Source organism: uncultured Jannaschia sp. (assembly GCF_947494055.1).
In the GTDB taxonomy this organism is placed as follows: Bacteria; Pseudomonadota; Alphaproteobacteria; order Rhodobacterales; family Rhodobacteraceae; genus Jannaschia.
In genome coordinates, this window is sequence record NZ_CANLTR010000024.1 from 1 (window position 1) to 51,009 (window position 51,009).

General features: G+C 68.2%; 49 protein-coding genes and 1 riboswitch. Of the genes, 20 read left to right on the forward strand and 29 right to left on the reverse strand.

Features of this window, described 5'->3' with window-relative positions:
• Positions 1–370: 370 nt before the first annotated feature.
• The 6 genes from Q1A87_RS15865 to glyA form a co-directional block, all read right to left on the reverse strand.
• A complete protein-coding gene (locus Q1A87_RS15865) occupies positions 371–1,000 on the reverse strand; it encodes a CoA transferase subunit B (RefSeq protein WP_299653317.1) in 630 nt (209 codons plus the stop codon).
• A gap of 73 nt (positions 1,001–1,073) precedes the next feature.
• Positions 1,074–1,859 (reverse strand): hypothetical protein, encoded by a 786-nt coding sequence (locus tag Q1A87_RS15870; RefSeq protein WP_299653320.1) that lies wholly within the window; start codon positions 1,857–1,859, stop codon positions 1,074–1,076.
• Positions 1,856–2,920, reverse strand: coding sequence for a GSCFA domain-containing protein (locus Q1A87_RS15875; protein WP_299653323.1), 1,065 nt, complete (start codon positions 2,918–2,920; stop codon positions 1,856–1,858). The genes Q1A87_RS15870 and Q1A87_RS15875 overlap by 4 nt, the downstream gene beginning before the upstream one ends.
• 35 nt (positions 2,921–2,955) lie before the next feature.
• Positions 2,956–3,654 carry a CoA transferase subunit A gene (locus Q1A87_RS15880; protein WP_299653326.1) on the reverse strand — a complete coding sequence of 233 codons (699 nt, stop codon included), beginning with the start codon at positions 3,652–3,654 and terminating at the stop codon, positions 2,956–2,958.
• Positions 3,655–3,711: 57 nt separating this feature from the next.
• Positions 3,712–4,824: a class II histone deacetylase gene (locus Q1A87_RS15885; RefSeq protein WP_299653329.1), complete on the reverse strand. Its 1,113-nt coding sequence runs from the start codon at positions 4,822–4,824 to the stop codon at positions 3,712–3,714.
• A 2-nt stretch (positions 4,825–4,826) separates the two neighbouring features.
• Positions 4,827–6,122 (reverse strand): serine hydroxymethyltransferase, encoded by a 1,296-nt coding sequence (glyA, locus tag Q1A87_RS15890; protein WP_299653332.1) that lies wholly within the window; start codon positions 6,120–6,122, stop codon positions 4,827–4,829.
• Between the two features lie 152 nt (positions 6,123–6,274).
• Here glyA and Q1A87_RS15895 point away from each other — a divergent pair, with 152 nt between their 5' ends.
• The 5 genes from Q1A87_RS15895 (at position 6,275) to Q1A87_RS15915 (ending at position 10,454) form a co-directional block, all read left to right on the forward strand.
• Positions 6,275–7,042, forward strand: a complete 768-nt coding sequence (locus tag Q1A87_RS15895) for an NAD kinase (protein WP_299653335.1) — start codon at positions 6,275–6,277, stop codon at positions 7,040–7,042.
• A gap of 129 nt (positions 7,043–7,171) precedes the next feature.
• The gene (metG, locus tag Q1A87_RS15900; protein WP_299653338.1) at positions 7,172–8,881 is read left to right on the forward strand and encodes a methionine--tRNA ligase; all 1,710 of its coding nucleotides are present in this window, start codon (positions 7,172–7,174) and stop codon (positions 8,879–8,881) included.
• A 72-nt stretch (positions 8,882–8,953) separates the two neighbouring features.
• Positions 8,954–9,175, forward strand: a complete 222-nt coding sequence (locus tag Q1A87_RS15905; protein ID WP_299653341.1) for a DUF3072 domain-containing protein — start codon at positions 8,954–8,956, stop codon at positions 9,173–9,175.
• A 199-nt stretch (positions 9,176–9,374) separates the two neighbouring features.
• The gene (locus tag Q1A87_RS15910; protein WP_299653346.1) at positions 9,375–9,842 is read left to right on the forward strand and encodes an Hsp20 family protein; all 468 of its coding nucleotides are present in this window, start codon (positions 9,375–9,377) and stop codon (positions 9,840–9,842) included.
• Positions 9,843–9,974: 132 nt separating this feature from the next.
• Positions 9,975–10,454, forward strand: coding sequence for a VOC family protein (locus Q1A87_RS15915; protein ID WP_299653349.1), 480 nt, complete (start codon positions 9,975–9,977; stop codon positions 10,452–10,454).
• Between the two features lie 4 nt (positions 10,455–10,458).
• Here the strand turns inward: Q1A87_RS15915 and Q1A87_RS15920 are convergent, their stop codons facing one another.
• Positions 10,459–11,319 (reverse strand): hypothetical protein, encoded by an 861-nt coding sequence (locus tag Q1A87_RS15920; protein ID WP_299653352.1) that lies wholly within the window; start codon positions 11,317–11,319, stop codon positions 10,459–10,461.
• A 125-nt stretch (positions 11,320–11,444) separates the two neighbouring features.
• Between Q1A87_RS15920 and miaB the strand changes: the two genes are divergently transcribed.
• Positions 11,445–12,767 (forward strand): tRNA (N6-isopentenyl adenosine(37)-C2)-methylthiotransferase MiaB, encoded by a 1,323-nt coding sequence (miaB, locus tag Q1A87_RS15925; protein ID WP_299653355.1) that lies wholly within the window; start codon positions 11,445–11,447, stop codon positions 12,765–12,767.
• Positions 12,768–12,776: 9 nt separating this feature from the next.
• Here the strand turns inward: miaB and Q1A87_RS15930 are convergent, their stop codons facing one another.
• Complete coding sequence (locus tag Q1A87_RS15930) at positions 12,777–13,058, reverse strand: hypothetical protein (protein WP_299653358.1); 282 nt, start codon at positions 13,056–13,058, stop codon at positions 12,777–12,779.
• Between the two features lie 266 nt (positions 13,059–13,324).
• Between Q1A87_RS15930 and Q1A87_RS15935 the strand changes: the two genes are divergently transcribed.
• The 6 genes from Q1A87_RS15935 (at position 13,325) to metK (ending at position 18,719) form a co-directional block, all read left to right on the forward strand.
• Positions 13,325–14,278, forward strand: a complete 954-nt coding sequence (locus Q1A87_RS15935) for a PhoH family protein (protein ID WP_299653421.1) — start codon at positions 13,325–13,327, stop codon at positions 14,276–14,278.
• On the forward strand, positions 14,275–14,607 hold the full coding sequence (locus Q1A87_RS15940) for a ribonuclease E inhibitor RraB (protein ID WP_299653360.1): 333 nt from the start codon (positions 14,275–14,277) through the stop codon (positions 14,605–14,607). Before Q1A87_RS15935 ends, Q1A87_RS15940 begins: the two co-directional genes overlap by 4 nt.
• Positions 14,604–15,086, forward strand: coding sequence for an rRNA maturation RNase YbeY (gene ybeY, locus Q1A87_RS15945; RefSeq protein ID WP_299653362.1), 483 nt, complete (start codon positions 14,604–14,606; stop codon positions 15,084–15,086). The genes Q1A87_RS15940 and ybeY overlap by 4 nt, the downstream gene beginning before the upstream one ends.
• 32 nt (positions 15,087–15,118) lie before the next feature.
• A complete protein-coding gene (locus Q1A87_RS15950; protein ID WP_299653364.1) occupies positions 15,119–16,000 on the forward strand; it encodes a hemolysin family protein in 882 nt (293 codons plus the stop codon).
• Between the two features lies 1 nt (position 16,001).
• Positions 16,002–17,474, forward strand: coding sequence for an apolipoprotein N-acyltransferase (gene lnt / locus Q1A87_RS15955; RefSeq protein ID WP_299653366.1), 1,473 nt, complete (start codon positions 16,002–16,004; stop codon positions 17,472–17,474).
• Between the two features lie 7 nt (positions 17,475–17,481).
• Positions 17,482–17,529: riboswitch (SAM-SAH riboswitch) on the forward strand.
• A 5-nt stretch (positions 17,530–17,534) separates the two neighbouring features.
• The gene (gene metK, locus Q1A87_RS15960) at positions 17,535–18,719 is read left to right on the forward strand and encodes a methionine adenosyltransferase (protein ID WP_299653368.1); all 1,185 of its coding nucleotides are present in this window, start codon (positions 17,535–17,537) and stop codon (positions 18,717–18,719) included.
• 129 nt (positions 18,720–18,848) lie between these two features.
• On the opposite strand, the gene ribD is transcribed toward metK, so the two are convergent.
• From ribD to Q1A87_RS15975, 3 genes are all read right to left on the reverse strand, one after another.
• The gene (ribD, locus tag Q1A87_RS15965; protein WP_299653370.1) at positions 18,849–19,928 is read right to left on the reverse strand and encodes a bifunctional diaminohydroxyphosphoribosylaminopyrimidine deaminase/5-amino-6-(5-phosphoribosylamino)uracil reductase RibD; all 1,080 of its coding nucleotides are present in this window, start codon (positions 19,926–19,928) and stop codon (positions 18,849–18,851) included.
• A 14-nt stretch (positions 19,929–19,942) separates the two neighbouring features.
• Positions 19,943–20,407, reverse strand: coding sequence for a transcriptional regulator NrdR (gene nrdR / locus Q1A87_RS15970; RefSeq protein ID WP_299653372.1), 465 nt, complete (start codon positions 20,405–20,407; stop codon positions 19,943–19,945).
• A gap of 105 nt (positions 20,408–20,512) precedes the next feature.
• Entirely contained in the window at positions 20,513–20,929 is a 417-nt protein-coding gene (locus Q1A87_RS15975) for a secondary thiamine-phosphate synthase enzyme YjbQ (protein ID WP_299653374.1), read from the reverse strand.
• Between the two features lie 180 nt (positions 20,930–21,109).
• Here Q1A87_RS15975 and Q1A87_RS15980 point away from each other — a divergent pair, with 180 nt between their 5' ends.
• Entirely contained in the window at positions 21,110–21,301 is a 192-nt protein-coding gene (locus tag Q1A87_RS15980; RefSeq protein ID WP_299653376.1) for a hypothetical protein, read from the forward strand.
• A gap of 57 nt (positions 21,302–21,358) precedes the next feature.
• Here Q1A87_RS15980 and rpoD read toward each other — a convergent pair whose 3' ends face one another.
• Both rpoD and dnaG read right to left on the reverse strand, forming a co-directional pair.
• Positions 21,359–23,353: an RNA polymerase sigma factor RpoD gene (gene rpoD, locus Q1A87_RS15985; protein ID WP_299653378.1), complete on the reverse strand. Its 1,995-nt coding sequence runs from the start codon at positions 23,351–23,353 to the stop codon at positions 21,359–21,361.
• Between the two features lie 86 nt (positions 23,354–23,439).
• Positions 23,440–25,383: a DNA primase gene (gene dnaG, locus Q1A87_RS15990; RefSeq protein WP_299653380.1), complete on the reverse strand. Its 1,944-nt coding sequence runs from the start codon at positions 25,381–25,383 to the stop codon at positions 23,440–23,442.
• Between the two features lie 650 nt (positions 25,384–26,033).
• Between dnaG and Q1A87_RS15995 the strand changes: the two genes are divergently transcribed.
• On the forward strand, positions 26,034–27,461 hold the full coding sequence (locus Q1A87_RS15995; protein WP_299653382.1) for a Glu/Leu/Phe/Val dehydrogenase: 1,428 nt from the start codon (positions 26,034–26,036) through the stop codon (positions 27,459–27,461).
• 22 nt (positions 27,462–27,483) lie between these two features.
• Here Q1A87_RS15995 and Q1A87_RS16000 read toward each other — a convergent pair whose 3' ends face one another.
• The 7 genes from Q1A87_RS16000 to Q1A87_RS16030 all read right to left on the reverse strand — a co-directional run bounded on the left by Q1A87_RS16000 (position 27,484) and on the right by Q1A87_RS16030 (position 36,370).
• Positions 27,484–29,439, reverse strand: coding sequence for a cation:proton antiporter (locus tag Q1A87_RS16000; RefSeq protein WP_299653384.1), 1,956 nt, complete (start codon positions 29,437–29,439; stop codon positions 27,484–27,486).
• A 364-nt stretch (positions 29,440–29,803) separates the two neighbouring features.
• Entirely contained in the window at positions 29,804–30,637 is an 834-nt protein-coding gene (locus Q1A87_RS16005; RefSeq protein ID WP_299653386.1) for a metal ABC transporter permease, read from the reverse strand.
• Entirely contained in the window at positions 30,634–31,470 is an 837-nt protein-coding gene (locus Q1A87_RS16010) for a metal ABC transporter permease (RefSeq protein WP_299653388.1), read from the reverse strand. Before Q1A87_RS16010 ends, Q1A87_RS16005 begins: the two co-directional genes overlap by 4 nt.
• The gene (locus tag Q1A87_RS16015) at positions 31,463–32,323 is read right to left on the reverse strand and encodes a manganese/iron ABC transporter ATP-binding protein (RefSeq protein WP_299653390.1); all 861 of its coding nucleotides are present in this window, start codon (positions 32,321–32,323) and stop codon (positions 31,463–31,465) included. The genes Q1A87_RS16010 and Q1A87_RS16015 overlap by 8 nt, the downstream gene beginning before the upstream one ends.
• Positions 32,320–33,201, reverse strand: a complete 882-nt coding sequence (locus Q1A87_RS16020) for a metal ABC transporter substrate-binding protein (protein ID WP_299653392.1) — start codon at positions 33,199–33,201, stop codon at positions 32,320–32,322. Before Q1A87_RS16020 ends, Q1A87_RS16015 begins: the two co-directional genes overlap by 4 nt.
• 102 nt (positions 33,202–33,303) lie before the next feature.
• Positions 33,304–34,782: an NAD(P)(+) transhydrogenase (Re/Si-specific) subunit beta gene (locus tag Q1A87_RS16025; protein WP_299653394.1), complete on the reverse strand. Its 1,479-nt coding sequence runs from the start codon at positions 34,780–34,782 to the stop codon at positions 33,304–33,306.
• Positions 34,783–34,792: 10 nt separating this feature from the next.
• On the reverse strand, positions 34,793–36,370 hold the full coding sequence (locus Q1A87_RS16030) for a Re/Si-specific NAD(P)(+) transhydrogenase subunit alpha (RefSeq protein WP_299653396.1): 1,578 nt from the start codon (positions 36,368–36,370) through the stop codon (positions 34,793–34,795).
• Between the two features lie 110 nt (positions 36,371–36,480).
• Here Q1A87_RS16030 and kynU point away from each other — a divergent pair, with 110 nt between their 5' ends.
• The 3 genes from kynU (at position 36,481) to Q1A87_RS16045 (ending at position 39,545) form a co-directional block, all read left to right on the forward strand.
• Positions 36,481–37,695 (forward strand): kynureninase, encoded by a 1,215-nt coding sequence (kynU, locus tag Q1A87_RS16035; protein ID WP_299653398.1) that lies wholly within the window; start codon positions 36,481–36,483, stop codon positions 37,693–37,695.
• A gap of 85 nt (positions 37,696–37,780) precedes the next feature.
• Positions 37,781–39,049, forward strand: coding sequence for a DUF3422 domain-containing protein (locus Q1A87_RS16040; protein WP_299653399.1), 1,269 nt, complete (start codon positions 37,781–37,783; stop codon positions 39,047–39,049).
• A 100-nt stretch (positions 39,050–39,149) separates the two neighbouring features.
• Positions 39,150–39,545 (forward strand): ester cyclase, encoded by a 396-nt coding sequence (locus tag Q1A87_RS16045; RefSeq protein WP_299653400.1) that lies wholly within the window; start codon positions 39,150–39,152, stop codon positions 39,543–39,545.
• 44 nt (positions 39,546–39,589) lie between these two features.
• On the opposite strand, the gene argB is transcribed toward Q1A87_RS16045, so the two are convergent.
• The 9 genes from argB to rpmH form a co-directional block, all read right to left on the reverse strand.
• The gene (gene argB / locus Q1A87_RS16050; RefSeq protein WP_299653423.1) at positions 39,590–40,459 is read right to left on the reverse strand and encodes an acetylglutamate kinase; all 870 of its coding nucleotides are present in this window, start codon (positions 40,457–40,459) and stop codon (positions 39,590–39,592) included.
• Complete coding sequence (gene yihA / locus Q1A87_RS16055; RefSeq protein WP_299653402.1) at positions 40,459–41,121, reverse strand: ribosome biogenesis GTP-binding protein YihA/YsxC; 663 nt, start codon at positions 41,119–41,121, stop codon at positions 40,459–40,461. Before yihA ends, argB begins: the two co-directional genes overlap by 1 nt.
• Complete coding sequence (locus tag Q1A87_RS16060; RefSeq protein WP_299653404.1) at positions 41,118–41,852, reverse strand: MOSC N-terminal beta barrel domain-containing protein; 735 nt, start codon at positions 41,850–41,852, stop codon at positions 41,118–41,120. Before Q1A87_RS16060 ends, yihA begins: the two co-directional genes overlap by 4 nt.
• Positions 41,849–43,714 carry a membrane protein insertase YidC gene (yidC, locus tag Q1A87_RS16065; RefSeq protein ID WP_299653406.1) on the reverse strand — a complete coding sequence of 622 codons (1,866 nt, stop codon included), beginning with the start codon at positions 43,712–43,714 and terminating at the stop codon, positions 41,849–41,851. The genes Q1A87_RS16060 and yidC overlap by 4 nt, the downstream gene beginning before the upstream one ends.
• Positions 43,715–43,829: 115 nt before the next feature.
• On the reverse strand, positions 43,830–45,377 hold the full coding sequence (locus tag Q1A87_RS16070; RefSeq protein ID WP_299653408.1) for a bifunctional diguanylate cyclase/phosphodiesterase: 1,548 nt from the start codon (positions 45,375–45,377) through the stop codon (positions 43,830–43,832).
• A gap of 67 nt (positions 45,378–45,444) precedes the next feature.
• Complete coding sequence (ttcA, locus tag Q1A87_RS16075) at positions 45,445–46,332, reverse strand: tRNA 2-thiocytidine(32) synthetase TtcA (protein WP_299653410.1); 888 nt, start codon at positions 46,330–46,332, stop codon at positions 45,445–45,447.
• A 19-nt stretch (positions 46,333–46,351) separates the two neighbouring features.
• On the reverse strand, positions 46,352–46,570 hold the full coding sequence (gene yidD, locus Q1A87_RS16080) for a membrane protein insertion efficiency factor YidD (RefSeq protein WP_299653411.1): 219 nt from the start codon (positions 46,568–46,570) through the stop codon (positions 46,352–46,354).
• Positions 46,567–46,950 carry a ribonuclease P protein component gene (gene rnpA / locus Q1A87_RS16085; protein ID WP_299653413.1) on the reverse strand — a complete coding sequence of 128 codons (384 nt, stop codon included), beginning with the start codon at positions 46,948–46,950 and terminating at the stop codon, positions 46,567–46,569. Before rnpA ends, yidD begins: the two co-directional genes overlap by 4 nt.
• 14 nt (positions 46,951–46,964) lie before the next feature.
• Positions 46,965–47,099, reverse strand: coding sequence for a 50S ribosomal protein L34 (rpmH, locus tag Q1A87_RS16090; RefSeq protein WP_012177012.1), 135 nt, complete (start codon positions 47,097–47,099; stop codon positions 46,965–46,967).
• Positions 47,100–47,367: 268 nt separating this feature from the next.
• Between rpmH and Q1A87_RS16095 the strand changes: the two genes are divergently transcribed.
• The 3 genes from Q1A87_RS16095 to Q1A87_RS16105 all read left to right on the forward strand — a co-directional run bounded on the left by Q1A87_RS16095 (position 47,368) and on the right by Q1A87_RS16105 (position 50,970).
• Positions 47,368–48,096 (forward strand): TVP38/TMEM64 family protein, encoded by a 729-nt coding sequence (locus tag Q1A87_RS16095; protein ID WP_299653415.1) that lies wholly within the window; start codon positions 47,368–47,370, stop codon positions 48,094–48,096.
• Positions 48,097–48,100: 4 nt separating this feature from the next.
• On the forward strand, positions 48,101–49,513 hold the full coding sequence (locus tag Q1A87_RS16100; RefSeq protein WP_299653417.1) for an FAD-dependent oxidoreductase: 1,413 nt from the start codon (positions 48,101–48,103) through the stop codon (positions 49,511–49,513).
• 71 nt (positions 49,514–49,584) lie between these two features.
• On the forward strand, positions 49,585–50,970 hold the full coding sequence (locus tag Q1A87_RS16105) for a HAMP domain-containing sensor histidine kinase (RefSeq protein ID WP_299653419.1): 1,386 nt from the start codon (positions 49,585–49,587) through the stop codon (positions 50,968–50,970).
• Positions 50,971–51,009: the final 39 nt, after the last annotated feature.

A 51,009-nucleotide genomic window follows, 5' to 3' on the forward strand; every position in this document is an offset into this window, starting at 1 on the left:
GCAAAGGTGCTGACATGGTCCATCCTCCTCAAAAGGATGAATCACACCGCCTCCCTCATGGGAATCCCCACGATTCATGTTTCGGCCGAAAAGCTCTATCGCGGCGGCACAACCCGCCGCAGCTGACCCCGCCCGCACCCGTACGAAACGCCGCCTGAACCCGCCGTTGCCAACCGTCGCGCATGTCTCGCCCGCGAAATGGCGGTGCCGGCGAGCCTCGGTGCCCCACACTCGGCATGCCGTCCGAGGCGGGGGCGCGGACCTACATGTCGTTGATGCGCGCCGACGAGAACGCGGCTGGTTTGGTTTGGCGCATATACTCGCTGGTGCCGCGAGAAAGCCGGGTCTTCGGCGTCTCGCCCGGCAGGATCTAGGCGACCAGTGTCGCCTCGGTCAGATCGCGCAGCTCCTGCTCGGTCACGCCGTCCGCGAGCTCGACGATGCGCAGGCCGCCTTCCACCACGTCGAGCACGCCGAGATTGGTGATGATCCGGTCGACCACGCCCGTCCCGGTGAGCGGCAGGGTGCATTCGCGCAGCACCTTCGATTCGCCGGCCTTGTTGGCATGGTCCATGACCACGATCACCCGGCCGACACCCGCGACGAGGTCCATCGCGCCGCCCATGCCCTTCACCAGCTTGCCGGGGATCATCCAGTTCGCCAGATCGCCGTTCTCGGCCACCTCCATCGCGCCCAGGATCGCCATCGCGATCTTGCCGCCGCGGATCATGCCGAAGCTTGTGGCGCTGTCGAAATAGGCCGTCTTCGGCAGCTCGGTGATCGTCTGCTTGCCAGCGTTGATGAGGTCGGCATCCTCTTCCCCCTCGTAGGGGAAGGGGCCCATGCCGAGCATGCCGTTCTCCGATTGCAGCGTGACCTCGATGCCCTCGGGGACATGGTTCGACACCATCGTCGGGATGCCGATGCCCAGATTGACGTACATGCCGTCCTCGAGCTCTTGCGCGGCACGGGCAGCCATTTGATCGCGGGTCCAGGGCATGGGGGCTCCGTTCGATTGTCCTCACGCCGATATGACGCGCAAAGGGGTGTGGGCGCAAGCGAGCGGCGTCGGGTCAGGCTTCACCCCGCAGCCGGGGCAGGAGCGCGGTCAGGCAGGCGATGCCGTAATCCGCGTTCATGTGGCGCACGTCGAGTTGCGCCCGCTCGCCCTGACCGATCATCACGTCGGCGAAGCGTGCGTCGGTGAATCCCGAGGGCAGGATCGTCTCCGCCGGCTGTTCGGTGAAGGACAGGCCCGCCGTGGCCAGTCGTGCAGCATAGCGCCCGGCCAGATCGTCGAGTGCGGCGGCGACGCCGTCGCTGCGTTCGCTGAGGGGGATGCCACATTCGCGCTCGAAGATGCGGTCGGGTGCGGCGCCCGCAATGTTGGCGGGCATGCGCGGCTTGGCGTGGAACGTGACCTGCACGCCGTCGAGCCCCGACCAGGGATCGACCGGCAGGTAGGCGTCGACGATGTCGTCGAGGAAGGCATCGTAGGCTGCCCGCGACATCGTACGGCGAGCACCGGCCGAGCGGACCCCGTCGATATCGTTCTCGGCGAGCAGGCGCACGAACTCGATCGCGCCGTGCTCGTTGCCGACGATCACGATATGGTCGAACGCCCCCGTGCGGATCGAAGCCCGACCGTTCATGGCGGTGATCTGCTCGACGAGGTTCGGGGGCTGCCGGACGCCCTCGATCGCACCGAACTCGGTGGAGACGGGATCGAGCCGCATGCGGTAGTAGTTCTCACCGGCCAGCAGGAAGAATTCGACGTCCAGACCGGTCAGGTCCACTGAATTGAATCCCTTGCGGAACGCCGCGAGATGCGAGTTTCCGATCAGCAGGACGCGCGTCATCGCGCGAAGGCCTCGAGCAGGACGTCCTCGCAGACCACGTCGCGGGCCGAGGCGGCGGTGATGGGGCTGCGGTTCGAGGACAGGCGCACGCGGCGCGGGGGCAGGTCGGGGGACTGGCCGTGCGCGCGCAGGAAGGCGCCCATTGCCGTGGCGACCCCGGCGGCCGTCACCGAACGCAGGTTGGTGTCGTAGAACATACCGCGTGTCGATGGCGAGGTGATGATCTCGTAGGACGGGAAATAGTCCACGTCGTCGAGCTCGGCCTCCAGCGTGCCGCAGACGGCGCGCAGGATGGCCTTGGAATGCGCGGTCGCGACTTCGACGTGCCGGCCGCTCGCCGTCGCGGTCAATGGCACCGGCGAAACGGTGACGAGGAACCGGACCTCCGGATTGGCGGCGCGCATCCGCTCCCGGACGGCGAGGAAATCGTCGCGGACCGCCTCGTAGCCGTAATTGCGGAAGGCGAAGACCTCCGGGTCGTAATCGCCGGCGATCGTGCCGGGGGCGGTCGGATAGACGGTCCCGGTCGCCCGGTGCTCCCAGGCCTCGGTCAGGCCGAAGGTGAAGACGACGAGGTCGCAAGCCTCGACCGCCGCGCGGACGCAGTCGAGATGCGCGGCCCGGTGCCGCGTGACGTCCTCCGGCGCGGGCAGGCCGTCCGGCTCGACATTGGGCCGGAGCGCGTCGTGGAACTGCCCGTCGCGCTCCCACACCGGCAAGGCGGGCGTGAAGGTGCCATCGACCTCGGCGAGAAGCTGGCGCAGCTGGCGGATCGTGTAGATGTTGCCGTAACGCGCGGAATAGAGGCGGTAGCCGAAGCGCTGCGCCACCTCGTCGTCGAGGATGTCGGGCACCGGCTCGGTGTCGATCACGCCGAAACCCGCGCCGCGCAGGGCCCGCCCGACATGCTGCGCAAAGCAGGAGCCGGCCGTCAGGATACGGGTCGACGGCGCGATCGGAAACTTCGGCGTATAGATGTCGCCCGGGTCGAGCGGGGTGCGCGCGGCCACGCCGGTCCGCCAGTAGGCGCGGTCCGGCAAATTCGCGTAGGGGCTCTTCATCGCTGTGCCGGAAGGAGGTGCCGCAACATCGCCCGTCAGGCCGCGGGCCGCGTCGTTCGCTGCTCGATGCGCTTCTCGTGCGCGCCCTGGATCAGGCGATGCACGTAGATGCCCGGCAGGTGGATCGTGTCGGGGTCGAGCGCGCCGCGCGGCACGATCTCCTCCACCTCGGCCACGCAGACCTTGCCGCACATCGCGGCGGGCGGATTGAAGTTCCGCGCCGTCTTGCGGAACATGAGATTGCCGGTGTCGTCGGCCTTCCAGGCCTTCACGATGGAAAGGTCGGCGACGAGGCCGCGCTCGAGGATGTAGGTCTCGCCGTCGAACTCCTTGTGCTCCTTGCCCTCGGCGACCAGCGTGCCGACGCCGGTCTTTGTGTAGAAGCCCGGGATGCCGCAGCCGCCGGCCCGCATCCGCTCCGCAAGTGTGCCCTGCGGATTGAACTCGAGCTCCAGCTCGCCGGAGAGATACTGGCGCATGAACTCGGCGTTCTCGCCCACGTAGGAGGAGATCATCTTCCTGACCTGCCGGGTCTGCAGCAGGATGCCGATGCCGAAATCGTCGACGCCCGCATTGTTCGACGCGAAGGTCAGGTCCTTCGTTCCGGCCTCCCGGATGGCGTTCAACAGCAGCTCCGGGATCCCGCAGAGCCCGAACCCCCCGGCCGCGATGAACATCCCGTCGCGCAGCAACCCGTCCAGCGCCTCGGTCGCCGATCCAAAGACCTTGTCCATCCCGCGTTCCCCGTTCCCGTGTCGTCCCGTCTGCACTAGCGGAGGGGCCGCTGCCTTTCAATCGGCCCGCTTCGCGGAGTCCGTGCGGGCCGCGGCCATCTCCCCGATGAGCCCGCTCGCGAAGGCCGAGAAGGCGGGGCCTGGCTGGCGGGCGGCGAAGGTCGCGGCGAAGGGGTCGGGCGCGGCGATATCGCTGCCGGACAGGCGGGCGAGGACGGCGTGGCCGCAGAACGGCACATAGACCTCCGAATAGCCGCCCTCGTGCGCCATCACCAGACGGCCGCTGCAGATCTCGTCCGCCAGCGCCATGACCTGCGCCGTCATCGTGTCGAAGGTCTCCGCCGTGGCGAGCATCCGGCCGAGCGGATCGAGCGGCGACGCGTCGAAGCCGCAGGCGACGACGATCGCCTCCGGCGCATGCGCCCGGATCGCGGGCAGCACCAGCCGGTCCATCGCCTCGAGATAGGTCGCGTGCCCGGCACCGGCGGGCAGGGGGACGTTGAGATTGGCGATGGCATCGGTGTCGAACCCGCCGGTGTCGAGCGGGTAGTTCCGGTCCTGGTGGATCGAGATCGTCAGCACGTCGGGATCGTCCGCGAAGATCGCCTCCGTCCCGTTGCCGTGGTGCACGTCCCAGTCGAGCACGGCGATCCGGCGACAGTGGCCGCGCGCCTGCGCCCGCCGGATCGCGAGGGCGATGTTGGCCATGAGGCAGAAGCCGTTCGCCCAGTCCGGCAGACAATGATGCCCCGGCGGCCGGCTGAGCGCGTAGGCGTTGTCGAGCCCGCCGGTCAGTACCGCCTCCAGCGCCTCGGTCACCAGCCCGGCGGAAAGCCGCGCGATGTCGTAGCCGCCGGGCCCGAACGGCGCGCGCAGGCCGAGCTCGCCGCCGCCCGCCGCCGAAGCCTCCGCGAAGGCGTCGAGATAATGCGCCGGGTGGACGCGCAGCAGGTCCTCCCGGTCGAGCGGTTCGGCCGTCCGGACGTCGAGGGCGTCCATCAGGCCCGTGACCCGCATCAGGTTCACGAGCCGCCGCTTGGTCTCCGGGTCCTCCGGCAGGCCGCCACCCCCGGCGATGGGCTGCACCAACCCGCCGACCGGCGCAATATGGGCGTAATTTCCTCCGCCGTGCCAGAGACAGCGCTCGTCGTGGAAGAATCCGGTCGCCATCCTCAGAGGTCGGGATAGACGGGGTACTGCTCGCAGAGCGCCTGCACCCGCGTCTTAACGCCGGCGTCGACCTCGCCGTTGCCGTCCGCCCCGTTGGTCGCGAGCCCGTCCACGACCTCCACGATCAGGTCGCCGATTTGCCGGAACTCCGCCTCGCCGAAGCCGCGCGTCGTGCCGGCCGGTGTGCCAAGGCGGATGCCGCTGGTCACGGTGGGCTTCTCGTCGTCGAAGGGGATGCCATTCTTGTTGCAGGTGATATGCGCCCGGCCGAGCGCCTTCTCGGTGTCGTTGCCCTTCACGCCCTTGGGGCGCAGGTCGACCAGCATCAGATGCGTGTCGGTGCCGCCGGTGACGATGTCGAGCCCGCCGCGCATGAGCTGGTCGGCCAGCGCCTGCGCGTTGGCGATGACCTGGGCCTGATAGTCCCGGAAGCCGGGGCGCAGCGCCTCGCCGAAGGCCACCGCCTTGCCGGCGATGACGTGCATCAGCGGGCCGCCCTGGATGCCCGGGAAAATGGCCGAGTTTACCTTCTTCGCGATCGCCTCGTCGTCCGTCAGGATCATGCCGCCGCGCGGGCCCCGGAGCGTCTTGTGCGTGGTGGTCGTCGCGACATGCGCGTGCGGGAAGGGAGAGGGGTAGTGGCCCGACGCAACAAGCCCCGCGAAATGCGCCATGTCCACGAGGAGGTAGGCCCCCACCTCGTCGGCCACCGCGCGCATCTTCGCGAAGTCGATGATCCGGGGGATGGCCGAGCCGCCGGCAATGATGAGCTTCGGCTGATGCTCGACGGCGAGCTCGCGGACCTGGTCGTAGTCGAGCTGCATGTCCTGCCGCCGGACGCCGTACTGAATCGCGTTGAACCACTTGCCGGAGAGGTTCGGCCGCGCGCCGTGGGTCAGGTGGCCGCCCGCGTCGAGCGACATGCCGAGGATCGTGTCGCCCGGCTTGATCAGCGCGGTGAACACGCCCTGGTTGGCCTGGCTTCCGGAGTTCGGCTGCACGTTGGCGTAGGTGCAGCCGAAGAGCTGCGTCGCACGCTCCATCGCCAGGTTCTCGGCCACGTCCACGAACTGGCAGCCGCCGTAATAGCGCTTGCCCGGATAGCCCTCGGCGTACTTGTTCGTCATCACGCCGCCCTGCGCCTCCATCACGGCGCGGCTGACGATGTTCTCCGACGCGATCAGTTCGATCTCGTCGCGCTGCCGCCCGAGTTCGAGGCGCATGGCCTCGGCGATCTCCGGATCGCTTTCGGCGAGGCTGGCGGAGAAGAAGTTCGGGTCGCGATGCGGGGCGTTCATGGGGCAGACTCCTGTCGGACGATGGCGGACTCATACGCGTTGACGGGTCGGTAATAAAGCGGGCAAGCGTCACATGGCGCCGCGCGAACGACCCGCGCTTGCCTTTCGGGGGGCCAGGCGACAACCCTTCCGGACCACGACCGGGACCGGACATGCCGCGCGCCAAGAACATCGCCTTCCTCGCCTCGGCGACCCCCGAAGCGCAGATCGCCTGCGAACGCCTCGTCGCGCGCTACGGCCAGGAAGCGGTCGAGACCGCGCAGGTGATCGTGGCGCTCGGCGGCGACGGCTTCATGCTGGAGACCCTGCACGGCACCATGCATGTCGACGCGCCGGTCTACGGGATGAATCGCGGGACGGTCGGCTTCCTGATGAACACCTACCGCGAGACCGGCCTGACGGGGCGGCTCGCGCAGGCGGAGGAGGCACGGATCAACCCGCTCCGGATGGTGGCCACGCGCGAGAGCGGGGAGGTCGTCGAGGCGTTGGCGATCAACGAGGTGTCGCTCCTGCGGGCCGGGCCGCAGGCGTCGCGGCTCAGCATCTCGGTCGACGGACGGGTGCGGATGGAGGAGCTGGTCTGCGACGGGGCGCTGGTCTGCACGCCCGCGGGCTCGACGGCCTACAACTATTCCGCGCACGGACCGATCCTGCCGATCGGATCGGAAGTGCTCGCGCTGACCGCGATGGCGGCGTTCCGGCCCCGGCGCTGGCGCGGCGCGCTCTTGCCCAAGGTGGCGTATGTCCGCTTCGACGTGCTCGATCCCGAGAAGCGCCCGATGATGGCGGAGGCGGACGGTCAGTCGGTGCGCGACGTCGTCTCCGTCGAGGTCGCGAGCGAGCCATCGGTCTGCCACCGCCTGCTCTTCGATCCGGGGCATGGGCTCGAGGAGCGGCTGCTACGGGAGCAGTTCACCTGATCTGACTCGCCCGGGGCCGTTCGGTGGTTGAGTATTTGAGCCAAGAAGAAGGGGCCGGTCGCGTTTCGGGCCCCGGTTGCGGGGCGGGGCGGGGCGGGGATAGAAGCGCCCGACATCCGGAGACCGCCCATGCCCCGCACGCTCATCACCTCGGCCCTGCCCTACATCAACGGGATCAAGCATCTCGGGAACATGGTCGGCTCCCAGCTTCCGGCGGACCTCCATGCCCGCTACCTCCGGGCGCGGGGTCACGAGGTGATGTTCATCTGCGCCACCGACGAGCACGGCACGCCCGCCGAGATCGCCGCCGCCAGGGCCGGGCAGCCGGTGGCGGAATACTGCGCCGAGATGTGGCAGGTGCAGAAGGACCTCGCCGACGGGTTCCGGCTGTCCTTCGATCATTTCGGCCGCTCCTCCTCGCCTCAGAACCGGCGGCTGACGCAGCATTTCGCCGGACGGCTCGATAAGGCCGGACTCATCGAGGAGCGGTCCTCGCGGCAGGTCTATTCCAACGCGGATGGCCGCTTCCTGCCCGACCGCTACGTCGAGGGGACGTGCCCGAATTGCGGATACGACCGCGCGCGGGGGGACCAGTGCGAGAACTGCACCAAGCAGCTCGACCCGACCGACCTGATCGAGCCGCGCTCGGCCATCTCCGGCTCCACCGATCTGGAGGTGCGCGAGACGAAGCACCTGTTCCTGTTGCAATCGAGGCTCCGGGGCGATCTCGACGCCTGGATCGACCGGCAGACGGACTGGCCGGTCCTGACGACGTCGATCGCGAAGAAGTGGCTGCACGACGGCGACGGGCTGCAGGATCGCGGCATCACCCGGGACCTCGACTGGGGCGTGCCGGTCCGCAAGGGCGACGAGCCCTGGCCGGGGATGGAGGGCAAGGTCTTCTACGTCTGGTTCGACGCGCCGATCGAGTACATCGCCGCGACGAACGAATGGGCGGACGCGAACGGGGGCGACTGGGAACGGTGGTGGCGCACCGACAAGGGCGCGGACGACGTGCGCTACGTCCAGTTCATGGGCAAGGACAACGTGCCGTTCCACACGCTGAGTTTCCCCGCGACGATCCTCGGCTCCGGCGAACCGTGGAAAACGGTCGATTACCTGAAGTCGTTCAACTACCTGAATTACGACGGCGGCCAGTTCTCGACCTCGCAGGGGCGGGGCGTGTTCATGGACCAGGCGCTCGAGGTGCTGCCGGCCGATTACTGGCGCTGGTGGCTCCTGTCGCACGTCCCCGAGAGTTCGGACACGGAGTTCACCTGGGAGGCGTTCCAGACCGACGTGAACAAGGATCTGGCCGACGTGCTGGGCAACTTCGTGAGCCGGGTGACCAAGTTCTGCCGCTCGAAGTTCGGCGAGGAAGTGCCGGCCGGGGGCGCGTGGGGGCCGCGCGAGACGGCGTTGGCGGAGACGCTCGCGATCCGGCTCGCAAATTACGAGCGCCACATGGATGCCATCGAGATTCGGAAGTCCGCGGCGGAACTGCGTTCGATCTGGGTCGCGGGCAACGAGTACCTGCAGGAGGCCGCGCCCTGGGCCACGTTCAAGACCGACTTGGAGACGGCGGCGATGCAGATACGTCTGGGCCTGAACCTCGTCCGTCTCTATGCTGTGCTGTCCGCGCCCTTCGTGCCGGACGCCGCCGCGACGATGCTGACGGCGATGCGGGTCGAGGGGGCGGACTGGCCCACGGATATGGCGGAGGCGCTCGGGGCGTTGCCGGCGGGCCATGCCTTCGACGTGCCTGACGTCATGTTCGCCAAGATCACCGACGAGCGGCGCGCGGACTGGGCCGAACGGTTCGCCGGCACGCGCGGCTGAGGCGGGGTGCCGCAGCCGGGAACCGAATCCCGCTGTGGAACATTAACGGAACACAACCCATAGGAGGCTTTCATGGCCGACATGACCGACACCCCGAAGCAGGACGCCCCCGGCAACGCCGAGAAGGACCCGAGCGACTGGACGACCGGCGGCGAGCCGATGACCGGCGCGCAGGCGAGCTACCTCAAGACGCTCTCCGAGGAGGCGGGGGAGGAGTTCGACCCGGAAATGAGCAAGGCCGACGCCTCCAAGCGCATCGACGCGCTGCAGGAGAAGACGGGTCGCGGCGCCTGACCGCAGCGCGATCGTGAGACGACAGGATCGGCGCTTCCGGGCGCCGATTTTTTATTGTCCGGACCCTTGAAGCCCCTGACCCCGCTTCCCAAATTTCGGCATGTCGGATGCCGAAGCAGGGTCCGGCGAAACGACTAGCGGCCTTCGTCCCGTGGGGAGAGGGTCCGACGATGTATCGCTTCAAGCAAAGGATGCAGACATGCGCACCTATGATTTCACCCCGCTCTATCGTGCCACCGTCGGCTTCGACCGGATGGCGAGCCTGCTCGACCGGGCGATGACCGCCGACACGGCGACGACCTACCCGCCCTACAACATCGAGAAGCTCGGCGAGAACGAGTACCGCGTCTCGATCGCCGTGGCCGGGTTCACCGCCGAGGAGCTGTCGATCGAATCCCGCGACAACGCGGTCGTGGTCACGGCTCGCAAGGCCGAGACCAGCGAGAAGCGGACCTACCTGCACCGTGGCATCGCGACCCGGGCCTTTGAGAAAAGCTTCCAGCTCGCCGACCACGTCCACGTGACCGGTGCCCGCCATGCCGACGGCATGCTCCACATCGAGCTCGAGCGTCAGGTGCCGGAGGCGCTGAAGCCCCGTCGCATCGAGATCGCGAATGGCAAGGCCGCCCCGGAGCTGGAAGGAACCTCCGAGACCGTCGAGGCATGAGCTGAACCCCAAGACTGTGCCTTCGGTTGAAGGAGCGGCGCGCGTCCCTGCAAGGGGGCGCGCGTTCTCGTTTGGGGCGTCGGGGCAGGGTATGGTACGTTTGGCCGGGGATGAAGCATGGGGGAGCCTGGCATGACGATCGCTCGAAACACGGTCTGCCTCTGGTACGACGGCGGGGCCGAGGCGGCCGCCCGGTTCTACGTCGCGACCTTCCCCGAGAGCTCGGTCGACGCGATCGTGCCCGCGCCGGCCGATTTTCCGGGTGGCCGGGCGGGGGACACGATCGTCGTGCGGTTCACCGTGCTCGGCATCCCCTGCATCGGCCTCAACGGCGGGGCCGTCTTCCCGCAGTCCGAGGCATTCTCCTTCCAGGTGACGACCGACGATCAGGCAGAGACCGATCGCTACTGGGATGCGATTGTCGGCGACGGGGGTCGCGAGAGCGAGTGCGGCTGGTGCAAGGATCGGTGGGGCGTGTCGTGGCAGATCACCCCGCGGACGCTGAGCGAGGCACTGGAGGCTGGCGGCGACGAGGCGCAGCGGGCCTTCGAGGCGATGCTGACCATGCGGCGGATCGATGTCGCGGCGATCGACGCGGCACGGCGCGGCTGAGGGTTCAGAACCACTGACCGGGCTCCATCAGGCCGAGCTCGAGAAGCTGCTGCGCGCGCCATTCGAAGCGGACCGACCCGTCCCACCGGAACCCCTCGATCGCCGCCCGCGAGCCGGGATTTGTGGCCAGCGCCTTCGCGGCCCGGAACGACGCGATCGCGGCCGTCAGCGAATGGTGCCAGGGGCAGGCATAGGTATTCATCTCCTCGTCGTTCAGGAGGTGCCCGGGCAACAGCCGCAGATCCTTTCGCACCCGGAACAGGGCGACCCGGTCCATCCGGCGGCGCGCGGGCGGCACGTGCTCCTCGAACCGCCAGCGCAGGCCCCCGTGGAAGTCGAGCTGCCGGTCCTTCGGAACCTGTCCGTCCATCCGCGCGAGCGCGAAATAGCCGGTCGCGTCGAGCCAGGCATCGGCGCGATCGACCCCTTTTCCGCCCGCTTCGAGCGTGCCGGCGTACAGATCGGCCACGAAGGTCACGACGCTGTCGCGCCGCTCCTCCCTGCAGAAGGCGAGCGCCTCGCCGACGCGCCGGCTCTCGGCGAAGGGGTGGAACAAGTATTCGGCATTGTAGAGGTAGCCCGTCCAGGCCCCGGCCGGGCGGCCGGCAATAAGCGCGTTGACGCAACTCAGCGTCAGGTCCTCGGGCCGCGTGCCGAGCGTCAGGCGATGCACCCGCTCGGGCAGGGGTTCGGGAACGCGCACGCCCGGCGGGACGGCGAGCACGAGCGCGTGGAAGCCGGCGTCGAGGTGATGGCGGATCGTGCTTTCGATCTCGCATTCGTCCTCGCAGATCACCATCAGCGTGGGACCGGCCCCGAGACGTGCGGCGCGAGCTGTCAGGTCCTCTGGCGAGGTGAAGTGCATGGAGATCCGTCCCGGTCGCGTCCCGCGAACCCTTCCTCAACGTGGCCCGGGTCGCAACGGGGCCGCGTTGCGGCAGGGCCATGCCTGCGGTATTGGCGCAACGCGACGAGACAGGGACGCATGCCATGACCGCGACCAAGAAGCTGCACATCAAGACCTACGGCTGCCAGATGAACGTCTACGACAGCGAACGCATGGTCGAGGCGATGGCGGCCGAGGGCTACGAGACGACCGAGGATGCGGGCGAGGCGGACCTCATCCTGCTGAACACCTGTCACATCCGCGAGAAGGCGGCGGAGAAGGTCTATTCCGATCTGGGCCGGCTGCGCCCGCTGAAGGACGCCAAGCCCGACCTCAGGATCGGCGTCGCCGGCTGCGTCGCGCAGGCCGAGGGCGGCGAGATCATGGCGCGCCAGCCGCTCGTCGACCTCGTCGTGGGACCGCAGACCTATCATCGCCTGCCCGCCATGCTCGCCCGCGTCGCGGCGGGGGAGAAGGCGCTCGACACCGAGATGCCGGAGGAGGACAAGTTCGATCACCTCCCGCAACTGCGCACACCCGCGGCGAAGCCCTCGGCCTTCCTGACGGTGCAGGAGGGCTGCGACAAGTTCTGCGCCTTCTGCGTCGTGCCCTATACCCGCGGCGCCGAGGTCAGCCGGCCGGTGACGCGCCTCCTGTCCGAAGCGCGGGCGCTGGTCGACCGGGGCGTGCGGGAGATCACGCTTCTGGGGCAGAACGTGAACGCCTATCACGGGGCGGGGCCGGACGGGCGGACATGGTCGCTCGCGGACCTGATCTGGGCGCTCGACGGGATCGAGGGGCTGGCGCGCATCCGGTTCACGACCTCGCATCCGAACGACATGACCGACGACCTGATCTCGGCACACGGGGATTGCGCGAAGCTGATGCCGTATCTGCATCTGCCGGTGCAGTCCGGCAGCGACCGCATCCTCAAGGCGATGAATCGCAAGCACGGGGCGGCGGAATATATCAAGCTGATTGACAAACTCCGCGCCGCACGGCCCGACCTCGCATTGTCGGGCGACTTCATCGTCGGCTTCCCCGGCGAGACGGAGGCGGATTTCGAGGCGACGCTCGATCTGGTGCGGCAGGTCCGCTACGCCGCGGCCTATTCCTTCCGCTATTCCCCACGCCCCGGCACGCCGGCGGCGGAGCGGCCGGAGGTGCCGACGGAGGTTGCGGTCGAGCGGCTGCACCGGCTGCAGGCGCTTCTGACCGAGCAGCAGCAGGCGGCGCAGGCCGCAATGATCGGGCGGGAGACGAACGTGCTCTTCGAGAAGGCGGGGCGGCTGCCGGGGCAGTTGGTGGGCAAGTCCGACTACCTGCAGGCGGTCCATGCCGACGCGCCCGAGAGCATGCTCGGCCGGGTCGCGCGGGTCCGCGTCACCGTGGCGAAGACGAACTCGCTCGCGGCGGAACTCGTCTGACGGGTCGGCCTAGCGTGGCGGATTGGTCCGCAGGAGGGTGCGAAGTCCCTCCGCAAGCGCCTCGCCGCCCTCCAGATAGCGCGGATCGCGGCAGAGCGTCGTCGCCACGGCGAACGCGTCCACCGGATCGTAGCCGACGGCGCGGAGGTCGGAGACGAAGTTGTCGCTCGGCTTGTCCCAGATGATCTCGGTGGAGATGTAGCGGTGGCAGCCGACGCGGATCTGGCCGGGTTCCTGCGCCGAAGCGCCGGCCGCCGCGAGGCAGAGCGCAAATGTGATCAAAAACTTCATGTCGTTACCCCATCCTTAACGTCAACGACTTCTTCACGTCGAATGGTTAAGCAAAGGTTGCCGGATCGACACGATGGCGCGCGTGCCCCGCGGCATCTGTAACGTCGACGTGAAATTCCTCCCGTTCGGTCCTACCTCTCTTGCGCGTCCCGTCCCGCGCGGGGCACGTTGCAACAGTTTTCGCCTCGAAGGAGCCGTGCTTGGCCTCGATCCTCGCCCCCGACGACACCACCGCGCTCCATCTGGAGTTTCCCGACAACCGCCTGATGATCGACCTCGTCGGTCCGCACGGCGCCCACCTCGCGCAGGTGGAGCAACTCCTCGGCGTGCTGATCGTGCACCGGGGCAATGCGCTCACCATCCACGGCGAGGCCGCGGCGGAGGCCGAACGGGTGCTGAACGCGCTCTACGCGCGGCTCGAGGCGGGCAAGCAGGTCGATATGGGCGCGATCGACGGATTGATCCGCCTGCGCTCCGACGAGGGATCGGATGGCGCGCGACAGGGCGACCAGGAGGAGATGTTCCCCGGCCCCGCGCTCGAGATCCGCACGCGCAAGAAGACGATGGAGCCGCGGACCGAGGCGCAGAAGGCCTACACGCAGGCGCTTCTGGAGCACGAGCTGACCTTCGGGATCGGCCCGGCGGGCACCGGCAAGACCTACATCGCCGTGGCCGTCGCCGTGTCGAAGTTCATCACCGGCGAGGTCGACCGGATCATCCTGACGCGCCCGGCGGTGGAGGCCGGCGAGAAGCTGGGCTTCCTGCCCGGCACGCAGGACGAGAAGGTCGATCCCTACATGCAGCCGCTCTACGATGCGCTGAACGACTTCCTGCCGGGCAAGCAGCTTCAGAAGCTGCGCGAGGAGAAGCGGGTCGAGATCGCGCCGCTGGCGTTCATGCGGGGGCGGACGCTGTCCAACGCCTTCGTCATCCTCGACGAGGCGCAGAACGCGACCACGATGCAGATGAAGATGTTCCTGACCCGTCTGGGGCAGGGGAGCCGGATGGCGATCACCGGCGACCGGTCGCAGGTGGACCTGCCGCGCGGTGTGCAGTCCGGGCTGCGCGACGCGGAGGAGATCCTGCGCGGGGTCGGGGGGATCAGCTTCAACTACTTCACCGCGACCGACGTCGTGCGACACCCGCTCGTCGCCAAGATCATCACCGCCTACGAGAAGGACGACGCCCGGCGCGAGGCGGCGCGGCTGGAACGGCGATGAGCTTCGACTTCGACGCGCAGCGCGCCGAGACCGAACGGCTCTGGGCGGAGATGGCGGCGGCGCACGACCTGCCGGCGACGGGTCTGCTGGACCTGCATTTCGAGGGCGGGGACGGGTCGGACGCGACCGAGTTCATGGGCTGGCTCGAGGACGAGGGTTTCGATGTCGAGCATTACCCGGCCGAGGACGACGAGCCCGAGACGGTCGAGGTCCAGACGGTGGAGATGCCGCTCTCGCCCGCGACGATCCACGCCGAGGAGCGGCGCACCACCGAGGCCGCCCTGCGTTACGGGTTCCGCCCGACAGGCTGGGGCTTCATGGGCGTATGAGCCATGTCGTCGACGTCATCCTGGAGGACGACCGCTGGCGGGAATCGCTCGAGCGGCTGGCGGGGATCGCCGTGCCGGCGGCGCTCGCGGGGCTCGAGGATTGCGAGGTCGCGGTGATGGGTTGCGACGATGCGCGGATCGCGGCGCTCAACGAGAGCTTCCGCGGCAAGGCGCGCCCGACCAACGTGCTGAGCTGGCCGTCGGCGGCGCTTCGCCCGGACATCGCGCCGATCGAGCCGGAGCTGGGCGACATCGCGATCGCCTTCGAGACCTGTGCGCGGGAGGCTGCCGAACAGGGCAAGCCTTTCGAGGCGCACGTGATTCACCTTCTCGTTCACGCGACGCTGCATCTGCTGGGGCATGACCACGCGGATGCGGCCGAGGCGGAACGGATGGAGGCTGAGGAGGTTCGTATCTTAACCGCTTTGGGATACCCCGATCCCTACGCGTCTGGTATCAACGTAAGCGCCGGCGACTGAGCCGGTTTCAAAACGGAGGCCCCACGGGTCCGATGGACAAGGACGGATCGTCTAGCGCCGCGCCCGGCGCGCAGGACGAAGAGTTGACGAACGCCGATCCCACGGGATCGCGCCCCGGTTTCATCTCCCGCATGTTCGCGGGATTCGGCACCGACACCCCCGCCACCCAGACCAGTCCCGAGGATGGGCCGGCCCCGCGCACGACGCCGGGCCTTCTGAACCTGCGCCTCAAGCGGCTGGACGACGTGCTCATCCCCCGCGCGGAGGTCGTGGCCGTGCCGGTGGACATCTCGCTGCCCGATCTGGTGGCGAAGTTCCGCGAGAGCGGTATGACACGCATCCCGGTCTTCGAGGGAACGCTCGACGTGCCGCTCGGGATGATCCACCTGAAGGATCTGGCGCTCAACCACGGCTTCAACGGCGACCGCGACAAGCCGTTCGAGGTCAGGCCGCTTCTGCGGCACTTGATCTATGCGCCCCCCTCGATGCCGATCGGCGTGCTGCTCACCAAGATGCAGACGCAGCGCATCCACATGGCGCTCGTGATCGACGAATACGGCGGCGTGGACGGGCTCGTGACGCTCGAGGACCTGATCGAGCAGGTCATCGGCGAGATCGAGGACGAGCACGATCAGGAAGAGGGCAAGTTCTGGCGGCAGGAGAAGTCCGGCTGCTACCTCGCACTGGCCCGCACGCCGATCGACGACTTCCAGGACGAGATCGGCATGCGCCTCGTCGAGGAGGGAGACGAGGAGGAGATCGACACGCTCGGCGGTCTGGTCTTCATGCTCGCCGGCCGGGTGCCCGCGCGCGGCGAGGTGATCCCGCATCCTTCCGGCGCCGAGATCGAGGTGGTCGACGCCGATCCGCGGCGTATCAAGCGCCTGCGCCTCCGGATGCCGCAGGCCGCCTGACTTGCGCGCCATCGCCGCCCTGTGGCCGGTCCTGGCGGGGCTGGCCGCCGCGTCGGGACAGGCGCCGTGGAACCTGTGGTGGCTGGCTTTGGTGGGATACCTCGCCGGGATCGGCTACGTCGCGCGGAGCGCGCATCCGTTCTGGACGGGGATGCTCTTCGGGGCGGCGCATTTCGCGCTGGCGCTCGTCTGGATCGTCGAGCCCTTCCTCATCGACCCTGAGGCGACGGCCTGGCTCGCGCCGATCGCGCTGATCGGCGTCTCGGTCGGGTTCGGCCTGTTCTGGGCCGCGGCGGGATGGGTCGGGGTGCGGTGGCTCAAGGGGGCCGTCGGGGTGGCGGTGGCGCTTGGGCTGGCGGAGCTGCTGCGCTCCTACCTTCTGACCGGCTTTCCCTGGGCCCTGCCGGGGCACATGCTGATCGACACGGACGCGCTGCCCGCGGCGTCGCTGGTGGGCGCGCACGGGCTCGGGATCGCGGTGTTGCTCGGAGCGGGACTCATCGCCACGGGTCGGATCGCCGGGGTTGCGGCGGGGGCGGTGCTCTGGGCCGCGCCCTTCGTCGTCGGCGCGGCGCTGCCGCCGGCACCGGAGGGGGCGGGGCCCGTCCTGCGCCTCGTGCAGCCGAACGCGCCGCAGCATCTCAAATGGGAGCCGGACTGGCGCGGCGTCTTCTTCCGGCGCGGACTGGAGGAGACGGCGGCCGCGACCGACGGACCGCCGCCCGTGGCCGTGGTCTGGCCCGAGACGGCGCTGCCGGAACTGCTCGACTATTCCGAAGACCTCCGCCCGATCCTGGCGGAGGCGACGGGCGGCGTGCCGCTCGTCATCGGCGTGCAGCGCTATGGCCCGGACGGGCATCCGCGCAATTCGGTCGCGCTTCTGGAGGGCCCGTCGGGCGAGGTCGCGGCGATCCACGACAAGCACCGGCTCGTCCCCTTCGGCGAGTTCCTTCCCATGCAGGGCCTGTTCGACCTGATCGGGATCGGCCCGCTGGCGAGCCGGCTCGCCGGGACCTTCGCCGCCGGCGAGGGACCGGCGCTGATCGACGTGCCTGGGGTGGGACCGGTCCTGCCGCTGATCTGCTACGAGGCGATCTTTCCGCAGGACATCGCGCGCGTCGACCGGCCGCGCGCGATCCTGCATCTGACGAACGATGCCTGGTTCGGGCGGCGCTTCGGGCCGCAGCAGCATCTTGCGCTCACGCGGCTGCGCGCCGCGGAATCAGGCCTGCCGGTTCTGCGCGCGGCCAATACCGGCATCTCGGCGGCGATCGACGCGCGCGGGACGGTGCTGGCCAGCCTGCCGCTGCAGGTCCACGGGCATCTCGACGCCGCCCTCCCGCCGGCGCTTCCGCCGACCCCGTACCTTGCGACCGGGGATTGGGCGGCGCTGATAACCCTTTTCTTACTCGCGGCATGCTGTGTCATCTTTTCCGGACGAATCGGAGTTGTGCGCCTCCCCGATCGTCCCTAGTCGATAGCGGTCGCTCCAACGGCTTCCTGACGGGGCGTGACCATCAATCGGAGCACCCCCATGAGCAGCCGCAAGAACTATTCCTTCACCTCGGAATCCGTCTCCGAGGGGCATCCGGACAAGGTGTGCGATCGCATTTCCGACGCCGTCCTCGACGCCCTGCTCGCGGAGGAGCCCGAGGCGCGGGTGGCCGCCGAGACCTTCGCGACGACCGACCGGGTCGTGATCGGCGGCGAGATCGGGCTGTCCGACCCGTCGCGCCTGACGGAGATGATGGGCCGGATCGACGGCATCGCGCGGGACTGCATCCGCGACATCGGCTACGCGCAGGAGAAGTTCCACCACGAGACGGTCGAGGTGACGAACCTCCTGCACGAACAATCGGCGCATATCGCGGTCGGGGTCGACGCCGCGAACGGCAAGGAAGAGGGGGCCGGCGATCAGGGGATCATGTTCGGCTATGCCTGTTCCGAGACGCCGGAGCTGATGCCCGCGCCGATCCACTATGCGCATGCCATCCTGCGGCGGCTGGCAGAGGCGCGTAAATCGGGAGCCGAGCCGATGCTCGGGCCGGATGCCAAGTCGCAACTGACCGTGCGTTACGAGGATGGCCGCCCCGTCGGCGTCTCGTCCCTCGTCCTGTCGACGCAGCATATCGACGAGGACCTGACCTCCGACGACGTGCGCGCCATCGTCGAGCCCTATATTCGCGAGGTGCTGCCGGAGGGGTGGCTCGACGCCTCGACGGAATGGTGGGTCAACCCGACCGGCAAGTTCGTCATCGGTGGCCCCGACGGGGATGCCGGTCTCACGGGGCGCAAGATCATCGTCGATACCTACGGCGGCGCGGCCCCGCACGGAGGCGGGGCCTTCTCCGGCAAGGATCCGACCAAGGTGGACCGTTCGGCGGCCTATGCCGCGCGCTATCTCGCGAAGAACATCGTGGCGGCGGGGCTGGCCACGCGCGCGACGTTGCAGCTTTCCTACGCGATCGGCGTGGCGAAGCCGCTCTCGATCTACGTGGATACGCACGGGACCGGGGAGACCGATAACGCCGCGATCGAGCGGGCGGTGGCGGGGGCGATGGATCTCACGCCGCGCGGCATCCGCATGCATCTGGGCCTTAACAAGCCGATCTATCAGCGCACGGCGGCCTACGGCCATTTCGGCCGCGCGCCGGATGCGGATGGCGGCTTCTCCTGGGAGCGGACCGATCTGGCCGAAGCGATTACGTCGCGTCTCTAGAGGGCAACAGGTGAAAATTCCGAAGCGTCAGGTCTGATCCTTCTGCCCGGCGTAAGGTCGCGCAGCCGCAGAATGCGACCGGGGCCGCCTTTCAAGGCGGTCCTCAGGTCATTCTAGCAGTTCATGAGATCAGTCGCGCCGCCAACGGTGTAACAGATCGGGGCCCAGCCGTTCGACCCCGGCGAAGCGCAGGCGCGGAGCGTCGGCGAGGTGGGCAAGCCCCATCCCGCCGAGCGCCGGAATGCCCTCCGCCCCGATCAGCGCGCCGGCGCTGTACCAGTCGAGCCGGTCCACCAGCCCCGCCGAAAGCAGGGCGGCCGCCAGCGTTCCACCCCCCTCGCAATAGACCCTCGTAAGGCCGCGATGCCCCAGTTCCGCCATCGCGTCGTCGAGGGCGATCTGCCCCCCTGCGTCGGTGGCGCAGGGTAGGAGCGTCACGCCCCTTGCGGACAGCGCGTCCCGATTCGCTGAAGGTGCGTCCCGCCCGTGCAGGATCCAGACGGGCGGGCCGGGCCGCATGAGCGCGGAGTCCAATGGCACGTCGAGGCGACGCGACAGGACGATCCGCACCGGCTGCGTCCCGGCGGCCTGCGCCGCGCCGAGGCCGCGGACGGTCAGCCGCGGGTCGTCGACGCGAGCGGTCCCCGCGCCGACCATGATCGCGTCGTGGCGGGCGCGCTCCGCGTGGACATGGGCGCGGGCGTCGGGGCCGGTGATCCACTGGCTTTCGCCGCGCGACGTGGCGATCCGGCCGTCGAGCGTGGTCGCGAGCTTCAGCGTCACCATCGGTCGCCCTCGCGTGACGCGGCTCAGGAAGCCCGCCTGCAAGGCGCGGGCTTCGGCCTCGCGAACGCCCTCGACGACCTCGATCCCCGCCTGCCGCAGTCGGTCGATGCCGCCTCCGTCGACACGTGGATCGGGATCGCGCAGGGCCACCACGACGCGCGCCACGCCCGCGGCGACGAGCGCATCGGCACAGGGCGGCGTCCGGCCGTGATGGGCGCAGGGCTCCAGCGTGACATGGGCCGTCGCGCCCCGCGCGGCCGCACCGGCCTGCGCCAGGGCCAGCGGTTCGGCGTGGGGCCGGCCGCCATCCGCCGTGCGGCCACGACCGAGGACGATACCGTCCCGCTCGATCACGCAGCCGACGGCGGGGTTCGGCCAGACGCGGCCCAGCCCCCGCGCGGCAAGCGCAATTGCGTGGTCCATTAAGCGCGGATCGATCACTGGTCGGGGGCGGGGGGGCGCAGCTTGTCGACGAAATCCTCGAAATCGTCGGCGGCCTGGAAGTTCTTGTAGACGCTCGCGAAGCGCACATAGGCGACGGTGTCGATCCGGGCGAGGCTCTCCATCACGATCTCGCCGATCGTGGTCGACTTGATGTCGGTCTCGCCCATGCTCTCCAGTCGCCGCACGATGCCAGAGATCATCTGGTCGATCCGCTCTGGCTCGATGGGGCGCTTCTGCATGGAAATGCGGATCGAGCGCTCGAGCTTGCCGCGATCGAACTCCTCGCGCTTTCCGGAGGTCTTGATGACGACGAGATCGCGCAGTTGCACCCGCTCGTAGGTCGTGAACCGGCCGCCGCAGGAGGGACAGAAACGCCGCCGACGGATCGCGACGTGATCCTCGGCGGGCCGGGAATCCTTCACCTGCGTGTCGACGTTTCCGCAGAAGGGGCAGCGCATTGGCGGTCTCCGTGAGATAGAGGGCCGCCATATCTGGGTGACGGGTCCAGTGCTAGATGCCGATCCACTGTGCCGGGCGACGGATGGTGTGACAAGGGCGGGCCATTATGCGTCGGAAATCAGCATCGCCGCGATTTCGCGACGATGCGACCGGTCGCGGTGCTCGACGAGATAGAGACCTTGCCACGTGCCGAGCGCCATGCGGCCCTCGACGACCGGGATCGAAAGCGAGGTCGGCAGGAGCATCGCCTTGATGTGCCCCGGCATGTCGTCGGGGCCCTCGTAGGTATGGGTCAGGTAGGACATCGACGGGTCGGTCGTCGGCGGGACGAGGCGCGCGAGGAAGGCTCGCAGGTCGGCCTGCACCTCCGGATCGGCATTCTCCTGAATAAGCAGGCTTGCGGAGGTATGGCGGACCATCAGGGTGAGCAGCCCCGACCCGGCAGGGAGCCAGGCGGCGACGTCGTCGGTGAACTCTGTCAGGCCGGGTCCGTTCGTCTGGATCGTGAACATCGTTTGCATCGGATGGCTCTCCCGCCTGCTGCCGCGTTCGGGTAGCCGATCCCGCTGCGCCCGACCAGAGGCCGCCGATTCGGGTCTCGCCGGAGAATGGGTCGCAGACGGGCAGTGGAACCTGGCCCCCGGATTCATTCGTTCTGTCTGTGAAGGTCGTTCTTGGACGGCCATGACGGAGGAGCCAACATGATCGAACGCGACAAACCGGGCGGAACCCCGACCACGGACCGAGACGCGCGGCACAAAACGGGCGCGGACGTCTCGGACGCCACCGCGCGGGGCACCACGCACGATCCGAACTCGGTCACGACCGGAACGGACATGGAGCCGGAAGACCGGTTCCCGCCGCGCGGAGAGACGAAGCGCGACGACGCGTAGAAAACGAAAAGGCCCCGGTTCCCACCGGGGCCTTCGTCCGACAGCCGGTCACCCGGCTTATTGGTCGAGGAAACTCCGCAGCTTCCGGCTCCGGCTCGGATGCTTGAGCTTCCGGAGTGCCTTGGCCTCGATCTGGCGGATGCGCTCGCGGGTAACCGAGAACTGCTGACCGACCTCCTCGAGCGTGTGGTCGGTGTTCATGCCGATCCCGAAACGCATCCGGAGCACGCGCTCCTCGCGCGGCGTGAGCGAAGCCAGCACGCGGGTCGTCGTCTCCTTTAGGTTCTCCTGGATCGCGGAGTCGAGCGGCAGGACGGCGTTCTTGTCCTCGATGAAGTCGCCGAGCTGGCTGTCCTCCTCGTCGCCGATCGGTGTCTCGAGCGAGATCGGCTCCTTGGCGATCTTCATCACCTTGCGGACCTTCTCGAGCGGCATCTGCAACTTAGCGGCAAGCTCCTCCGGCGTCGGCTCTCGGCCGATTTCGTGCAGCATCTGCCGCCCGGTGCGGACCAGCTTGTTGATTGTCTCGATCATGTGCACCGGAATGCGGATCGTGCGCGCCTGATCGGCGATCGAGCGGGTGATCGCCTGCCGGATCCACCACGTCGCGTAGGTCGAGAACTTGTATCCGCGGCGGTACTCGAACTTGTCGACCGCCTTCATCAGGCCGATATTGCCTTCCTGGATGAGGTCGAGGAACTGCAGGCCACGGTTCGTGTACTTCTTGGCGATCGAGATGACGAGCCGCAGGTTCGCCTCGACCATCTCCTTCTTGGCCTGCCGGGCTTCCTTCTCGCCCTTCTGGACCTGGTTCACGATGCGGCGGAACTCGTTGATGTCGACGCCGACATACTGGCCGACCAGCGCCATGTCGGCGCGCAACTCCTCGACCTTGTCCCGAGAGCGCTCGAACAAGGCTTGCCACCCACGGCCGGTCTTCTCGGACATGCGGTCGACCCAGCCCGGATCAAGCTCGTGCCCGCGATATTCCTCGACGAACTCGCGCCGGTTGATCCGCGCCTGATCGGCCAGCTTCACCATGCCCGAGTCGATCGACATGATGCGGCGGTTGATGCCGTAGAGCTGATCGATCAGCGCCTCGATCCGGTTGTTGTGCAGATGCAGCCCGTTCACCAACTCGACGATCTCGGAACGGAGCTGCTGGTAGGCGGCCTCGGACGTATCGGAGAAGGTGTCGTCCTCGTTCAGCGTCGCGGAGATGCGCAGATCCTGCATCTCGGCCAACTTGGTGTAGTCGTCGGCGATCCGGTCGAGCGTCTCGAGCACGCGGGGCTTGAGCGCGGCTTCCATCGCGGCGAGCGACATGTTGGCGCCTTCGTCCTCCTCGTCGTCGTCCTCCGTGGTGATCGGGTTGCCGTCCGCGTCGAGTTCACTTCCCTTGTCGGCTTCCGCCGCGTTGTCGTTGGCGGGGGCGGCCGGGGCGGCACCGACGACGGCGGTCTCGTCCTCGTCCATCTGGTCGCCGAAGGTCGTCTCGAGGTCGATCACGTCGCGCAGGAGGATGTCCTCCGACAGCAATTCGTCGCGCCAGATCGTGATCGCCTGGAAGGTCAGCGGGCTTTCGCACAGCCCGAGGATCATCGTGTTACGGCCTGCCTCGATCCGCTTGGCGATGGCGATCTCGCCCTCGCGGCTCAGGAGCTCGACCGAGCCCATCTCGCGCAGATACATCCGCACCGGGTCGTCGGTACGGTCGAGCTTCTCCGCGCCGCCCTCGGACGTCGCGACCTCGCCGCCCCGCTTGGAGGCGTCGACGATGGCGGTGGAGCCGGTGGGCTTCTCCTCGTCTTCTTCCTCGGCCTCCTCGGCCTCGACGATGTTGATGCCCATTTCGGAGAGCATCGACATCACGTCCTCGATCTGCTCGGAGGAGACCTGCTCGGGCGGCAGGACCTGATTGAGCTGGTCGTATGTGATGTAGCCCCGCGTGCGGGCTTCGGCGATCATCCGTTTGACGGCGGCCTGGCTCATGTCGAGCGTGTGATCGGTTTCCTGATCGCGCTGCTTGTCGTCGTCGGTATCTTTGGCCATCGTCGCGCTCCGTCTAGGAAGGGAGGGATTCGTCGTCGTCGATCCGACGAATCAGTAACGTGATTCGGTGCAGCCCGCACCCCGAATCACCTTCGCTTGGGTATTTTGCCGTCGCCTGTTGTCAGCAGGCTGTCGTAGTAATCCGCGTTCGACCGTTCGGCGTGACGGGCATCCGCCTGCAGATCGCCGACCCGGTATGCGTCGTCGCGGCGACGTCCGGCCTGGGCCAGTCGCCAGGTCATCGCCTCGTCCGCACTGGTCTCGAAATCCTCCATCGCCTCGCGGTATTCTCGCGCCGCGCCCTGCCGCGCCTCCAGACGCCCGAGTGCCTCGGATATGCAGGCACGCGTGTCCTCGGCATCGCCGCGGCCTGCCGGTGAGTTGCGGACATGGCCACGCGACATCAGCGTTTCAAGAACCTCCGCCCCGAGTTTCTCCGCGATCGCGGCCTGCACGTTCTCCGACGTATCGCCAGGGTCCTGCGACAAGAGAGTGGTGCCCAACGCGGCATGAACTTCGGCGGACCACTCCGCCCCCTCGAGCCGGTCGCCGAACACCCCGATCAGGCCGGGATGTCGAATCAAACCTGCCAGGATCACCTGTTCGAGGATCGTGTCGGGTCGCAGCGCGCCGGAAGCCAGGGCAGAGGCGCGGGCCGAGGGTGAGGGCTGCGCGGGTGCCGGCCATTTCCCCGCCCGCCAGGACCGCGACGTCGCCCGGGGTCGCCGCGGACCGGTCTCGTGCGTTGTCCCGAAAAGCTCGCCGCGCAGACGGGCGAACTCTTCGCCGTAATGGCGCCGCAGCGACCGGTCGGCGATGCGCTGGAGGATGCCGCGGAGGTCGCGGTCGAGCGCGGCACGCCGTTCGGGGCTGTCGAAGGCGCGGCCCTCGGTCTCGCGTTCCCACAGGAGCGCGATGGCCGGCCTCGCCGCGTCGAGCACCGCCTGCATCCCCGCGCGTCCCTTCGCGCGGATCAGATCGTCGGGATCGCGCCCGTCCGGCAGGATCGCGAAGCGCAGGGCCTGACCCGCTTCCATCATCGGCAGCGCCAGATCGATCACGCGCAGCCCGGCGCGCTGTCCGGCCGCGTCGCCGTCGAGCGCGACGAGCGGCTCCGGCGCGACGCGCCAGAGCATCTGGAGCTGCCGCTCCGTCACCGCTGTCCCGAGCGGGGCGACCGCGGCCTCGAACCCCGCCTGATGGAGCGCGATCACGTCCATGTAGCCCTCGGCCACGATCAGCGGCTGTCCCTTACCGGCGGCGGTGCGGGCGGGCCCGAGATTGTAGAGATTCGCGCCCTTGTCGAAGAGCGGCGTCTCCGGCGAGTTCAGATACTTGGCCTTGGCATTCGGGTTCATCGCCCGGCCGCCGAAGCCGATGCAGCGCCCGCGTGGATCGCGGATCGGGAAGATGATCCGGTGGATGAAGCGGTCGCGCGCGGGCCGCCCGTCCTCCGCCGGCACGGCGAGGCCTGCGCCGTCGAGCAGGTCGAGCTTGATCCCCTTGCCCTCGAAGGCGCGCAGGAGCGCGTCGGACGCATCGGGCGCGAAACCGATCTCGAAACGCTCGATCGTCTCGCGGGTCAGGCCGCGCCGTTCGAGATAACCACGGGCCTCGGCTGCCGGACCTGTCTGGAGTTGCAGGCGGAACCAGCGGACGGCCTCTTCCGTCACCTCGGCCAGCCGCGTGCGGAGGTCGGAACGCTCGGCGGCCTTCGGGTCGCGCGCGGGCATCTCCATCCCGGCTTCGGCGGCGAGGATCTCCACCGCCTCGAGGAAGCCCACGTTCTCGGTCTCCTGTACGAAACCGAAAAGGTTACCCTTCGCCTGACAGCCGAAGCAGTAGTAGAACCCCTTGCGGTCGTCGACGTGGAAGCTCGCGGACTTCTCCTGGTGGAACGGGCAGGGGGCCCACCAATCGCCCTTCGCCTGATTCGTCTTCCGCATGTCCCATGTCACCTTGCGCCCGACGACCTGCGAGAGGCTCAACCGGTTGCGGAGGTCGTCGAGGAAGCTGTCGGGCAGGCGCATGGTTGAGATATCGGGTGCCGCATGGACAGAGTCGAGGGGCCATCGGCAGGCAGATCCTCATCCCTCTTTCAGGTCGTCCCCGCATGGCGTCCCGCAGTGACCCCCCGCCCATAGGTCACGCGTGTCGCAGGGGCCCACCGCCAGGTTCGCTTCACCGGCGACCACCAAATCTTCTTGAGCGTGATGCTGGCCCGGCACCTCCCGTCCGGCAAGTGTCGTCTCGATGAACTCTGTCGAGACCAACGCGGCATGATCCTGGTCCGATCGGGTCCGCTTCCGACCCCACGACGTCGAGCGCCGTGCTCGCGGCGAGCCGCTTGAGAAGCTCGCCGATCCGCCGACCGTGAGTCTTCACGGTGCCCACCCCCCGAACGCCGATCCGGCCCGAAAGGGGCCCGGACGGGTTCGGGGGGCGGAGTAAGACGGCAACTCGTTGAGGCACGTTCGGACAGTCGGCACGGCCCCGGTGATCGGGCCCGTATCGGCACACTGCCGCCGGAACGCGGTTTTTCGCGGACGCGGACAAGGTGCTTCGATGACAGGGTTAACGATGAGGCCCGATCCGGCCTTACCGGGTAGGCATCCGCGCTCGGGACGCTAAGGTCAGGGCGGAAGGTGCCGCTACGGCGCCGATAGCGGAGGAGACGGAGATGAGTGTGCAACACGGCGGGTTCAGGGACTCGGTCAACGCGATGTACGATCGGGCGGTGTCCCTGATGGATCTGTCGCCCGGGCTGATCGAAAAGATCCGCGTCTGCAACGCGACCTACACCGTGCGCTTCGGCGTCCGCCTGCGCGGCAGCATCCACACCTTCACCGGCTACCGCTCGGTCCATTCCGAGCATATGGAGCCGGTCAAGGGCGGCATCCGCTACGCGCTTTCGGTCCATCAGGACGAGGTCGAGGCGCTGGCCGCGCTGATGACCTACAAATGCGCGCTGGTGGAGACGCCGTTCGGCGGGTCGAAGGGGGGGCTCTGCATCGATCCGCGGGCCTGGGAGCCGCACGAGCTGGAGCAGATCACCCGCCGCTTCGCCTACGAGCTGATAAAGCGCGACCTCATCAATCCCGCGCAGAACGTGCCCGCCCCGGACATGGGGACCGGCGAGCGCGAGATGGCGTGGATCTCCGATCAGTACCAGCGCATGAACACGACCGACATCAACGGCCGCGCCTGCGTCACCGGCAAGCCGCTCAATGCCGGCGGGATCGCCGGGCGGACCGAGGCGACGGGGCGGGGCGTGCAATACGCGCTTCGCGAATTCTTCCGCCATCCCGACGACGTCGCCTCGGCTGGCCTCGATGGCACGCTCGATGGCAAGCGGGTGATCGTGCAGGGTCTCGGCAATGTGGGCTTCCACGCCGCGAGCTTCCTCTGCCGCGAGGACGGCGCGAAGATCACGGCGATCATCGAGCGCGACGGGGCTATCTATTCCGAGGACGGGATCGACGTCGACGAGCTCTACGTCCACATGCAGCAGCATGGCGGCGTGAAGGGGTTCCCGGGCGTGCAATACGAGCCCGAGGGCGCGAAGCTCCTCGAGGCGGAATGCGACATCCTCATCCCCGCGGCGCTCGAAGGGACGATCCACGCGGGCAACATGGCCGGCATCAAGGCGCCGCTCATCATCGAGGCGGCGAACGGCCCGATCACCTCGGAGGCCGACGAATACCTTTCGAAGAAGGGCGTAATCATCATTCCCGACCTCTACGCCAATGCCGGCGGTGTGACGGTCAGCTACTTCGAATGGGTCAAGAACCTCTCGCATATCCGCTTCGGCCGGATGCAGCGCCGGGCGGAGGAGGCGCGGCACCAGACGCTGGTGGACGAGCTCGAGCGGCTGTCGACCAACAAGGAGGTCGCCTGGACCCTGTCGAAGGACTTCAAGGACCGATACCTGCGCGGCGCGGGCGAACTGGAGCTCGTCCGGTCGGGCCTCGACGACACGATGCGGACGGCCTACGGCGCGATGCGCGAAGTCTGGCGGCAGCGCAACGACGTGCCCGACCTGCGGACGGCGGGCTACATCGTCTCGATCAGCCGCGTCGCCGCGAGCTATCAGGCCAAGGGCCTCTGACAGGGCCCCGCCGGGGCGGCGCCTAGCTGCCGTCCCGGACGGGCGTGCCGTCAGGCGGACCGTCGGTCTTGGTCGCCGTCAGGTCTGCGGTCGCGGCGGCGGCTTCGGCATCCTCCCCGAACCGGTTCAGAAGCGCATTCTCCAGTTCCTTGTTGAACGCCCGTGCCCGCTCCGCGTAGTCCGTGTTCTGCGAGATCGGAATACCCGGCTTCCAGAGCTTCGCCAGTTCCAGCATCGATTCCCGGTCGTGGCGATAGAACGCGTCCCGCGCCTTGTAGGCCTCGGTCTCCGACCAGCCGAGCTGCTCGAGGGCGTAGCGCCCGGCCCTGAGGCTCGAGTCGAACATCTCCCGCACGATCTGGTCCGCCCCGGCGCGATAGAGCTCGTAGGTGTGTACGCGGTCGTAGGCGCGGGCGATGACGTGAACCTCCGGATTGGTCCGCTTCACGAGCTTGGTGAGCCGCACCGCGTCGGCCCTCGAATCGAGGGCCACGACCACGACCTTCGCCCGCGCGATGCCCGCCGCCTCCAGCAGTTCCGGGCGGGTCGGATCGCCGAGATAGGTCTTGATGCCGAAGGTCCGCAGAAGCTGGATCGTCTCGATGTCGCGGTCCAGCACGACGGCGTTCAGCCCGGCACCCTGCAGAAGCCGGTGAACGACCTGACCGAACCGTCCGACGCCGGCAATTATGACTTCGGAGGGCGTGTCGATCTCGTCGTCGGGCTCCGCATCCGCCGCGTTGCTGTGCCGCGACAGGTGCTCGTAAGCGATGAAGAGAAGCGGCGTCAGCAGCATCGTCAGCGCGATGGACAGCAGCAGCCGGGCCTGGAGATCGCCCGTGACCACCCCGGATTGCGCGGCGACGGAGATCAGCACGAAACCGAACTCGCCCGCCTGCGCGAGGCTCAGCGTGAAGAGGATGCGGTCGCGGCCATGCAGACGGGCGAGCAGGGCGAGCGCGTAGAGGATGCCGCCCTTGGCGAGGATCAGCCCCGTCACGATCACGACGACCATTGTCGGCGCGGCGGCGAGGACGGCGAAGTCGATGCCCGCGCCGACGGTGATGAAGAACAGGCCGAGAAGGATGCCCTTGAACGGTTCGATATCCGCCTTGAGCTCGTGCCGGAACTCGGAGCTCGCGAGGACGACCCCGGCGAGGAACGTCCCGAGCGCGGGGGAAAGACCGACGAACGACATCAGCACGGCCACGCCGATCACGAAGAGCAGCGAGACGATCGTGCGCATCTCGTGCAGCTTGCTGCGGGCGGCGAAGGTGAAGATCGGCCGCGTCAGGAACTGCCCGCCCAGGATGACGAGTGCCACCGCGGCGAGCGTGGCCAGCGCGGCGCCCCAGTTCGGCAGTTGCTCGATCCAGGTGCTGACTCCCTCAGCGATGCGCGTGCTCTCGCCGTTGCCGATGACGGGCTCCTCCGCCGCCGGCGTATCCCCGGATCGAAGCGCGACCCCGCTGGTCAGCAGCGGCATCAGCGCCAGCATCGGCAGGACCACGATGTCCTGCGTGAGCAGCACAGAGAAGGCCGAGCGTCCGCCCCGCGTCCCGGTCAGGGCCTTTTCCTCCAGCGTCTGCATCACGATGGCCGTCGAACTCGGCGCGAGGATCATGCCGATGGCCAGCGCCACGGGCCAGGGTTGTCCGAGCAGCACCGCCGCAACGGTGATGAGGGCGACCGTGAGTGCGACCTGCCCAAGTCCGAGCCCCAGGAGCCGTTGCCGCATGTCCCACAGCGACCGCGGTTCGAGTTCGAGCCCGATCAGGAACAGCATCATCACGACGCCGAACTCCGCGAAATGCTGAAGCGATTCGGTCTCGGACCCGACGAGCCCGGTCACCGGCCCGATCACGATGCCTGCCATCAGGTAGCCGAGCACGGAGCCCAGCCCCAGCCGCATGGCGAGCGGGACGCAGACCGTTGCGGCGCCGAGATAGATCACGGCCTGAAAGAGAAAGGATTCCATGTCCTGCCTCTAGGGCCTCACAGAAGTTTCGCAAAGGTTTCCGCGCATGTCTCCCGTCGCTTGCCGGGCCGCCGCCGCCGCTTCGCGCGATTCCGGACGAACGCGCTTTTCGTCGGAACATTCAGGCCCCTCGCCTTGTTCTTGTCACGACCACCGCAGGCGCGGCCGCCCGTTCGGGCCAAGCGCCGAACCGACCCCAGATTGGTCGATCTCGCCCCGAATCGGCCGCGACACGGTCAGACTGGAGCGGATTCGATCGACAGAGGCTCCGGACGCTTCCCGGTGGTTGTGCGGTGCGGGGAGTGACCGTTTGAGCGGCGCCTCGGTCCGAAAGGGCCGGGGCGTCTGTCCGTTCGCCGCGGAGTCACGCGGCCCGCGACGCGCGTGCGATCTCGATCCGGCGCCGGCCGAACGCCAGCAGGAAGATCGCTGTCAGCGCGAGCACGACGGTCGGGGCCGGCGCGCTGTCGAGCCAGAAGCTGGCATAGACGCCCCCCACCATCGCCAGCGTGCAGACGAGGACCGAGAGGGCGAGCATTCGACCGAAGCTGCGCGTCAGCAGGAAGGCAATCGCCCCCGGCGTGACCAGAAGCGCGACGGCCAGAATCAGTCCGACCGCAGACAGGACCGACACCACCGTCAGCGACAGGATCGTCAGCAGCCCGTAATGCAGCCACCCGGTGCGCAGCCCCGAGGCCTGCGCCTGGGCCGGGTCGAAGGCGTGCAGAAGGAAATCCCGCCACTTCAGGAGCAGCACGCAGACGATCGGTGCGGAAAGGGCCAGCGCGGTCCAGAGATCCGCGCGGCCGATGCCGAGCATGTTGCCGAACAGGATGTGGTCCAGATGCGCATCCGACGGAAAGGCCACGAACAGGATCAACCCGACCGCGAACATGCCTGAGAACACGACCCCCATCGCCGTGTCGCGCTTCACCCGGCTGTTCTCGGACAGGTAGCCGGTCAGCAGCGCACAGGACATGCCCGCCGCGAAGGCCCCGACGATCTGCGGCAGACCGAACAGGTAGGCCAGCACCACGCCCGGAAGGATCGCGTGGCTCACCGCGTCGCCCATCAGCGCCCAGCCCTTCAGCACGAGGAAGCACGACAGGAGCGCCGTCGGCGGGGCGACGACGAGCGCGATCAGGAACGCGTTCGTCATGAAGGGGAACTGGAAGGGCAGGAGCGCCGTCTCTATCATGCCGCCCCCCGGGCCCGCCGCCGCATAGCGAGGAGGCCGTGGCGCGGTGCGGCGACGAAGGCGGCGAGGAAGACGAGCGTCTGGAGCGTGACGATCACGCCCCCCGTCGCGCCGTTTAGGAAGAACGACAGGTAGGCTCCGAGGAAACTCGTCACCGTCCCGATGGCAACCGCGACGATCAGCAGGCGTGGGAAGTGGTCACAGAGGAGGTAGGCCGTCGCCCCCGGCGTCACGACCATCGCGATCACCAGGAACGCGCCTACGGTCTGCATCGCGGCGACGACGCTGGCCGAGAGGAGGGTGAAGAAGACGAGCTTCAGGAGGTCGGGGCGCAATCCGACCGAGCGCGCGTGTGTCTCGTCGAAAAAGGCGACCATGAGGTCCTTCCACTTCGCCAGCAGCACGGCGAGGGAGACCAGTCCGATGATGGCGAGCTGCAACGTGTCTTCGGGCGTAATGGCGAGGATGTTGCCCATCGTGATCTGCTGGATCGAGACCGCGATCGGGTTGAGGGAGACCATGAACAGGCCGAGGCCGAAGAACGACGTGAAGATGATGCCGATGACGACGTCGGTCTTCAGCCCCGACCGTTCCGTCAGGAACAGCATGGCGAGCGCGGCGAGTCCGCCCGACAGGAACGCCCCGAAGGCGAAGGGCAGGCCCAGCATGTAGGCGCCGGCCACGCCCGGCACGACCGAATGGGAGAGCGCGTCGCCGATCAGCGACCAGCCCTTGAGCATCAGGTAGCACGACAGGAACGCGCAGACGCCGCCGACCAGCGCGCTGACCCACATCGCGTTCACCATGTAGCCGTAGGCGAAGGGTTCAAGCATCGCTGTCCGTTGCGACGGGCATGCCATAGCTGACGAAGGGCCGCTCGTCGTCAGAGATGATCCGGACATCGCCGCTGCCGCCCTGCAGGTCCGCGTCGCCGAGCGTGAAGTGCCGCAGCACGCCGCCGAAGGCGCGCTCGAGGTTCGCACGCGTGAACACAGTCTCGGTGCGTCCGTAGGCCAGGACCGTGCCCTTCACGAGAACGGTATGATCGCAGAACTCCGGCACCGAGCCCAGACTGTGGGTGGAGACGAGCATTACCCGACCCTCGTCGCGCAGGTCGCGCAGCAACGCCACGATCTGCTCCTCGGTCGTTACGTCAACGCCGGTGAACGGCTCGTCGAGCAGGATCACCCGGCCGTCCTGCGCCAGCGCGCGGGCGAGGAAGACGCGCTTGCGCTGCCCGCCCGAAAGCTCGCCGATCTGCCGGTGGCGGTAATCGGACATGCCGACCCGCGCGAGCGCGTCGTCGACCGCGGTCCGGTCGGCGGATTTGGCCCGGCGCAGGAAGCCCATATGCCCGTACCGCCCCATCATCACCACGTCCTCGACCAGCACCGGAAAGGCCCAGTCGACCTCCTCCGCCTGCGGGACATAGGCGACGAGATTGGTCCGCAGCGCCTCCCGCACCGTCCGCCCCAACAGGCGTATCTCGCCCGACGTGGCGGGCACGAACCCCATGATCGCCTTGAAGAGCGTCGACTTCCCCGCGCCGTTGACGCCGACCAGCGCCGTGATGGAGCCGGGGGGCACATGGAAGCTCGCGCCGCGCAACGCGGTATGGCCGTTGCGGTAGGTGACGGTGACGTCGGTCGCGTCAATCCCGCCGCCGTCGCGCGGCTGGGGGCTCATCGCGCGCCCGAGAGGCCGCGTGCCACCGTCTCCGACGTGACGCGGAGCAGGTCGAGATAGGTCGGCACCGGCCCGTCCGCCTCCGACAGCGAGTCGACGTAGAGTTCGCCCCCGTAAGCCGCCCCCGTCTCGCGGGCGACCTGCCGAGCGGGGTCGGTGTTCACGGTGCTCTCGCAGAAGACGACGGGGATGCCGTGTTCGCGCACGCCGTCGATGACGCGCCGGACCTGTTGCGGCGTGCCCACGGCGTCGGTGTTGATCGGCCAGAGATACATCTCGTGCAGGCCGAGATCGCGGGCGAGGTAGCTGAACGCACCTTCGCAGGTCACGAGCCAGCGTCTGTCCTCGGGAACGGTGGCGAGCTCCGCGCGGATCGGGTCGAGCGTCGCCGTGATCTCCGTCTTGTAGGCCTCCGCATTGGCGGCATAGGTCTCCGCGTTCGCCGGATCGGCCTCGGAGAGGGCGTCGCGGATGTTGTCGACATAGATCAGCGCCGATTCCGCGCCCATCCATGCATGGGGGTTCGCCCGGCCCTCGTGAGCACCCTCGGTAATCGGAATGGGCGCGATGCCGTCGCTCAGCGTCGCGGACGGAATGTCGCCGAGATTTCCGAGGAACTGCTCGAACCAGAGTTCGAGATTAAGGCCGTTTCGCAGGATGAGATCGGCGTCGATCGCGCCGCGTAGGTCGCCGGGCGTGGGCGAGTAGCCGTGGATCTCCGCGCCCGGCCGGGTGACGGACACGACGTCCGCCGCGTCGCCCGCCACGTTTCGCGCCATGTCGGCGATCACCGTGAAAGTCGTCACGACCTTCAGCCGGTCCTGCGCCGTCGCCGGGCCGGCAAGGAGAAGAAGGACGGCGATCGACGCGCGGAGCATGGGAGATTTTCCAGTTGCGAATGGTTCGCAAGATGGGAGACCCCGCGGAAATGTCAAGGGCCGCCCCGGGGCGGCCCTCTCGTGCAAGCGAACGCCTCGCGGTCACTCGATCTTCGGGATCAGCGTCTCCAGCGATGCCTTGGCGTCGCCGTAGAACATCCGCGTGTTCTCCTTGAAGAAGAGCGGGTTCTCGATGCCGGAATAGCCGGTGCCCTGACCGCGCTTCGACACGAAGACCTGCTTGGCATGCCAGACTTCGAGGACGGGCATGCCGGCGATGGGCGAGTTCGGATCGTCCTGTGCCGCGGGGTTCACGATGTCGTTCGATCCGATGACGATCGCCACGTCTGTCGTGGAGAAGTCCTCGTTGATCTCGTCCATCTCCAGCACGATGTCGTAGGGCACCTTGGCCTCGGCCAAGAGCACGTTCATGTGCCCGGGCAGGCGGCCGGCGACCGGGTGGATGGCGAAACGCACCACCTTGCCGCGGGCGCGCAACTTGCGGACGAGTTCGCTCACCGCCTGCTGCGCCTGTGCCACCGCCATGCCGTAGCCCGGTACGATGATGACGCTGTCGGCCTCGTTGAGCGCGTTGGCCACGCCGTCGGCGTCGATCGCGACTTGCTCGCCCTCGACATCCATCGCCGGGCCGGACGTACCGCCGAAGCCGCCGAGGATGACGTTGACGAACTTCCGGTTCATCGCCTTGCACATGATGTAGCTCAGGATCGCCCCGGAGGAACCGACGAGCGCGCCGGTCACGATCAGCAGGTCGTTGCCCAGCGTGAAGCCGATCGCAGCCGCAGCCCAGCCCGAATAGGAGTTCAGCATCGAGACGACGACGGGCATGTCCGCCCCGCCGATCCCCATGATGAGATGCCAGCCGATGAAGCCCGCGATGAGGGCGACGAGCACCATCGTCCAGATGCCGGCCCCGTTGAAGTAGAGCAGCCCGAGGATGATCGCCACGGCCAGCGCGGCGGCGTTGAGCATGTGCCCGCCCGGGAGCTGCGTCGGCTTGCCGTCGACCTTTCCGGCGAGCTTGCCGAAGGCCACGACCGATCCGGTGAACGTGACCGCGCCGATGAAGATGCCGAGGAACACCTCCACCCGCAGGATCGCGATCTCCACCGCGTCCTTCAGGTAGAGCCGTTGGCCGAAGCCCGTCAGGCTCGCGAGGTCGTCGAGCACGATCGGATCGCCCGCCGGCAGCAGCGCATGCGCCTCCCGCATGACGAGGACCGATTGCAGCATGATCTCGGCGTTGAGGCCGATGAACACCGCCGCCAATCCGACGAAGGAGTGGAGCGCCGCGACGAGCTGCGGCATCTCGGTCATCTGCACGCGGCCGGCGACGTAGTAGCCCGCGAAACCGCCGGCAGCGATGGCGATCAGGATCAGAAGGACGTTGTGCACGCCCGGTCCGAACACGGTCGCCAGGACGGCGATGCCCATGCCGACGATGCCGTACCAGATCGCGCGCTTGGCGCTCTCCTGGTTCGACAGCCCGCCGAGCGACAGGATGAAGAGGATGGCGGCCGCGATATAGGCGGCCGAGGTGATCCCTGCGGTGAACATCATCGGGCGGCCCTCACGATTTCTGGAACATGGCGAGCATGCGCCGGGTGACGAGGAAGCCGCCCACGATGTTGATCGAGGCGATCAGCACCGAGACGAAGCTGAGGACAACGACGAGCCAGTTCCCCGACCCGATCTGCAGGAGCGCGCCGAGGATGATGATCCCCGAGATCGCGTTGGTCACCGCCATGAGCGGCGTGTGCAGCGCGTGGCTGACGCCCCAGATGACCTGGAAGCCGACGAAGCAGGCCAGCGCGAAGACGATGAAGTGCTGCATGAAGCTCTCGGGCGCGTAGCTCCCGACGAGCAGGAGCAGGATGCCGCCGGCCGCCATCAGGCCGACATGGCTCTTGGTCTGCGCGCGGAACGCGGCGAGCTCGGACGCGCGTCGCTCCTCCGGGGTCGGCTCCTTCGCCTTCGGGCGCGGCTTCTGCGCGGCGATGGCGGCGACCTTCGGCTTCGGTGGCGGCCACGTGATCTCGCCCCCGCGGGTGATCGTCGCCCCGCGGATCACGTCGTCCTCCATGTCGTGCTTCACCTGACCGTCCTTGGCGGGCGTCAGGTCGGCCATCATGTGGCGGATGTTGTTGCCATAGAGCGTCGAGGATTGCGCGGCCATGCGGCTGGGAAAGTCGGTATAGCCGATGATCGTGACGTTGTTGTCGGAGACGATCCGTTTGTCGGGCTTCGTCAGTTCGCAATTGCCACCCCGCTCGGCGGCGAGGTCGATGATGACGGAGCCGGGCTTCATCGCCTCGACCATGTCGCGCGTCCAGAGAACGGGCGCCTTCTGGTTCGGAATCAGCGCGGTACAGATCACGATATCGATGTCGGGGGCCAGCTCGCGGAACTTCTCGAGCTGCTTGGCCTGGAACTCCGGCGAGGACGGCGGCGCGTAGCCGCCCGTCTCCGCGCCGTCCGGCAATTCGCTGTCCTCGAACTCGAGGAACACGAATTCCGCGCCCATCGATTCGATCTGCTCGGCCACCTCGGGGCGCACGTCGAAGGCGTAGGTGATCGCGCCGAGCGAGGTGGAGGTCCCGATCGCGGCCAGCCCCGCCACGCCCGCGCCGATGACGAGCACCTTGGCGGGCGGCACCTTGCCCGCGGCCGTGACCTGGCCGGTGAAGAAGCGCCCGAAATTGTTGCCCGCCTCGATCACCGCGCGGTAGCCGGCGATGTTCGCCATCGACGAGAGCGCGTCCATCTTCTGCGCGCGGGAGATGCGGGGCACCATGTCCATCGCGATGGCGGTCGCGCCCCTCGATTTGACCGTCTCCATCAGTGCCTTGTTCGAGGACGGGTAGAAGAACGAGATCAACGTCTGGTCGGAACGGAGCCGCTCGGCCTCGCCTTCCGTCGGCGGGCGTACCTTGGCGACGATGTCCGCCGCCGCGAAGAGCGCGTCGGCGTCCGAAACGATCTCCACGGCGGCCGCGCGGTAGGCGTCGTCGGTGAACCCGGCCTTGCCGCCCGCGCCGGTCTCGACCAGCACCTCGTGGCCCAGCTTCTGGAGATGTCCGGCGCTCTCCGGCGTGATCGCCACGCGGGCCTCTCCCTCATGGACCTCTTTCGGTGCGCCGATCTTCATTGCATGGTCTCCCCGGGACGTTCGCGATGCTGACGCCCTTTCTGCGGTCTTTGCGATCCTGATTGCAACCTGCGTCGGCGCGAAAGATCGTTTCGTGCGCGGAGGTGCGGATGCGGGATCACGATACAGGGGACGGAACGGACTGGACGGCGCTGCGTGCGCGGTTCCACCTGCCGGAGGGGCTGATCTATCTCGACGGCAATTCGCTGGGCCCGATGCCACGGGCGGTGCCCGAGCGCGTCCGGCGGACAGTGGAGGACGAATGGGGCGGCATGCTCATCCGCGGCTGGAACGACGCCGGCTGGATGGACTGGCCGGCCCGGTTGGGCGACCGGATCGGTCGCCTGATCGGCGCGCCTGCGGGATCGACGATGGTCGGCGATACGCTGTCGATCAAGGTCTGGCAGGCGCTCGACGCTGCGCTGCGCCTGTGGCCCGAGCGGCGGGTGATCCTGTCGGACAGCGGCAACTTCCCGAGCGACCTCTACATGGCCGAGGGCTTGATCGCCGCGCTGGGCCGGGGCCATGAGCTTCGCGTGGTCGCGCCCGAGGCGGTGGCCGATTCCATCGACGCGGACGTGGCCGTCCTGATGCTGACGCAGGTGGATTACCGCACCGGCCGCCTGCACGACATGACCGCGCTGACCGCGCGGGTGCATGCGGCGGGGGCGCTCGCGATCTGGGACCTTGCCCATTCCGCCGGCGCGCTGGAGATCGACGTGACAGCCGCAGATGCCGATTTCGCCGTCGGCTGCACCTACAAGTACCTCAATGCCGGTCCGGGCGCGCCGGCCTTCATCCATGTCCGCCCGGACCTTCACGATCTCATCGAGCCGGCGCTGTCGGGCTGGCTCGGGCATGCCGCCCCGTTCGCCTTCGATCCCGCCTACCGGCCGGGGCCGGGGATCGCCCGGATGCGTGTCGGCACGCCGCCCGTCCTGCAACTCGCAGCGCTCGAGGCGGCGCTCGATATCTGGGACGATGTGGACATGGCGGACCTGCGCGTTCGCTCCCTTGCCTTGTCCGAGCGGTTCGTACGGGCGGTCGGGGCGCGCTGTCCCGACCTCGTGCCCGCCTTGCCGCCCGATATCCCGCGCGGCAGCCAGGTGAGCTTCCGCCACCCGGAGGGCTACGCAGTGATGCAGGCGCTGATCGCGCGCGGCGTGATCGGCGATTTCCGCGCGCCCGACATCCTGCGCTTCGGGTTCACGCCGCTCTTCATCGGCGAGGCCGAGGTCGACGCGGCCGTGGCGATCCTCGCCGACATCCTCGAAACCGCTGCGTGGGATACGCCGGAGTTTCGCGCGCGCAAGGCCGTGACCTGAAAGCCGCCATGCCGCCGCATACCGGATCGTCGCGATTGCCTGCGCCGCGCCGACCCGCTTCGATCGGACGAAAACGGAGAGGACGATGCTGCGCGACCATCCCGAGCGTTACGAGACGGCTCTCGAGCTGCACGCACGGCCCTTTCCTGCGCTGCGCACCGGCTCCGAGGCCGCGTTCCTCGCCGTCAAGCGCGCGCATGACGCCGCGAACCGCGACCGGGCCGCGGATCGCGCGCACCTGATCGCGCTGCTCGACCGGTTCGGGGCCGACCATCCGAAGCCGGACGCCACGCATTTCTTCGGCACGCTCGGTCGCTACCGGTTGAAATGGGAGAGCCATACCGAGTTCGTCACCTACACGATCTTTTCCGACGGCCTGACCGAGCGGCCCTTCGACGGGTCGCTCTTCGAGGCCTTCCCGCGCGACTGGCTCGACGACGCGCCCGGGCTCCGCCTCACCTCGATCCTGCTGCGCGTCGAGCCCGAGATCACGGACATCCCCGCGCGTCTCCACGACTGGTTCGAGGGCGAGAGCCTCGCCGTCAGCCGCGTCGTCGACGGCGCCGCGGTGATCGCGGGCGACTTCCGCATCGACGCGCGCGGCCATGCCCGCTTTGCCGTCTTTACCGGGGAAGAGGCGGGCGAGCGGCGGATCGGGCGGATCGTGCAACGGCTCTGCGAGATCGAGACCTACAAGACGATGTCGATGCTGGCTTTGCCGCGCGCCCGCGAGCTCGGCGCCCGGCTGACGGAGATCGACGGCGAGCTCTCGGCGCTGGTGGGCGAGCTCCGCTCCGCCGAGCGCACGTCGGACGCCACCCTCGAGCAGCTCCTCGCCATCGGCTCGGACCTCGAGACGATGCTGGCCCGCTCCGCCTTCCGCTTCGGCGCGACGGGGGCCTATTCCGCGCTGGTCGAGCAGCGCATCGGGGTGCTGCGGGAGGAGCGGTTCGGCGGGCGGCAGACCTTCGCGGAATTCATGATGCGCCGCTTCGACCCGGCGATGCGGACCTGCCGGTCGGTGGAGCGGCGGATGGAGGCGCTGGCCGAACGCGCCCGGCGGGCGGGCGACCTGCTCTCCACCCGGGTCAGCGTGGAGCGGGAGCAACAGAACGGCCGGCTGCTTCGCTCGATGGACGAACGCGCGGCGATGCAGCTCCGTCTGCAGAAGACGGTGGAGGGGCTGTCGGTCGTGGCGATCGGCTACTACGCGGTGAACCTCGTCACCTATCTCGCCTATCCGTTCGGGGCGCGGTTCGGGCTCACGAAGGAAATGATCTCCGCTCTGGCGGTCCTGCCCGTCCTGCTCGTCGTGTGGTTCGTCGTTCACCGCATCCGCGCGATGGCCGAGTGAAAGCGCCATCCCCCTTGCCGTGGGGCAGGCAGGAGAAAGCGCTAACGCGCTCGAATGCTGGCCGGAACCGAGGCGCTCGGCACCAGGACGAGGACGACACGTGACGCGTGACGACCTCCACGACTTCTACCGCGCCTACATCGCCTGCCTGAACCGGCAGGACTGGCCGAACCTGCACCGCTACGTGGGAGAGGCGGTCCGGTACAACGGCGCGTCGATCGGGCTCGACGGGTATCGGGCCATGCTCATCGGAGATTTCGAGGCCATCCCGGACCTCGCCTTCAACATCGAGCTCATCGTTGCCGAGCCGCCGACGGTCGCGAGCCGGCTGGCCTTCGACTGCACGCCGGTCGGGACATTGTTCGGCCTGCCGGTGAACGGACGACGCATGCGTTTCACCGAGAACGTATTCTACGAAGTGCGGGAGGGCGCGATACGATCCGTCTGGTCGGTGATCGACAAGGCCGCCGTCGCAGCCCAGATTCGGGATGCCTGAGGGAAGGGCGATACGGACGGAGCGTTCCTTCGCCCCCCACGCAGCTATGTCTTGCGGATCAGGCTGCCCGCGCCGTGGCTGGTGAAGAGCTCGAGCAGGACGGCGTTCGGCACCCGCCCGTCGAGGATGACGACCGCCCGCACGCCCGCGTCGAGCGCGTCGAGGGCCGTCTCGGTCTTCGGGATCATCCCGCCCGCGATCACGCCCGCCTCGGTCATCTCGCGAACCTGCGCCGCCGTCAGCGCGGTGACGACCTCGCCCGAGGCATCCTTCACGCCGCTCACGTCGGTCAGCAGCAGCAGCCGGTCGGCCTTCAGCGCCCCCGCCACGGCGCCGGCCGCGGTGTCGCCGTTGATGTTGTAGGTCTCGTCCTGCGCGCCCGTGCCGATCGGCGCGATGACCGGGATCATCTCGTCGCGGAACAGCGAGTGCAGCAGCCGCGGATCGACCTCGGTCGGCGTGCCGACGAAGCCCAGCTCGGGGTCGGTCTGCTCGCAGGTGATCATGTCCGCGTCCTTGCCGGAAAGCCCGACGGCGCGGCCGCCCGCGGTATTGATTGCCTGCACGATGCGCTTGTTGATCTCGCCGGCAAGGACCATCTCGACGACCTGCAGCGTGGCGGCGTCGGTCACCCGCTTGCCGCGCACGAATTCGGACGTGACGCCCAGCCGCTCCAGCATCGCGTTGATCATCGGCCCGCCGCCGTGGATGATGACCGGGTTGATCCCCACCGTCCGCATCAGAACCACGTCGCGCGCGAAGCTGGCCATGCCCTCGTCGGAGCCCATCGCGTGGCCGCCGAGCTTGATGACCACGACCGCGTCGTCGTAGCGCGTAAGGTAGGGCAGGGCCTCGTTCAGGGTCCGGGCGATCGCGGCATTGTCCCGATTGTCCATTGCGTCCTGCCTCTGCATCATTCGATGGCCGCGATCGTGGCACGCAGGGTCGGGATGCCCCAGCCCTTTTCGCTGCTGGTCACGATGAGCTCGGGATAGGCGGCCGGATGGCGCGCGAGCGCGGCCCGTGTCCGGTCGAGCGCGCGATCGCGCTCGGCATCCTTCACCTTGTCGGCCTTCGTCAGCACCGTCTGGAAGGTCACCGCCGAGGCGTCGAGGAGCGACATGATCTCCTCGTCCACCTCCTTCACGCCGTGGCGCGCGTCGATCAGCACGAAGGCGCGGCGCAGCGACGGGCGGCCGGCGAGGTAGGCCTTCAGAAGGTCCTGCCACTTGGCGACGACCGCCACCGGGGCGTTCGCGAAGCCGTAGCCGGGCAGATCCACGAGGTAATGGCTCTGCCCCAGCGTGAAGAAGTTGATTTCCTGCGTCCGGCCCGGCGTGTTCGAGGCGCGGGCCAGTGCCTTGCGGCCGGTCAGCGCGTTGATCAGCGTCGACTTGCCAACGTTCGAGCGACCGGCGACGCAGACCTCCACCCGGTCCGCGGGCGGCATGCCCGACATCGCGACGACGCCCTTGAGGAAGTCCGGCTCGGAGACGAAAAGCTTGCGCGCCCGCTCCGCCGACGCCCCGTCCGGGGCCTCGGCCTCGGGGAAGGGCAGGATCGGCCCGGCGCTCATTGCAGAACCAGTTCGTCGCCGGTCTCGACCCGGCCCGGGGCGATACAGGTCAGGTAGACGCCGAAGTCGCGGTGGCCCCAGCCCCCCTCGAGCGCGCCCAGCGTGTCGCCGTCGATGCGGCCGGTCTCGGGGTCGGCCATCGTCGCACGGCAGCGGGTGATCCGCTCGGCGACGCGGAACCGCGCCGTGCCGAGCGCGACCTCGCGTCCGATCCACTCGAACTCGACCCAGGGCGCGGCCCCGTCGATCCAGAGGTTGCCGCGCCAGCGATGGCGGCTCAGGTCGCGGCCCATATGCGCGGCCAGCGCATCGAGGCTCGCGACGTTGTTGAGCGAGATCGAGGGGAAGTCGGTGTCGGTGTAGCCCCGCTCTGCCGACCGGACGATCCCGGTCGGGCTGGCGCGCCCGGGGTCGAGGAGCGGCGCGATCCAGTCGAGGAAGACGCGGTTGTCGCCATCGGGGTCGAAGGTCAGGTCCGGCCGCTCGGGATGGTGCAGCGTGACCGCATCCGTGCCGCTCTCCGCGGTGATCGCCATCAGAGCCGGCAGCTTTGCGCCCCGCTGGAAGTTCGCCGCCGGGGCCCATTCGGCGCCTCGCTGCTTCGAAGTCTCGTGAACGACGGCCCAGACCCGGTCGCCCGGAACGGTGCCGTCCTCCGCGATGTCGAAGCCATCCAGCGCCTCCCGGCCGTGCCCCTTGATCGGGTGGCGCCAGATTTCGGCGAGCCTCATTTCTCCGCCGGTGCCTTGGCGTCGTTGGCCGCCGCGGGCTTCTTGCGGCCGAGGCTCGACTTGATGTTTCCGAAGAGGTCTGGCTTCGCACCGTGACTGCGCATGATCGTGTATTGCTGCAGGAAGGTGATCGTGTTGTTGCCGATCCAGTAGACCACCAGGCCGCTCGCGAAGCCGCCCAGCATGAACATGAAGACCCAGGGCAGCCAGGCGAAGATCATCGCCTGCGTGGGGTCGGTCGGGGCCGGATTCAGCTTCTGCTGCAACCACATCGAGATGCCGAGCATGATCGGAAGGATCCCGATGAAGATGAGCGCGAGGATCGAGCCCGGGTCCGGAGCGGCCCAGGGCAGCAGCCCGAAGAGGTTGAAGAGCGACGTCGGATCGGGTGCGGAGAGATCCTGGAAGGGTCCGAAGAACGGCGCGTGGCGCAGCTCGATCGTGACGAAGATCACCTTGTAGAGGCTGAAGAAGATGGGGATCTGCATGAGGATCGGCAGGCAGCCCGCCGCCGGGTTCACCTTGTTGGTCTTGTAGAGCTCCATCATCCCCTGCTGGAGCTTCTGGCGATCGTCGCCGGCACGCTCCTTCAGTTTCTCCATCTCCGGCTGGAGTTCCTTCATCCGGGCCATCGAGACGTAGGACTTGTAGGCCAGCGGAAAGAGGATCGCCTTGATGCCGAGCGTGAGCAGGATGATCGCCACGCCCATGTTGCCGATCACGCCGTTGAGCCAGTGCAACGCCGCGAAGATCGGCTTCGTCAAGAAGTAGAACCAGCCCCAGTCGATCGAGTCGACGAAACCCGCCACGCCCTCCTCGTTCTGGTAGTGCCGGATCGTCTCCCATTCCTTCGCGCCGGCGAAGAGCCGCGACTCGGAGGAGACCGTCGCGCCCGGCGCGACCTCGACCGGGGGCAGGCGGGTCTCGGTCTGGTAGATGTCGGCGCTGTCGACGTACTTGACGATTTCGGCGAAGGGCGCGCCCGCGGGGGGGATCAGCGTCGTCATCCAGTACTTGTCGGTGAATCCGATCCAGCCATCCGCGCTGGCCTCGACCCGCTGCACGCGGCCGCCCTCGGCGGGCACTTGGTCGAGATCGGTCATGTCGTCGTAATCGACCTCGATCAGCTCGCCGTCGCTGCGTGCGACGACCCCTTCATGCAGGATGAAGAAGTTGACCGTGTCGGGTTCCCCGTGCCGCGCGACGAGCCCGTAGGGCGCGAGCCGGACCGGGGCATCGGTGGTGTTCTCGACGCTTTGCTCGACATCGAACATGTAGTCCTCGTCGACCGAGATCGTGCGGCGGAAGACGAGCCCTGCGCCGTTGTCCCAGTTCAACGTCACCGGCGTCTCGGGCGTGAGTTCGGCCCCCTCGGGTGCGCTCCATTCGGTCGTCGCCGAGGGCACCGCGTCGAAGTCGAGGTCGCCGCCAGGCACCCATCCGTGCAGCGCGTAGTAGGCGCCGGGCCCGCCCGCGGGCGAGAGCAGGGTCACGATCGGGGAATCGTCGTCGATCGTCTCCTGGTAATCCTTGAGCGAGATGTCGTCGATCCGGCCGCCGGTCAGCGAGATCGAGCCGGTCAGGCGCGGCGTGTCGACCGGGACGCGGTTGGTCGCCGCGACGGCCTCGGCGCGGGTCTCCTCGGGCGTCGCGACGACCGCACCGGGGACCGCGGCGGTTTCCACGCCCCCCGAAGTGGGCGGCGCGACGGCGCCCGTGGCCGTGTCCTGAATGCCGTCGGACGTGTCCCCCTCGACGATGTCGGGCGAGCGCTGCTCCGGCGGGAAGAGGAAAAACCACACCAGCAGCACCAGCGCGCTGAGCACCGTGGCAAGAATGAGGTTCTTGTTCTGATCGTCCATTACGGGCCTGTCGCGCGAATGTCGGGAATTGCGCGCCGTTCAACAGACCATGCCTACCAAGGTCAAGGCGAAAGCGGATCAATGGCGGGCCCGGCCGTCCGTGTTCACGTCGCCGTCAGGCTGTGCCCTGCGGGTGCATGTTTCGCAGCGCCGCGTTCGAATGGGGCTGAAGGGCGCGGGCCCAGGCGGTGGTCTTCTCGAACGGCATCGGTCGGGCGATGCCGTCGCCCTGCAGATGCGGGCAGCCCATCTCCACGAGGGTGGCCTTCTCCTCGGGCGTCTCCACGCCTTCGGCCAGCGTCTCGATCGAGAGGCTCTCAGCCAGTCCGAGGATGGCGCGGACGATCTCCTGCTTCGTCGGGTCGCTATCGATGCCCGCGACGAAGGAGCGGTCGATCTTGATCCGGTGGACGCCGAACTTGGCGATATGCGCGATCGACGCCGCGCCGGTGCCGAAATCGTCCAGATCGAGGCGAAAGCCCGCCTTCCGCAGCGCCATGACGTTGCGCATGATCGCCTCGTCCGCGTCGCGCAGCGTGACCGTCTCGAGGATCTCGATGGCGAGGCGGCCGGGCTCCATGTCGTGTCGGTCGAGCTGCCAGATGACCCGCTCGGCCATGCGCGGATCGGCGAGTTGCTCGAGCGAGACGTTGACCCCGACGCAGGGCACGTCGATCCCGGCCGCGTCCCACGCGGTCAACGCGTCGAGGCTGGCCTTCAGGACCTGCTCGCCGAGCTCCGCAGACTTGCCCGCGGAGTGGATCGTCGGCAGGAACTGCGCCGGCGACAAGATGCCGAGATCGGGGTGATGCCAGCGGACCAGTGCCTCGAAGCCGGCGATGCAACCGGTCAGGGCGTTGATCTGCGGCTGGAACCAGGGGCGGATCTGACCGCTCTCCAGCGCGTCATCGATCTGAAGCGCAAGGCGGTGGTCGGTCTCCACCTGCGCCTGCATGTCGGGGTTGAACGCGCGGATGGCGTCGTTGCCCTGCTGCCGGGCCATCCGCAGCGCACAATCGGCGGCGGCGAGCATCGCGGCACCGGAGCGGGCGGGCGCCATTCCTTCGCTGCAGATGCCGATGCAGGCATGCACGCGGATCGAACGGCCCTCGATCGAGATCGGCTGCGCGACGGCGGCCTGGATACGGTCGACGATGCTCATGACCACGTCGAGATCGGCCCGGCGGGTGGGCGCGAGCACGACGACCGCGCCGTCGTAGCCGGTCCGCATGACGATGTCGGCGCCGCGCATCGCGGTGGTGATGCGCTGGATGACGCGGTCCATGACCTTCTCGCTGATCTCCGTGCCCCATTCGCCGTCGGCAATGTGGAGGTCGTCGATCTGGGCGTGAAGCACGGCGGTGGTGCGGTCGCGGCGAGTGCAGTCGGCAAGCGTGTCGTCGACGATCCGCTGCAGCGCGAGGCGGTCGAGCGGCTGCACGACGAGGTGGGAGGCAGACTGTGCGCCGGGGCGGCGTCCGAGGCGTCCGTCGAGGGCGAGGAGGACCGGCAGGAGGATGACGAGGGCCATCGTCAGGGCTTCCAGCCCAAGCAGCCAGGCCCCGGTGACGAGGACCGGATAAAGGAGCAGCCATTCCACGTTGCGCAGCGCCGCACGCAGACGCGCAAGCGATGTCGGTCCGATCCCGGTCCCGTGCGACATGAGTGACTCCGATTGGCCGGTGCGAGCCTGTAAACCTCCAAATTATGACCAAGAGCTTAACAGGGCCTCAACCGTCGGATGTACCTCCGGAAAGATCGTCATGGATCACCGGCGCAAGACCGGCGAAGTCGAAGAGTGCCGGGTCGAGGAGGTGCGAGGGCCGGACTTGCGTGAGGGCGGAGAACATCTTTGCGCGCCGACCGGGATTGCGGGTTTCCCAGTCGTCGAGCATTCCCTTGATCGCCTGTCGCTGGAGACCGTCCTGCGAGCCGCAGAGGTCACACGGGATGATTGGGTAGCGCATGGCCTGGGCGAACCGGGCGCAGTCGGCCTCCGAGACATGGGCGAGGGGGCGCAGGACCGTCAGGTCGCCCTCGTCGTTCACCAGCTTCGGCGGCATCGTCGCGACCTTGCCGCCGTGGAAGAGGTTGAGAAAAAACGTTTCGAGGATGTCGTCGCGGTGATGCCCGAGGACCACGGCCGAACAGCCCTCCTCGCGCGCCACGCGGTAGAGGTTACCGCGCCGCAGCCGCGAGCAGAGCGCGCAATAGGTGCGGCCGGCGGGCACCTTGTCGGTGACGATGGAATAGGTGTCGCGGTACTCGATCCGATGCGGCACGCCCATCCGTGCAAGGAACTCGGGCAGGACGGTGGCCGGAAACCCCGGCTGTCCCTGGTCGAGGTTGCAGGCGAGAAGGTCGACCGGCAGGACGCCGCGCCACTTGAGCTCGGTCAGCGCCGCGAGGAGGGTGTAGCTATCCTTGCCGCCCGACAGGCAGACGAGCCAGCGGTCCCGATCTCCAGCCGGCGCGCCTCCGGCGCAACGTCGAACCATGCCGTAGCGGTCCACCGCCTCCCGCGTCTCGCGGATGATACGCTTGCGGAGCTTGCGGAACTCCGTCGTCTTCGGCGCGCCCGCGAAGAGCGGATGGATGTCGTCGGTCTCGTCCAGCATGGGCCGCCTCCTAGGCGCGTCAGGGCACGTTGTCGATGCCGGACCGACCCCAGGGGTGGCAGCGCGCGACGCGGCGTATCGACAGCCAGCCGCCGTGCAGGCCGCCATGCTTCGCGAGCGCCTCGAACGCGTAGGCCGAGCAGGTCGGCTGGAACCGGCAATTGTGACCGACATGCGGGGAGGCCACCGCCCGGTAGAGGTGGACAGGCCAGGACAGGACGCGGGCAAGGGGGGTCATCCGCCGGCCTTGTCATGCGCCTTGGCGAGCGCACGGCGCAGGTCGTCGCGGAGCGCCTCGAACGCCCGTCCCGCCGTCACCTCCGCCCGTCCGATCAGCGCGTAGTCCCAGCCTTGACGTCCCCGCGTGGGAAGCTCGAGCCGGGCAATCTCTCGCAGGCGACGCTTCGCGCGGTTTCGCGCCACCGCGTTACCGACCTTCTTCGAGCAGGTGAACCCGACTCCGATGACGGGATCGCCGTCGCCCCGGTCCCGCGCCTGCAGCAGGAACGATTCCGCAGGAACCCGGACCGCGCGGTTGAGCGCGAGGAATTGCGGACGCTTGCGCAGCACGCGTAGCGACGCCGGAGAGGCGGTCCCCTCCGACGCCGGATCGATCACGTCGATCGGTTGGCTCAGGCCGAGAGCGACTTGCGGCCGCGAGCGCGGCGGGCGTTCAGGATCTTGCGGCCGGCCTTGGTGGCCATGCGCGCACGGAAGCCGTGACGGCGCTTGCGGACGAGGTTCGAGGGCTGGAAGGTGCGTTTCATGGCCTTCACTCCGTAGGACTTGGGCCGGAATCGAACGTGCGGCCGCCAGAAAAACTTGGAGCCGCCGTCTAGGTCACCCATCCGGGGCTGTCAACGGGCCGGGATGGCCGAAACAGGCACGATACGATCCGGCGCCGGTTTTGAAACATTGCGTGGCCGGCGCTATCCCTGCGGACACGGCGGCTCAGGTCGACGTGATCCGGACTGGGCTTAGATGACATCGCGAGACAGGCTCTCAACCGGCCCGCACCGCATGACACGAGGCGCCATGACAGACCGAACGACGACGCAGGGACGACGCGGCCTGGCGCGCTACGGGCCGATCCTGCTCATTGCCGTCGTGGCTGTAGCCGGGGCGTTCCTGCTGCGGGACAGGATCGGCTTCGATGCGCTGGCGCAGAACCGGGAGGCGCTGATCGCGTTCCGGGACGCGAACTACCTCCTGACGGTGGCGGGATTCTGTCTGGCCTATGTGGCCATCGTCGCCTTCTCTCTGCCCGGCGCGGCGATCGCGACGCTGACCGGCGGCTTCCTGTTCGGGCTGTTCCCGGGCGTCCTCTACAATGCCGGTTCGGCGACCATCGGCGCGACCCTGATCTTCCTTGCGGCGAAGCACGGCCTCGGCGACCGGCTCGCCGCGCGGATGGACGGCGCGGGGGGCGCCGTGCGCAAATTGCGCAACGGCATCCGCGAGGACGAGACGTCGTATCTCTTCATCATGCGATTGATCCCGGTCGTGCCGTTCTTCGTGGCCAACCTCGTCCCGGCCCTCATGGGCGTGTCGCTGCGAAAGTATGTGGCGACGACCTTCCTGGGGATTCTGCCGGGAAGCCTCGTCTACACCTGGGTCGGCGCCGGACTGGGCGAGGTCTTCGCGCGGGGCGAGACGCCCGACCTCGGCATCATCTTCGCGCCGCACATCCTCGGTCCGATCCTCGGCCTCGCGGCGCTTGCGCTGTTGCCGGTGGTGGTCAAGAGATTACGGCGGAAGGATTGACACGATGCAGGATATCAAGACCGACGCTCTGGTTCTCGGCGCCGGTTCCGCGGGGCTGAGCTTCGCGGCAGGGGCGAGCCGGATGGGCGCCGACGTGACCCTGATGGAGGGGCACAAGATGGGCGGGGATTGCCTGAACTATGGCTGCATTCCCTCCAAGTCCCTGCTCGCCGCCGCCAAACATGCCCATGCCATGACGACCGGCGAGCCCTTCGGCATCACCCCGGTCGCCCCCGAGATCGATTACGCCGCCGCCAAGCGCTACGTGAAGCACGTCATCGAGACGATCGCGCCGGTCGACAGCCAGGAGCGGTTCCAGGGGTTGGGCGTCCGCGTCATCCGCGCCGATGGACGGTTCGTGGACGAACGCACCGTCGAGGGTGGCGGATACCGGATCACCGCGCGGCGCATCGTCATCGCCACCGGGTCCTCGCCGCTCGTTCCGCCGATCACCGGGCTCGCGGATGTGCCCTACCTGACCAACGAGACGATCTTCGACCTGATGGAGCGTCCCGAGCACCTGCTCATCATCGGTGGTGGCCCGATCGGAATGGAGATGGCGCAGGCGCATGTCCGGCTCGGCTGTCGCGTGACGGTGATCACGGGCGGACGCGCAATGCCCAAGGACGACCCTGAATTGTCCGCGCTGGTGCTCGACCGCCTCCGGGCCGAAGGGGTGGAGATCGTCGCGGGGGCGAAGGCCGATCGTGTTTCCGGGCAGGCCGGCAAGATCACGGTGCGGACCGAGAAAGGCGAGTGGACGGGGACGCACCTCCTCGTGGCGGCCGGGCGCAAGCCCAATATCGAGCGGCTCGATCTGGACAGGGCCGGCATCGCGTATGATCGCGCCATCAAGGTCGGCGACGACCTCAGGACGACCAACCGCCGGGTCTACGCCATCGGCGACGTTGCCGGGCGGCTCCAGTTCACGCATGTGGCCGGCTATCACGGCGCGACCGTGATCCGCCCGATCCTGTTCGGTCTGCCCGCGAAGGCCCGGACGGACCACATTCCGTGGGTGACCTATACCGATCCGGAGCTGGCCCAGGTCGGCCAGACGGAGGCCCAGGCGCGCGAGGCGCACGGGGACCGGCTCGAGGTGCTGCGCTTCCCTTACGACGAGAACGATCGCGCGGTCGCCGTCGGCCGCCCGGACGGGCTCATCAAGGTGATGGCCGTCCGAGGCAAGATCGTCGGCGCTTCCATCGTCGGCGACGCGGCGGGCGAGCTGATCGGGCTCTGGGCGCTGGCGATCGCCGACGGCATGAAGGTGGGACAGATCGCCCAGATGGTCGCGCCCTATCCGACATTGGGCGAAGTCTCGAAGCGCGCGGCGGGGCAATACTACGTCCCCCGCCTGTTCGAGAACGACGCGGTGAAGCGCGTGGTCCGCCTGGTGCAGCGCTGGGTGCCGTGACGAACGGGCCTGTCGCCAAAGGCGGACGCGGGCGCTAGGGTCCGCCCCGACCCCAATCGACCGGGCCTTCGATGCTGCGTTCTCTTTCCGGCCGTTTCCTGATCCTCACGATCGCCTTCGTGATGCTGGCGGAGGTGCTGATCTTCGTTCCGGCCATCACGCAGTTCCGGCTCGACTACCTGTCGGACCGTCTGGAGCGGGCGCAGATCGCGTCGCTCGCGCTTCTCGGCACGAACGACATGATCGACCCGGAGCTGGAGAAAGAGCTCCTGCAGAACGCGGGCGTCCTGAACGTCGTGCTGCGGCGGGATGCGTCGCGGCAACTCGTCCTTTCCTCCAACCTGAAGGCGCCTGTCGTGGCGACCGTGGATCTTCGCGACGCGAACCGGATCGTGGACATGCGCGACGCCTTGCGCCGGTTCGTCGTACCCGGGCGCGAGATCATCCGCGTGATTGCCGATCCCGCTCGCGACGGTGGCGATCTTATCGAGGCGGCGATCGACACGACGGACCTTCACCGCGAGATGATCCGGTACGGGCGCAACATCCTCGCGCTGAGCCTCGTGATCCTCGTCATCACGTCGCTTGCTCTGTTCCTAGCGGTACGCCGCCTGATGGTTCAGCCGATCGAGGACCTCGTCGCCCAGATGAAGCGGTACGCCGCCGCGCCCGAGGATGCCCGGCAGGTGATCGAGCCGCGCTCGGGCATCCGCGAGTTGCGTGAAGCGGAAACGACGCTGCGCGATCTCGAGACCCAGCTGACGGCCTCGCTTCGCCAGAAGGAACGCCTCGCCCAGCTCGGTGGCGCGGTCGCGAAGATCAGCCATGACCTGCGCAACATCCTGACCACCGCGACGCTTTTGGCCGACCGGATGGAACGGGTGGACGATCCGACGGTCAAGCGCGTGGCGCCGAAGATCGTCAGGTCGCTGACCCGCGCGGTGAACCTTACTGAAGGCACGCTCGCCTTCGGCCGCGCGGAGGAGGCGCCGCCGGCCTTGCAGCGGGTCGAACTGGTTCCGCTCCTCGACGAGGTGATCGAGAGCGAGCGGCTTGCCTATGAGGGGGACGACGTCGCCATTCGCCAGGACGTTCCCGCCGGCACGGTGATCCGGCTCGATCCCGAGCAGATGCATCGCGTTCTGGGCAACCTCATACGCAATGCCCGACAGGCGATTCAAACGACGCAAGCGCCCGGAGAGATCGTTGTCTCGACGGAAGAGACGGCCGATCTCTGGCGCATCCGGGTCGCCGATACCGGTCCCGGCCTGCCGCTGCGTGCACAGGAGAACCTGTTTCAGGCCTTCCAGGGCAACGTGCGAAAGGGCGGCACAGGTCTCGGCCTCGCCATCGCCGCCGAGCTCGTGCGCGGGCATGGCGGCATGCTCGAGATGGAGCGAACCGGACCGGACGGGACGACCTTCCGGATCGACCTGCCGAAGGGAATGACGGCCTAGGTGTTCAGTCCCGGCATTTGGTGGATCGGATTGAGGATG

Excerpts from the sequence above, each read along its gene's own strand:
- Q1A87_RS15950 (WP_299653364.1), top strand. The coding sequence starts at position 15,119 with ATGGACAAGGACGGATCGTCTAGCGCCGCGCCCGGCGCGCAGGACGAA.
- glyA (WP_299653332.1), bottom strand. The coding sequence starts at position 6,122 with ATGAACGCCCCGCATCGCGACCCGAACTTCTTCTCCGCCAGCCTCGCC.
- Q1A87_RS16010 (WP_299653388.1), bottom strand. The coding sequence starts at position 31,470 with ATGCTTGAACCCTTCGCCTACGGCTACATGGTGAACGCGATGTGGGTC.
- yihA (WP_299653402.1), bottom strand. The coding sequence starts at position 41,121 with ATGAGCGCCGGGCCGATCCTGCCCTTCCCCGAGGCCGAGGCCCCGGAC.
- Q1A87_RS15920 (WP_299653352.1), bottom strand. The coding sequence starts at position 11,319 with ATGCACTTCACCTCGCCAGAGGACCTGACAGCTCGCGCCGCACGTCTC.
- Q1A87_RS16025 (WP_299653394.1), bottom strand. The coding sequence starts at position 34,782 with ATGATGTTCACCGCAGGGATCACCTCGGCCGCCTATATCGCGGCCGCC.
- Q1A87_RS15995 (WP_299653382.1), top strand. The coding sequence starts at position 26,034 with ATGAGTGTGCAACACGGCGGGTTCAGGGACTCGGTCAACGCGATGTAC.
- Q1A87_RS16000 (WP_299653384.1), bottom strand. The coding sequence starts at position 29,439 with ATGGAATCCTTTCTCTTTCAGGCCGTGATCTATCTCGGCGCCGCAACG.
- Q1A87_RS16105 (WP_299653419.1), top strand. The coding sequence starts at position 49,585 with ATGCTGCGTTCTCTTTCCGGCCGTTTCCTGATCCTCACGATCGCCTTC.
- metG (WP_299653338.1), top strand. The coding sequence starts at position 7,172 with ATGCCCCGCACGCTCATCACCTCGGCCCTGCCCTACATCAACGGGATC.
- Q1A87_RS15895 (WP_299653335.1), top strand. The coding sequence starts at position 6,275 with ATGCCGCGCGCCAAGAACATCGCCTTCCTCGCCTCGGCGACCCCCGAA.
- Q1A87_RS16040 (WP_299653399.1), top strand. The coding sequence starts at position 37,781 with ATGCTGCGCGACCATCCCGAGCGTTACGAGACGGCTCTCGAGCTGCAC.
- yidD (WP_299653411.1), bottom strand. The coding sequence starts at position 46,570 with ATGACCCCCCTTGCCCGCGTCCTGTCCTGGCCTGTCCACCTCTACCGG.
- metK (WP_299653368.1), top strand. The coding sequence starts at position 17,535 with ATGAGCAGCCGCAAGAACTATTCCTTCACCTCGGAATCCGTCTCCGAG.
- Q1A87_RS15915 (WP_299653349.1), top strand. The coding sequence starts at position 9,975 with ATGACGATCGCTCGAAACACGGTCTGCCTCTGGTACGACGGCGGGGCC.
- Q1A87_RS15935 (WP_299653421.1), top strand. The coding sequence starts at position 13,325 with ATGATCGACCTCGTCGGTCCGCACGGCGCCCACCTCGCGCAGGTGGAG.
- argB (WP_299653423.1), bottom strand. The coding sequence starts at position 40,459 with ATGCAGAGGCAGGACGCAATGGACAATCGGGACAATGCCGCGATCGCC.
- yidC (WP_299653406.1), bottom strand. The coding sequence starts at position 43,714 with ATGGACGATCAGAACAAGAACCTCATTCTTGCCACGGTGCTCAGCGCG.
- rpmH (WP_012177012.1), bottom strand. The coding sequence starts at position 47,099 with ATGAAACGCACCTTCCAGCCCTCGAACCTCGTCCGCAAGCGCCGTCAC.
- Q1A87_RS15975 (WP_299653374.1), bottom strand. The coding sequence starts at position 20,929 with ATGCAAACGATGTTCACGATCCAGACGAACGGACCCGGCCTGACAGAG.
- Q1A87_RS16100 (WP_299653417.1), top strand. The coding sequence starts at position 48,101 with ATGCAGGATATCAAGACCGACGCTCTGGTTCTCGGCGCCGGTTCCGCG.
- kynU (WP_299653398.1), top strand. The coding sequence starts at position 36,481 with ATGCGGGATCACGATACAGGGGACGGAACGGACTGGACGGCGCTGCGT.
- Q1A87_RS15930 (WP_299653358.1), bottom strand. The coding sequence starts at position 13,058 with ATGAAGTTTTTGATCACATTTGCGCTCTGCCTCGCGGCGGCCGGCGCT.
- Q1A87_RS15870 (WP_299653320.1), bottom strand. The coding sequence starts at position 1,859 with ATGACGCGCGTCCTGCTGATCGGAAACTCGCATCTCGCGGCGTTCCGC.
- ribD (WP_299653370.1), bottom strand. The coding sequence starts at position 19,928 with ATGGACCACGCAATTGCGCTTGCCGCGCGGGGGCTGGGCCGCGTCTGG.
- Q1A87_RS15875 (WP_299653323.1), bottom strand. The coding sequence starts at position 2,920 with ATGAAGAGCCCCTACGCGAATTTGCCGGACCGCGCCTACTGGCGGACC.
- Q1A87_RS16015 (WP_299653390.1), bottom strand. The coding sequence starts at position 32,323 with ATGAGCCCCCAGCCGCGCGACGGCGGCGGGATTGACGCGACCGACGTC.
- Q1A87_RS15865 (WP_299653317.1), bottom strand. The coding sequence starts at position 1,000 with ATGCCCTGGACCCGCGATCAAATGGCTGCCCGTGCCGCGCAAGAGCTC.
- miaB (WP_299653355.1), top strand. The coding sequence starts at position 11,445 with ATGACCGCGACCAAGAAGCTGCACATCAAGACCTACGGCTGCCAGATG.
- nrdR (WP_299653372.1), bottom strand. The coding sequence starts at position 20,407 with ATGCGCTGCCCCTTCTGCGGAAACGTCGACACGCAGGTGAAGGATTCC.
- rpoD (WP_299653378.1), bottom strand. The coding sequence starts at position 23,353 with ATGGCCAAAGATACCGACGACGACAAGCAGCGCGATCAGGAAACCGAT.
- Q1A87_RS16070 (WP_299653408.1), bottom strand. The coding sequence starts at position 45,377 with ATGTCGCACGGGACCGGGATCGGACCGACATCGCTTGCGCGTCTGCGT.
- Q1A87_RS16020 (WP_299653392.1), bottom strand. The coding sequence starts at position 33,201 with ATGCTCCGCGCGTCGATCGCCGTCCTTCTTCTCCTTGCCGGCCCGGCG.
- Q1A87_RS15910 (WP_299653346.1), top strand. The coding sequence starts at position 9,375 with ATGCGCACCTATGATTTCACCCCGCTCTATCGTGCCACCGTCGGCTTC.
- Q1A87_RS16030 (WP_299653396.1), bottom strand. The coding sequence starts at position 36,370 with ATGAAGATCGGCGCACCGAAAGAGGTCCATGAGGGAGAGGCCCGCGTG.
- ybeY (WP_299653362.1), top strand. The coding sequence starts at position 14,604 with ATGAGCCATGTCGTCGACGTCATCCTGGAGGACGACCGCTGGCGGGAA.
- Q1A87_RS15880 (WP_299653326.1), bottom strand. The coding sequence starts at position 3,654 with ATGGACAAGGTCTTTGGATCGGCGACCGAGGCGCTGGACGGGTTGCTG.
- Q1A87_RS16060 (WP_299653404.1), bottom strand. The coding sequence starts at position 41,852 with ATGAGGCTCGCCGAAATCTGGCGCCACCCGATCAAGGGGCACGGCCGG.
- Q1A87_RS15905 (WP_299653341.1), top strand. The coding sequence starts at position 8,954 with ATGGCCGACATGACCGACACCCCGAAGCAGGACGCCCCCGGCAACGCC.
- dnaG (WP_299653380.1), bottom strand. The coding sequence starts at position 25,383 with ATGCGCCTGCCCGACAGCTTCCTCGACGACCTCCGCAACCGGTTGAGC.
- Q1A87_RS15940 (WP_299653360.1), top strand. The coding sequence starts at position 14,275 with ATGAGCTTCGACTTCGACGCGCAGCGCGCCGAGACCGAACGGCTCTGG.
- Q1A87_RS15885 (WP_299653329.1), bottom strand. The coding sequence starts at position 4,824 with ATGGCGACCGGATTCTTCCACGACGAGCGCTGTCTCTGGCACGGCGGA.
- ttcA (WP_299653410.1), bottom strand. The coding sequence starts at position 46,332 with ATGCTGGACGAGACCGACGACATCCATCCGCTCTTCGCGGGCGCGCCG.
- Q1A87_RS15980 (WP_299653376.1), top strand. The coding sequence starts at position 21,110 with ATGATCGAACGCGACAAACCGGGCGGAACCCCGACCACGGACCGAGAC.
- Q1A87_RS16095 (WP_299653415.1), top strand. The coding sequence starts at position 47,368 with ATGACAGACCGAACGACGACGCAGGGACGACGCGGCCTGGCGCGCTAC.
- Q1A87_RS16005 (WP_299653386.1), bottom strand. The coding sequence starts at position 30,637 with ATGATAGAGACGGCGCTCCTGCCCTTCCAGTTCCCCTTCATGACGAAC.